At 48.1% G+C, this 56,569-nt stretch carries 60 protein-coding genes (1 of these 60 only partly in view); 53 read left to right on the top strand and 7 right to left on the bottom strand.

Going from position 1 to position 56,569, the window contains the following annotated elements; all coding sequences use genetic code 11:
• The 12 genes from DESPCE1_RS0116320 to DESPCE1_RS0116265 all read left to right on the top strand — a co-directional run.
• On the top strand, nt 1-1,534 hold the 3' portion of the coding sequence (locus DESPCE1_RS0116320; RefSeq protein WP_014795103.1) for an ABC transporter ATP-binding protein. It extends 245 nt beyond the left edge of the window; 1,534 of the gene's 1,779 nt are visible here — the last part of the coding sequence; its start codon lies beyond the left edge, outside the window; the stop codon is at nt 1,532-1,534.
• The gene (locus DESPCE1_RS0116315) at nt 1,528-2,340 is read left to right on the top strand and encodes an energy-coupling factor transporter transmembrane protein EcfT (RefSeq protein WP_014795102.1); all 813 of its coding nucleotides are present in this window, start codon (nt 1,528-1,530) and stop codon (nt 2,338-2,340) included. The genes DESPCE1_RS0116320 and DESPCE1_RS0116315 overlap by 7 nt, the downstream gene beginning before the upstream one ends.
• A 250-nt stretch (nt 2,341-2,590) precedes the next feature.
• Nucleotides 2,591-3,100 (top strand): hypothetical protein, encoded by a 510-nt coding sequence (locus DESPCE1_RS0116310; RefSeq protein WP_014795100.1) that lies wholly within the window; start codon nt 2,591-2,593, stop codon nt 3,098-3,100.
• Between the two features lie 202 nt (nt 3,101-3,302).
• Nucleotides 3,303-3,941: a B12-binding domain-containing protein gene (locus tag DESPCE1_RS0116305; protein ID WP_014795099.1), complete on the top strand. Its 639-nt coding sequence runs from the start codon at nt 3,303-3,305 to the stop codon at nt 3,939-3,941.
• 1 nt (nt 3,942) lies between these two features.
• Nucleotides 3,943-5,088 (top strand): uroporphyrinogen decarboxylase family protein, encoded by a 1,146-nt coding sequence (locus tag DESPCE1_RS0116300; protein ID WP_014795098.1) that lies wholly within the window; start codon nt 3,943-3,945, stop codon nt 5,086-5,088.
• A 14-nt stretch (nt 5,089-5,102) separates the two neighbouring features.
• Nucleotides 5,103-5,246: a hypothetical protein gene (locus DESPCE1_RS23405; RefSeq protein WP_014795097.1), complete on the top strand. Its 144-nt coding sequence runs from the start codon at nt 5,103-5,105 to the stop codon at nt 5,244-5,246.
• A gap of 68 nt (nt 5,247-5,314) precedes the next feature.
• Complete coding sequence (locus DESPCE1_RS0116290) at nt 5,315-6,121, top strand: methyltetrahydrofolate cobalamin methyltransferase (RefSeq protein ID WP_014795096.1); 807 nt, start codon at nt 5,315-5,317, stop codon at nt 6,119-6,121.
• Between the two features lie 13 nt (nt 6,122-6,134).
• Nucleotides 6,135-6,836: a DUF1638 domain-containing protein gene (locus DESPCE1_RS0116285; RefSeq protein ID WP_014795095.1), complete on the top strand. Its 702-nt coding sequence runs from the start codon at nt 6,135-6,137 to the stop codon at nt 6,834-6,836.
• A 111-nt stretch (nt 6,837-6,947) separates the two neighbouring features.
• A complete protein-coding gene (locus DESPCE1_RS0116280) occupies nt 6,948-7,628 on the top strand; it encodes a B12-binding domain-containing protein (protein WP_014795094.1) in 681 nt (226 codons plus the stop codon).
• Nucleotides 7,621-8,319: a GntR family transcriptional regulator gene (locus tag DESPCE1_RS0116275; RefSeq protein WP_014795093.1), complete on the top strand. Its 699-nt coding sequence runs from the start codon at nt 7,621-7,623 to the stop codon at nt 8,317-8,319. The genes DESPCE1_RS0116280 and DESPCE1_RS0116275 overlap by 8 nt, the downstream gene beginning before the upstream one ends.
• 107 nt (nt 8,320-8,426) lie before the next feature.
• Nucleotides 8,427-10,277, top strand: coding sequence for an ASKHA domain-containing protein (locus DESPCE1_RS0116270; RefSeq protein WP_014795092.1), 1,851 nt, complete (start codon nt 8,427-8,429; stop codon nt 10,275-10,277).
• 15 nt (nt 10,278-10,292) lie between these two features.
• Entirely contained in the window at nt 10,293-11,003 is a 711-nt protein-coding gene (locus DESPCE1_RS0116265; protein WP_019851066.1) for a vitamin B12 dependent-methionine synthase activation domain-containing protein, read from the top strand.
• A 112-nt stretch (nt 11,004-11,115) separates the two neighbouring features.
• Here DESPCE1_RS0116265 and DESPCE1_RS0116260 read toward each other — a convergent pair whose 3' ends face one another.
• Nucleotides 11,116-11,481, bottom strand: a complete 366-nt coding sequence (locus tag DESPCE1_RS0116260) for a hypothetical protein (RefSeq protein WP_014795090.1) — start codon at nt 11,479-11,481, stop codon at nt 11,116-11,118.
• 219 nt (nt 11,482-11,700) lie between these two features.
• Between DESPCE1_RS0116260 and DESPCE1_RS0116255 the strand changes: the two genes are divergently transcribed.
• The 8 genes from DESPCE1_RS0116255 (at nt 11,701) to DESPCE1_RS0116220 (ending at nt 17,290) form a co-directional block, all read left to right on the top strand.
• Nucleotides 11,701-12,288: a rhodanese-like domain-containing protein gene (locus tag DESPCE1_RS0116255; protein ID WP_242835403.1), complete on the top strand. Its 588-nt coding sequence runs from the start codon at nt 11,701-11,703 to the stop codon at nt 12,286-12,288.
• Between the two features lie 212 nt (nt 12,289-12,500).
• The gene (locus tag DESPCE1_RS0116250; protein ID WP_033422472.1) at nt 12,501-13,220 is read left to right on the top strand and encodes a TVP38/TMEM64 family protein; all 720 of its coding nucleotides are present in this window, start codon (nt 12,501-12,503) and stop codon (nt 13,218-13,220) included.
• A complete protein-coding gene (locus DESPCE1_RS0116245) occupies nt 13,210-13,875 on the top strand; it encodes a TVP38/TMEM64 family protein (protein WP_028305603.1) in 666 nt (221 codons plus the stop codon). Before DESPCE1_RS0116250 ends, DESPCE1_RS0116245 begins: the two co-directional genes overlap by 11 nt.
• Nucleotides 13,872-14,621: a (Fe-S)-binding protein gene (locus DESPCE1_RS0116240; RefSeq protein ID WP_019851062.1), complete on the top strand. Its 750-nt coding sequence runs from the start codon at nt 13,872-13,874 to the stop codon at nt 14,619-14,621. The genes DESPCE1_RS0116245 and DESPCE1_RS0116240 overlap by 4 nt, the downstream gene beginning before the upstream one ends.
• 14 nt (nt 14,622-14,635) lie before the next feature.
• On the top strand, nt 14,636-14,968 hold the full coding sequence (locus tag DESPCE1_RS0116235; protein WP_019851061.1) for an arsenosugar biosynthesis-associated peroxidase-like protein: 333 nt from the start codon (nt 14,636-14,638) through the stop codon (nt 14,966-14,968).
• A 3-nt stretch (nt 14,969-14,971) separates the two neighbouring features.
• Complete coding sequence (arsS, locus tag DESPCE1_RS0116230; RefSeq protein ID WP_019851060.1) at nt 14,972-15,955, top strand: arsenosugar biosynthesis radical SAM (seleno)protein ArsS; 984 nt, start codon at nt 14,972-14,974, stop codon at nt 15,953-15,955.
• Nucleotides 15,952-16,635 carry a TIGR04283 family arsenosugar biosynthesis glycosyltransferase gene (locus DESPCE1_RS0116225; RefSeq protein WP_019851059.1) on the top strand — a complete coding sequence of 228 codons (684 nt, stop codon included), beginning with the start codon at nt 15,952-15,954 and terminating at the stop codon, nt 16,633-16,635. Before arsS ends, DESPCE1_RS0116225 begins: the two co-directional genes overlap by 4 nt.
• The gene (locus tag DESPCE1_RS0116220) at nt 16,628-17,290 is read left to right on the top strand and encodes a TIGR04282 family arsenosugar biosynthesis glycosyltransferase (RefSeq protein ID WP_019851058.1); all 663 of its coding nucleotides are present in this window, start codon (nt 16,628-16,630) and stop codon (nt 17,288-17,290) included. Before DESPCE1_RS0116225 ends, DESPCE1_RS0116220 begins: the two co-directional genes overlap by 8 nt.
• A gap of 106 nt (nt 17,291-17,396) precedes the next feature.
• Here the strand turns inward: DESPCE1_RS0116220 and DESPCE1_RS0116215 are convergent, their stop codons facing one another.
• The gene (locus tag DESPCE1_RS0116215; RefSeq protein WP_019851057.1) at nt 17,397-19,004 is read right to left on the bottom strand and encodes a gamma-glutamyltransferase family protein; all 1,608 of its coding nucleotides are present in this window, start codon (nt 19,002-19,004) and stop codon (nt 17,397-17,399) included.
• 257 nt (nt 19,005-19,261) lie between these two features.
• Nucleotides 19,262-20,491 (bottom strand): solute carrier family 23 protein, encoded by a 1,230-nt coding sequence (locus tag DESPCE1_RS0116210; RefSeq protein ID WP_019851056.1) that lies wholly within the window; start codon nt 20,489-20,491, stop codon nt 19,262-19,264.
• Between the two features lie 359 nt (nt 20,492-20,850).
• Here DESPCE1_RS0116210 and DESPCE1_RS0116205 point away from each other — a divergent pair, with 359 nt between their 5' ends.
• The 17 genes from DESPCE1_RS0116205 to DESPCE1_RS23400 all read left to right on the top strand — a co-directional run bounded on the left by DESPCE1_RS0116205 (nt 20,851) and on the right by DESPCE1_RS23400 (nt 38,474).
• Nucleotides 20,851-21,171, top strand: a complete 321-nt coding sequence (locus DESPCE1_RS0116205) for a heavy metal-binding domain-containing protein (RefSeq protein ID WP_014795079.1) — start codon at nt 20,851-20,853, stop codon at nt 21,169-21,171.
• Between the two features lie 143 nt (nt 21,172-21,314).
• Nucleotides 21,315-23,642, top strand: a complete 2,328-nt coding sequence (priA, locus tag DESPCE1_RS0116200) for a primosomal protein N' (RefSeq protein WP_019851055.1) — start codon at nt 21,315-21,317, stop codon at nt 23,640-23,642.
• A 67-nt stretch (nt 23,643-23,709) separates the two neighbouring features.
• Complete coding sequence (def, locus tag DESPCE1_RS0116195; RefSeq protein WP_019851054.1) at nt 23,710-24,162, top strand: peptide deformylase; 453 nt, start codon at nt 23,710-23,712, stop codon at nt 24,160-24,162.
• Nucleotides 24,163-24,822: 660 nt separating this feature from the next.
• The gene (gene fmt, locus DESPCE1_RS0116190; RefSeq protein ID WP_014795076.1) at nt 24,823-25,755 is read left to right on the top strand and encodes a methionyl-tRNA formyltransferase; all 933 of its coding nucleotides are present in this window, start codon (nt 24,823-24,825) and stop codon (nt 25,753-25,755) included.
• A 14-nt stretch (nt 25,756-25,769) separates the two neighbouring features.
• The gene (gene rsmB, locus DESPCE1_RS0116185; protein WP_028305602.1) at nt 25,770-27,131 is read left to right on the top strand and encodes a 16S rRNA (cytosine(967)-C(5))-methyltransferase RsmB; all 1,362 of its coding nucleotides are present in this window, start codon (nt 25,770-25,772) and stop codon (nt 27,129-27,131) included.
• A 14-nt stretch (nt 27,132-27,145) separates the two neighbouring features.
• A complete protein-coding gene (rlmN, locus tag DESPCE1_RS0116180; protein WP_014795074.1) occupies nt 27,146-28,237 on the top strand; it encodes a 23S rRNA (adenine(2503)-C(2))-methyltransferase RlmN in 1,092 nt (363 codons plus the stop codon).
• Nucleotides 28,215-29,018, top strand: a complete 804-nt coding sequence (locus DESPCE1_RS0116175; RefSeq protein ID WP_014795073.1) for an FhaA domain-containing protein — start codon at nt 28,215-28,217, stop codon at nt 29,016-29,018. The genes rlmN and DESPCE1_RS0116175 overlap by 23 nt, the downstream gene beginning before the upstream one ends.
• 45 nt (nt 29,019-29,063) lie before the next feature.
• Nucleotides 29,064-29,513 carry an FHA domain-containing protein gene (locus tag DESPCE1_RS0116170; protein WP_014795072.1) on the top strand — a complete coding sequence of 150 codons (450 nt, stop codon included), beginning with the start codon at nt 29,064-29,066 and terminating at the stop codon, nt 29,511-29,513.
• On the top strand, nt 29,494-30,213 hold the full coding sequence (locus DESPCE1_RS0116165) for a Stp1/IreP family PP2C-type Ser/Thr phosphatase (protein ID WP_014795071.1): 720 nt from the start codon (nt 29,494-29,496) through the stop codon (nt 30,211-30,213). The genes DESPCE1_RS0116170 and DESPCE1_RS0116165 overlap by 20 nt, the downstream gene beginning before the upstream one ends.
• Nucleotides 30,214-30,217: 4 nt before the next feature.
• The gene (locus tag DESPCE1_RS0116160) at nt 30,218-31,504 is read left to right on the top strand and encodes an FtsW/RodA/SpoVE family cell cycle protein (protein WP_014795070.1); all 1,287 of its coding nucleotides are present in this window, start codon (nt 30,218-30,220) and stop codon (nt 31,502-31,504) included.
• Nucleotides 31,501-32,919, top strand: coding sequence for a penicillin-binding protein 2 (locus DESPCE1_RS0116155; protein WP_014795069.1), 1,419 nt, complete (start codon nt 31,501-31,503; stop codon nt 32,917-32,919). The genes DESPCE1_RS0116160 and DESPCE1_RS0116155 overlap by 4 nt, the downstream gene beginning before the upstream one ends.
• Complete coding sequence (gene pknB, locus DESPCE1_RS0116150; RefSeq protein WP_014795068.1) at nt 32,916-34,655, top strand: Stk1 family PASTA domain-containing Ser/Thr kinase; 1,740 nt, start codon at nt 32,916-32,918, stop codon at nt 34,653-34,655. The genes DESPCE1_RS0116155 and pknB overlap by 4 nt, the downstream gene beginning before the upstream one ends.
• A 54-nt stretch (nt 34,656-34,709) precedes the next feature.
• Entirely contained in the window at nt 34,710-35,603 is an 894-nt protein-coding gene (rsgA, locus tag DESPCE1_RS0116145) for a ribosome small subunit-dependent GTPase A (RefSeq protein ID WP_014795067.1), read from the top strand.
• Between the two features lies 1 nt (nt 35,604).
• Nucleotides 35,605-36,270, top strand: a complete 666-nt coding sequence (gene rpe / locus DESPCE1_RS0116140) for a ribulose-phosphate 3-epimerase (protein ID WP_019851052.1) — start codon at nt 35,605-35,607, stop codon at nt 36,268-36,270.
• A gap of 6 nt (nt 36,271-36,276) precedes the next feature.
• On the top strand, nt 36,277-36,954 hold the full coding sequence (locus DESPCE1_RS0116135) for a thiamine diphosphokinase (RefSeq protein WP_014795065.1): 678 nt from the start codon (nt 36,277-36,279) through the stop codon (nt 36,952-36,954).
• A gap of 97 nt (nt 36,955-37,051) precedes the next feature.
• The gene (hslO, locus tag DESPCE1_RS0116130) at nt 37,052-37,936 is read left to right on the top strand and encodes an Hsp33 family molecular chaperone HslO (RefSeq protein ID WP_014795064.1); all 885 of its coding nucleotides are present in this window, start codon (nt 37,052-37,054) and stop codon (nt 37,934-37,936) included.
• Between the two features lie 370 nt (nt 37,937-38,306).
• A complete protein-coding gene (locus DESPCE1_RS23400) occupies nt 38,307-38,474 on the top strand; it encodes a hypothetical protein (protein WP_019851051.1) in 168 nt (55 codons plus the stop codon).
• 101 nt (nt 38,475-38,575) lie between these two features.
• On the opposite strand, the gene rpmB is transcribed toward DESPCE1_RS23400, so the two are convergent.
• Nucleotides 38,576-38,767: a 50S ribosomal protein L28 gene (gene rpmB / locus DESPCE1_RS0116120; RefSeq protein ID WP_005813371.1), complete on the bottom strand. Its 192-nt coding sequence runs from the start codon at nt 38,765-38,767 to the stop codon at nt 38,576-38,578.
• A gap of 279 nt (nt 38,768-39,046) precedes the next feature.
• On the opposite strand from rpmB, the gene DESPCE1_RS0116115 reads away from it, so the two are divergent.
• The 6 genes from DESPCE1_RS0116115 (at nt 39,047) to DESPCE1_RS0116090 (ending at nt 45,486) form a co-directional block, all read left to right on the top strand.
• Nucleotides 39,047-39,403 (top strand): Asp23/Gls24 family envelope stress response protein, encoded by a 357-nt coding sequence (locus DESPCE1_RS0116115; protein WP_005813375.1) that lies wholly within the window; start codon nt 39,047-39,049, stop codon nt 39,401-39,403.
• A 24-nt stretch (nt 39,404-39,427) separates the two neighbouring features.
• Nucleotides 39,428-41,110 (top strand): DAK2 domain-containing protein, encoded by a 1,683-nt coding sequence (locus DESPCE1_RS0116110; RefSeq protein WP_019851050.1) that lies wholly within the window; start codon nt 39,428-39,430, stop codon nt 41,108-41,110.
• A gap of 82 nt (nt 41,111-41,192) precedes the next feature.
• Complete coding sequence (gene sdaAB, locus DESPCE1_RS0116105) at nt 41,193-41,864, top strand: L-serine ammonia-lyase, iron-sulfur-dependent subunit beta (RefSeq protein ID WP_014795062.1); 672 nt, start codon at nt 41,193-41,195, stop codon at nt 41,862-41,864.
• A 71-nt stretch (nt 41,865-41,935) separates the two neighbouring features.
• Nucleotides 41,936-42,799, top strand: coding sequence for an L-serine ammonia-lyase, iron-sulfur-dependent, subunit alpha (gene sdaAA / locus DESPCE1_RS0116100; protein ID WP_019851049.1), 864 nt, complete (start codon nt 41,936-41,938; stop codon nt 42,797-42,799).
• Complete coding sequence (gene recG / locus DESPCE1_RS0116095; RefSeq protein WP_019851048.1) at nt 42,796-45,228, top strand: ATP-dependent DNA helicase RecG; 2,433 nt, start codon at nt 42,796-42,798, stop codon at nt 45,226-45,228. The genes sdaAA and recG overlap by 4 nt, the downstream gene beginning before the upstream one ends.
• Before the next feature lie 135 nt (nt 45,229-45,363).
• Nucleotides 45,364-45,486, top strand: coding sequence for a small, acid-soluble spore protein, alpha/beta type (locus tag DESPCE1_RS0116090; protein WP_005813383.1), 123 nt, complete (start codon nt 45,364-45,366; stop codon nt 45,484-45,486).
• 46 nt (nt 45,487-45,532) lie between these two features.
• On the opposite strand, the gene gpr is transcribed toward DESPCE1_RS0116090, so the two are convergent.
• Nucleotides 45,533-46,519, bottom strand: a complete 987-nt coding sequence (gpr, locus tag DESPCE1_RS0116085; RefSeq protein ID WP_014795059.1) for a GPR endopeptidase — start codon at nt 46,517-46,519, stop codon at nt 45,533-45,535.
• A gap of 331 nt (nt 46,520-46,850) precedes the next feature.
• On the opposite strand from gpr, the gene rsmD reads away from it, so the two are divergent.
• Nucleotides 46,851-47,438, top strand: coding sequence for a 16S rRNA (guanine(966)-N(2))-methyltransferase RsmD (gene rsmD / locus DESPCE1_RS0116080; protein ID WP_371200624.1), 588 nt, complete (start codon nt 46,851-46,853; stop codon nt 47,436-47,438).
• A 20-nt stretch (nt 47,439-47,458) separates the two neighbouring features.
• The gene (locus tag DESPCE1_RS0116075) at nt 47,459-47,968 is read left to right on the top strand and encodes a hypothetical protein (protein WP_019851046.1); all 510 of its coding nucleotides are present in this window, start codon (nt 47,459-47,461) and stop codon (nt 47,966-47,968) included.
• A 171-nt stretch (nt 47,969-48,139) separates the two neighbouring features.
• Here DESPCE1_RS0116075 and DESPCE1_RS0116070 read toward each other — a convergent pair whose 3' ends face one another.
• Complete coding sequence (locus DESPCE1_RS0116070) at nt 48,140-49,294, bottom strand: nucleoside recognition domain-containing protein (RefSeq protein WP_019851045.1); 1,155 nt, start codon at nt 49,292-49,294, stop codon at nt 48,140-48,142.
• 80 nt (nt 49,295-49,374) lie between these two features.
• On the opposite strand from DESPCE1_RS0116070, the gene DESPCE1_RS0116065 reads away from it, so the two are divergent.
• From DESPCE1_RS0116065 to fabK, 8 genes are all read left to right on the top strand, one after another.
• Nucleotides 49,375-50,133: a patatin-like phospholipase family protein gene (locus DESPCE1_RS0116065; RefSeq protein WP_014795055.1), complete on the top strand. Its 759-nt coding sequence runs from the start codon at nt 49,375-49,377 to the stop codon at nt 50,131-50,133.
• A gap of 322 nt (nt 50,134-50,455) precedes the next feature.
• Nucleotides 50,456-51,655 carry an acetate kinase gene (locus tag DESPCE1_RS0116060; RefSeq protein ID WP_014795054.1) on the top strand — a complete coding sequence of 400 codons (1,200 nt, stop codon included), beginning with the start codon at nt 50,456-50,458 and terminating at the stop codon, nt 51,653-51,655.
• A gap of 65 nt (nt 51,656-51,720) precedes the next feature.
• On the top strand, nt 51,721-52,230 hold the full coding sequence (locus DESPCE1_RS0116055) for a DUF177 domain-containing protein (protein WP_014795053.1): 510 nt from the start codon (nt 51,721-51,723) through the stop codon (nt 52,228-52,230).
• Between the two features lie 30 nt (nt 52,231-52,260).
• Nucleotides 52,261-52,440 carry a 50S ribosomal protein L32 gene (gene rpmF, locus DESPCE1_RS21555; protein WP_014795052.1) on the top strand — a complete coding sequence of 60 codons (180 nt, stop codon included), beginning with the start codon at nt 52,261-52,263 and terminating at the stop codon, nt 52,438-52,440.
• 233 nt (nt 52,441-52,673) lie between these two features.
• Complete coding sequence (gene fapR, locus DESPCE1_RS0116045) at nt 52,674-53,243, top strand: transcription factor FapR (protein WP_014795051.1); 570 nt, start codon at nt 52,674-52,676, stop codon at nt 53,241-53,243.
• A gap of 18 nt (nt 53,244-53,261) precedes the next feature.
• The gene (plsX, locus tag DESPCE1_RS0116040) at nt 53,262-54,266 is read left to right on the top strand and encodes a phosphate acyltransferase PlsX (RefSeq protein WP_028305601.1); all 1,005 of its coding nucleotides are present in this window, start codon (nt 53,262-53,264) and stop codon (nt 54,264-54,266) included.
• A 41-nt stretch (nt 54,267-54,307) separates the two neighbouring features.
• Nucleotides 54,308-55,303, top strand: a complete 996-nt coding sequence (locus DESPCE1_RS0116035) for a beta-ketoacyl-ACP synthase III (RefSeq protein WP_014795049.1) — start codon at nt 54,308-54,310, stop codon at nt 55,301-55,303.
• A gap of 3 nt (nt 55,304-55,306) precedes the next feature.
• A complete protein-coding gene (gene fabK / locus DESPCE1_RS0116030; RefSeq protein WP_014795048.1) occupies nt 55,307-56,254 on the top strand; it encodes an enoyl-[acyl-carrier-protein] reductase FabK in 948 nt (315 codons plus the stop codon).
• A gap of 103 nt (nt 56,255-56,357) precedes the next feature.
• On the opposite strand, the gene DESPCE1_RS23530 is transcribed toward fabK, so the two are convergent.
• Nucleotides 56,358-56,569: hypothetical protein (locus DESPCE1_RS23530; RefSeq protein WP_084813877.1), on the bottom strand; the 212-nt coding region annotated here is incomplete at its 5' end.

The raw sequence follows: 56,569 nt of genomic DNA, 5'->3' as shown, positions 1-56,569 counted from the left end.
ATTGGCCAAGCAGGTAGGGCTTGTACTGCAGGATGCAGAAAGTCAGATCGTCGGGCGAACCGTCGGGGAAGACGTGGCCTTTGGCCCCCGCAATTTCGGTATCTCTATGCAGGAGATTCAGCAAAGGGTTGCCCAAGCCCTGGCCCAAGTTCGGCTGAACGGCTATGATGAGCGCTCTACGGCGGAGTTATCGGGTGGAGAAAAACAAAGGCTGGTGATCGCCGGGGTGCTGGCCCTGGAGCCGGAAATACTGGTAATGGATGAACCGGCCTCCGAGCTGGATCCGGAAGGACGGTTCGAGATCTATCGGACCTTGGATGATCTCTGTCGTGAGGGTGAGCGGACGATTCTTGTCATTGAACATTCCAGTGAAGAAATCCTGCAAAGAGCCGATGAAGTCATTGTACTTAATCGCGGGAAAATTGCATGGCAAGGGGCACCGGAAGAGCTTTTTCGCAATATACCCCTTTTGCGGGAATTCGGGATAAAACCTCTTCCCGTCAGCTTATTAGGCTGGAACTTTTTGGAGAGAGGATGGATTGAATTCGAAGATGTTCCTTTAGATGTGGCCGGGGCGGAATCCTTGATCCGCAATTTGGTAAGGAAGAAAAATGCCCAGGGCAGAATAGCCTCCTTGGTTAAGCCCATAGAGAGAAAAGAAGTTCATCAAGAGGGAAGGGTGGAGGAGGGTCCCCGGAGTTCACCGTTGATTCAGGTTAAACAGCTTGTTCACCAATTTACATCAGGACAACTGGGTGTGCGGGGAATTGATCTCACTATTCAAAAGGGAGAATTTGTAGCACTGGTTGGTTCCAACGGAGCCGGAAAAACCACTTTAGCAAAACATATCAATGGCTTGCTTAAACCCACAGAGGGAGAAGTTCTCGTCAAGGGCCTGAATACGAAAGACTATGACACGGCTCAGTTAGCCCAAACCATTGGCTATGTGTTTCAGAACCCGGATCACCAGATCTTTTCCGTCTCAGTGGAGAAAGAGATAGAGTTTGGGCTGAAGAACGCCGGTTTTACCGGGACGGAGATGGAAAAGCGGATCGCTCAGGCTTTGGAATTAACCGGCCTGGAAAAGTACCGTCAGGTTCATCCTTATACCCTAGGTAAAGGGGAACGGCAGTTCATCGCTGTGGCTTCCGTTTTAGCCCTTACCCCGGAAATTCTCGTGATTGATGAACCGACGACAGGTCTTGATTGGGTGGGGGTGGAGAAAATCATGAAATTACTTCAGCAACTCCACAGAAAGGGGACAACCATTCTTATGATCAGTCATGATATGGACAGTGTTGCAGACTATGCAGAACGGGTTGTCCTTTTGCAGGAGGGTCAGGTTATAATTGATGCCCCTCCTTGGGAGGCCTTTGCAGATGAGTCTATCCTCCGGCAGGCGGCAGTTCTTCCTCCCCAATTATGTGTCTTAAATCAAAGACTGAAAGATTTAGGCTATCAGGCGAAATCGGCTGAAGAATTCAGACGGATAGTGTTTCATAGTATTGAGGAGGGGGAGAGGAAACCTTGTTGATAGACTATTTGCCAGGGGACTCTCTGCTTCACCGTCTCCATATTCGTACCAAAGTATTTGGTTTTCTAGTGGTTATTATCTGGTGCTTTCTCTTTCAAAATCCTCTCTACAACTTGTGCTTTTTGCTTGGTATCCTCGTATTTGCGCTTCAAAGCAAAATCTCCTATAAGAAAGTTTGGCAGATGATTCGGCCTTTAATGCCCATCTGTCTCTTTCTGCTTCTTTTTACAGGAATAACATATCCTCCGGAAAGATTTCAAAGAGAAATAAGTCAAGTCATTCTTTTCTCCATAGCCAATGAGGGGCAGGTTGCATTGTCCGTGGGAGGGTTTTTAACGGGAGTTAATTACATCTGCCGCCTGCTTATTATGGTGCTGGGGTCTTCAATTCTGACCTTAACGACGCCGCTGGATGAATTTATGCAGTTTTTGAATCAGCTTAGAGTTCCGGCGGAAATAACCTTTATGATCACGACGGCCTTGCGGTTTATTCCCACTCTGGATAAAAAAAGATTGTTTATTATCGAAGCTCAAAGGGCCCGGGGCGCAAGGATCAATGATAAAAGCAGTATGGGACGGATAAAAACTTATCTTTTGATTATGGTCCCCTTATTTGTAAATTCCATTTTGATTGCCGAGGATCTGGCAAAAGGTATGCTAAACCGTGGTTATGGATATAGATCCTTTATGACCCCAATACGTGAATGCCCTTTGACAGCAAAGGATTACTGGGTTCTATGGGCTCTTCTGTTATTCTTAGGTGGCGGACTGTATATGCGGATCGGCTTAAACTCAGGGGTACTATGAATAAGAACGAAGTATCTAAATAATGGGCAACTCGGCTATCTTATATAAGACAGAAAACTTGATTTGTGATATAGTTAAATTAACTATTATAAACGAGCGACTTTTAGTAGCAACTATTTGCAGATAACTGGTTGGACCTCCCTTAAAGCAGCTTTAAGGCTCTTTAAAACGACGTTTAAAGATATTGCACTCCGACCACAATCGTAAATCCATGGAATGTAATTTAGGAAATATGAGGAGGAGAAAGCAAATGCGTATTGCGCACGGAAATCTTTGTCGTAATGTTGTTGACCAGAATTTGACTCGGCACTCTGAAGAAACAAAAAGAGAGCGTATTCTCTCAGCTGTAAAACAACAACAATCAGCCGAAGAAGCCATGGCAGAACAGAAAAATCAGCAAGAAGCCTATCTGGAGGCAATGAATCAGCAAATGAAAATTTCTGGGGAGCAGATGAAAGGAGAAAAAGAAAAGCTGAAAATTTTGCTGACCTGCTTGGAGATTTCAAGACGGCTAGCAGGGGGAGACAAAGTCCCGCAGGCAGATCATCAGTATTTAATGAAACATGATTCGGCCCTTTATGCCAGGTCAATTTTGATGCGTTTTCCCAAGCACAATCCTCATGAGTATAAACAGCTTTCTGAGGATAGTGGGTGCCGGGACGAGCTGCAAATCGGCAGTTTAGACGGGAATGCAAGCTACCAAGGGTTAAAGGATGTCCTGGTACAGTGCGGTGGTGCCGTGCTTGATGTAACTGTGTAAGGCACGATTTTCCCTGAATCGTAGTCAAATCCTAAGTAAAAACAAGTGCAAAAATAGTAAAAATTGATTGAATATTTCATATTGACAAATATTTTTGACGTGTTAATATAAAGGCAGAAAACATCTTTTTATTTTGCCCCAAGCTGTATATACAGGTATATGTAGCTTGCGGATGATTAAAAATATTAAGGGAGTGAAAAGGATGCTGGATTTAAATGCATTGACACAAGCCATTGGGGATCTGGATGAAGGACAAGTGGTAAGCTTATTAGAGGAGTTTGTTGAATCCAAGCCCAGTATGGCTGATGCAAACCAAGTCGTTGCGGCCTGTCAAAAAGGGATGAGCATCGTAGGAGATTTTTATGAAAAGAAGGAATACTACGTTGGTGACCTTATTTTCGCCGGTGAGCTTTTAAGCCAGGCATTTGACATTTTGAAACCTGTGATTGGCGGAGACAATACCCAGAAGGTTGGCAGCATCGTCGTGGGTACAGTTCAGGGAGATATGCACGATATTGGCAAAAACATTTTTGCAAGCATGGTCGAGGCAGCAGGCTTTGATGTCTATGATCTTGGCATCGATGTAGAACCTGCCGTTTTTGTGGAAAAGGTAAAAGAGTTGAAAGCAGAAGTATTGGGCATGAGCGGGGTGCTTACCCTGGCCATTGACTCTATGAAAGCAACAGTCGAAGCCTTGGAAGCAGCAGGAATACGGGACCAGGTGAAGGTTATCATCGGCGGCAACCCTGTCACTGAGGAGGCATGCAAACAAATCGGAGCCGATATGTTTACTACCAATGCCGCCGAGGGAGTAAAAATATGTCAGAGGTGGGTGGAATAACATGTCTGATAGAATGGCTGAAAGAACACAATTATTTACCGATCTGATCGATGGAAAAATTCCTAAGCGGGTTCCGATCATGGGATCCTTTGCTCATGAGTTTGCTATTCAATATGCCGGTATGGATTTAAAAGAGGTCCAATGGGATACGACCAATTTAGAAGCTAGCTTTGAGAAAGTGTGTGAAGACTTCTATTCCGACCTCTTGCCTGTTTCAGCTTTCAGAATGCCCTCATTTTACAAAATATTAGGCTCAAGAAACTTTGTCATGGGTTCCAATGGTTTTCTGCAGCATCCGGATGTAGAAGGGCTTAAAGTAGAAGATTATGATGATTTTATTGCTTCCCCCTATAATTGTATCCTGGAAAAAGTATTGCCCAATTTGTATTCTGAGCTGGATACGGATCCTGTCACCCGCTCCCTTGTCATGGCGAAGGCCTTTAAAGCCTATACCGACGAAAATAACAATCTGTTTAGGATTTATGGGAATTTGATCGGTAAATTTAATTACGGTACGGTATCCTTTTTTGCCGGTTTTTGCGAAGCTCCTTTTGATATTCTGACCGACCAGTTAAGAGGTTTTAAAAATATTTCATTGGATGTAAGGCGGATTCCCGATAAGGTTGAGGCTGCTGTCAATGCTGCCACTCCTTTGATGATCAAAATGGGAACTCATGCTGTCCCAAATAAGTACAACGCTACCTTCATTCCCTTACACATGGCTCCCTATCTTAGAGGGAAAGATTTTGACAGATTCTACTGGCCTAGCTTCAAGAAATTGGTGGAAGGTCTGGCCGAAAAAGGTATGAGATCCTATTTGTTTGTTGAGCAGGATTGGATGCGCTACATTGACTATTTGGCCGAGCTTCCCGAAGGAACCGTTATGACCTTTGAGTATGGCGATCCGAAGCTTGTTAAGGAAAAGTTAGGCAAAAAGCATATTATCGGTGGTTTCTATCCCCTTACCCTTCTAAAAACAGGGACAAAGCAGGAATGCATCGATAAAGCGAAAGAACTTATCGACATCTTAGCCCCAGGCGGCGGATATTACTTTGCCTTTGACAAAGTAATCATCACCGCTGACAGCGTAAATATTGATAATACCAGAGCTGTTTTGGATTATGTAGCCAATAATGCCAATTATTAAGGAGGAGGCACTTTATGGACACCAATTACTATAAAACATGGGAAGAATATCTGGCCGGTCATCCGGAAATCGATGAGCAAGAAGCTCAGGTGATGGCACCTAAAATGCAGAGTTACGAGGATATGATGTTCGGCTTTATTATGTTCCTCTGCGCTTAAAGTATTACTATAAAAGACAAAGGGGCTGTCGCGAAACAGCCCCTCTTGTAACAAAAGGAGACTTAGCTATGATAATTATCGGAGAAAAAATTAACGGTACCATTCCCAGTGTAAAAAATGCGATTGCCGAGCGGGATGAAGAATTCATTCGTAACCTGGCCATCAAACAAACAGAAGCAGGGGCACATTTTCTGGATGTATGTGCCAGCACAGCGCCGGAATACGAAGTCGAAACCTTGATCTGGCTGATGAATATCGTTCAGGATACGGTCGATACTCCCTTGTGTATAGATAGCCCCAATGCCGCAGTGATTAAAGAAGTCTTCAAGTACGCCCGGCGTCCCGGATTGATTAACTCCGTCTCAGAGGAAGGGGATAAATGCGAGGTTATTTTCCCTTTAATTGAAGGTACAGAGTGGCAGGTTGTAGCCCTGACCTGTGATAACAAAGGAATTCCTTCCGATATTGAGACACGGGTGGACATTACGAAAAAGATTGTGGAAAAGGCCCAAAAGCATGGCATTACTCCTGACCGGATCCACCTTGATCCACTGGTATTGGCCTTGTCCGCTGACAATAAATCTTTATTGAACTTTACCGAGACTCTAAAATTAGTTAAAGAGTTGTATCCTACGATTAAAGTAACTTCCGGATTAAGCAATATTTCCTTCGGCATGCCCCTGCGGAAAGTGGTCAATCAAGGCTTTTTAACCATCGCTCTTTATGCAGGAATGGATTCTGCCATTCTCGATCCCACCAACCGGGATATGATGGCTACTCTTATGGCAACTGAAGCCCTGCTGGGTCAGGACCGCCTCTGCAGAAACTTCGCCAATGCTTTCAGAAAGAATAAAATTGGCCCAATCAAAGAATAAATGGGGAGGGTGTATGGTTAAGGATATCGAAGGAGGCACGGTGCTGATTGCCTGTAAAATGCTTCAGTACGAAATAATGAAAGCCATAGAAGAGGTCGGCTGCCAATATCCCATCATCTGGATGGATTCCGAATATCATACAGACCCTAATGGTTTAAGAACTAAGCTCCAGGAGGAAATCGACAAGCTTAAAGACAATACCACCACCATTCTCTTAGCCTATGGCTGCTGCGGCAATGGTACCGTAGGATTGAAGGCTACCACCGGGGAGTTGATCATTCCACGGACTGAAGATTGTATTTCAATGCTGATGAGTCAATGCGGCCAATCTTATTTGAGACCCAAAGCCACCTATTTTATGACAAAGGGTTGGTTGGAAGGGACCCACAGCATGGCACAAGAAATAGAGCACGCCGTCAAACGCTATGGGCCGGAACGGGCCAAAAAGATCTTTGAGCAGATGTTCAGGCACTATAAGTATTTAATGCTTATCGATACGAAATCCTATACTATTGAAGAATGTTTGGATGAAGTCAAAGTGTTGGCCGAAAGGCTTAATTTAGAACTGACTTTTGCCCAAGGGGATATATGGTTTTTAAGAAGACTGCTTTCGGGGAATATTGATCAGGATTTTTGCGTCATTCCCAAAGGTGAGACAGTAAGTCAACAGGATTTTGCTTGCTGTGACCAAGATCTCCCTCGACAGCCCTTTTGATCTGAAGGTATTTATGGAAGACGAAGTTGCCTATGAATTGACAAACAATTGAGTGAGAAATAAGATAATTACTGAGAATACTTCTGTGATATACCTGTCAGGGAGGGTGTAATGAAAGATTTTGGCAATACTGAAGAACTCTTGATCGATTATGTGGAACAACTCGAAGAAAAGAAAGTCTTTGAGCTTGCCAACCATGCATTAGAACAAGGGATGAATCCTTTGGACTTGGTCAACTTAATCATTGAAGGTATGGGCCGGGTAGGAAAGCGTTACGAAGATAAGGATTATTATATCGCTGACTTGATCATGGCAGGCATTATTTTTCGGGAAGTTTTGGGACTGAAGCCAATGACATCATACTTCAGCAGCCATCACAAAAAGAAAAGCGGCAAAGTTCTGATTGGTACTGTCAAAGACGATATCCATGATATTGGGAAAGAAATTTTCAGGGCTTTGTTAGAGACTCATGGTTTTGAAGTCTTGGATCTTGGTGTGGATGTATCTGGCGAAACTTTCGTAAAAAAAGCTCAGGAGTTTAAGCCTGATATTATTGGACTGAGCGGAGTCTTAACCAGTACCCTTGGTCAGATGAAACAGGTCGTTGACATTTTAGCCAGTGCAGGGCTTAAAGATAAAGTCAAGATTATTGCCGGAGCAAATTACCTCAACGCCGATGGCTGCAGTTATATAGGTGCTGACGCTTTTGCCACCGATGCATCAAAAGGGATTGAAATATGTTTGGAATGGATGAAAGATTCCAATCAGGTGGGAGAACCGGAAGATGATTAATCCCGTCTATCTTCATATTGTGGAAGAAATCAAACAGAAAATAAATAGCGGATATTTGAAACCGGGGGATGCTGTCGCTTCAGAAAACGCTCTCGGCAAAGAATACGGGGCCAGCAGGATGACAGTCAGAAAAGGGCTGGCGATTTTGGCGAAGGATGGATATATTTATTCCATTCCCGGCAAGGGCAGCTTTGTGCAAAAGCCAGAGTTGAATAAATACACCATTTACTATGACGAGATGAAAAACTCCATCAACACGGTAGACCGATCCCGTCTGCTGGAAGTCAATATTATCATGCCCGATGAAAAGCTGGCAGGGGAACTGCAGATAACCCGCAATAAAAATGTGATTGTGATTCGCAGATTGTTTTTTACCGAGGGTAAACCCGTCGCCTATGATATTAAATATCTGCCCTACTCTAAAGGGATGCCTATTGTGGAAGAGGAGATTGAACAAGCTACTTTTCCGGAAATGGTTTCGGGTAATGTGTCCTCTTTTTCTCTAAAAAAAGAACTGACCATTTATGCCCGGACGCCTGATGAAGAAATTAAGAACTACTTGAATATTCATAATGATTTGGCGCTGTTGGTTATTGAACAACGAATCCATAATGAAGAGAATAAGCCTATTGGCTTTTGCGTGACCTATTTTCGCGGAGATTATATTAAATTAATGGGCAGAAGTGAGTAGACTTGGTAAACCTGATAAGCTGCATCAATCTACGATGCAGTTTTATCTTTACACTATCTGAATGTATAAGTTTTTATCTGTGGGTGCATAGGGAGGAGGCATTGTTCTTGAAAAACCTTAGGATCATATTCCAACCTGGAGCAATCAGCGTACCGGTGACAGCCGGCACCACCATCATGGAAGCCATGAACCAGTCGGGGCTGGGAGAGGATTTCCCTTGCGGAGGAAGGGGAAAATGCGGAAAGTGCCGGGTAAAGGTTATAGAGGGCCTGGAGGATTTCACTGCCATCGATAAAGACCGCCTGACAAGCCAGGAGTTAGACGAAGGCATTCGGCTGGCTTGTATTACAAAAATAAATAGGGATATGATGGTAGAAATTCAAAGTCCCAAACAGTTGCAACACAATATTTTGAGTCATTCTGCGGACAAACAGTTTCATATTCATCCCCATCTATCGAAAGTGTTTTCGGAAATCGCCCAACCCTCTCTCAGTGAGCATAAGTCGGATTGGCAGCGATTAAAGGAAAGCCTGGCAGGGCATGGCTGCAGTGTGCAAGATTTGCAGGCTCCTCTCCCCCTGCTCCGTCAGTTGCCGGAGAGGATCAGGGAGTCGGATAACCGGGTGACGAGCGTAGTTTATGGTTCTCAACTATTGGGGATAGAACCGGGCGATACAGGGTTGACCATGTTGGGGATGGCTTTCGATATCGGGACGACGACGATTGTAGGATATTTGATGGATTTAAATTCAGGCAAAGAGCTTGAAGTCGTATCTACCCTTAATCCTCAGGCTCAATATGGTGGGGATGTCATATCCCGAATAACCTTTGCAGGGAAAGAAGAGAAGGGTCTGGATGCCCTGCATAAGGCGGTAACAGAGGCTATGAACAGGCTTATCGGAGAAGCTGCTGACAAGGTAGGGGCCGGCAGAAATCAAATTTATGGAGTTTCTGTTGCAGCCAATACAACAATACATCACCTTTTCCTGGGTATAAATCCTCGAACCATTGGGATGTCACCCTATGTTTCGGCCATTAACCAGGGACTGGTAGTGGATCCTGCGGACTTGGGACTGGAAATCAATGGCGCCGGTCGGGTTTTCGTCCTACCCAATATTGCAGGATTTGTGGGTGCAGACACTACCGCTGTTTTATTAGCTACAGAGCTGGAAAAAAGTGATCACGTTACCCTCGTGCTAGATATTGGTACGAATGGAGAGATTGTCTTAGGTTCAAAGAACCGGATGGTTGCTTGTTCAGCAGCGGCCGGTCCGGCTTTTGAAGGGGCCCAGATAACAAACGGAATGAGGGGCGCCGATGGAGCTATTGATCATATCTCATTTGGGGACGGTTTGGAATATACCGTCATCGGCAACGGGCGCCCTATAGGAATCTGTGGTTCTGCTCTCCTCGACGGAGTAGCAGGATTTGTAGAATTGGGCATGATCAATAAACGGGGTAAGTTCTTAGAGCCTGAAAAGCTCACAGATCCCAGAGCCCTTAAATTAATGGATAGACTCGTTAAATATGAAGGAGCCTTAGCTTTTCAACTGGTTGAAGCAGGGCAAACCCGACATGGCAGACCGATTATGATTACTCAAAACGATATTCGCGAGCTTCAGCTGGCTAAAGGGGCCATTGCAGCTGGTGTGAGGATTTTGCAGGAGGCCATGGGCATTGAGTGTAATGATATTCAAGAAGTTCTGCTGGCCGGGGCTTTCGGAAATTATCTAAATCCCCATAGTGCGTGTGTCATAGGCTTGATTCCCCGCGAGCTGGAGAACAGGATCAAGACGATCGGCAACGCGGCAGGGAATGGAGCGAAAATCGCCTTGCTTTCTGCACAGGAATTTTCCCGGGCTGAAGATCTTGCCGGGGCGGTTTCCTTTGTTGAACTGGGCAGTTATCCAGGATTTAATACTATTTTTGCGGAGAATACCTACTTTAAGTTGGATTGAGGGGCGGAGGATGATATGGCAGAAACAGGACCCTTTGAGGCTCTGATGCCGGAGGTAACTATAGAAGAACTATTTGCTGCCCAGGGAGCAGACCTGAGCAAACGCTCACCCAAACAGGAAATGGTCGATTTAAATAGGAAACTATTGGAGGAAGCTAAGGGATTAGCAAGGGTAAGAATCATCTGGCAGGAAGTCAAAGTGATCGGTTCGGGGAAGCAGGAACTCTATCTAGAGGACGGACTTACTTTTAAGGGGAGTCTATTACCTAAAGTGCTAGGCTCGGCAGATGGTGTGGTTTTGTTTGCTATGACCATCGGTGAGACTATTGATGAAAGAGTAAAGGACTATACCCATCGAGGTAAAACCTTGGAAGCCTTTATCCTGGATGCAGCCGGATCGGCGATCATGGCCAAAGCGGCCTATCATTCGATCTCCGAAATCGAGAGGCTCTATAAGGAAAAACAGCTTGACACGACGTTTTCCTTAGGGCCGGGACATTCCTACTGGAAAGGACTCGAAGATGTAAGGTCCATTATCGATTACCTGAAAGGGGAGCGGATTGGTATCAGCCTTACAGACTCCAACCTCATGCTTCCCAAAAAATCCATAGCTATGGTTATGGGAGTAGGAAGCAATTTACCGGACTTCAAGGGTAAAATCCATTGCGATTTTTGCCATCTTAAGGGAAATTGTACTATGAGGGAACTAGGTTCCAATAATTGCTGATTGCAGTCGTGTTTATGAGAACCGGTTCGCTGAGAGCTGTTTCTTTTTACTCGTAAAGAGAACCCTGGTCGCTTAATAAGTGGTCAGGGTTCTTCATTCTGGCCAGGTTTAACTAGATGAGGCCGCCTTGTTCGCCAATTTCTTGACGCAGCTGTTCAAACTGCGATTCATCTACAATAGCCGCCAGTAAGATATCTCGGCCGGAAACGGCTGTACCGCCCCCGTCACTCATACCGCTGGCTGAAGTATCTGCTGCGGTCAGAGGACCTACATCGCCGCTTATATCCCCCAGAGTCAAATCGGATAAGCTTCCGATTTGGCCTGTGACCGGATTCATCAGATGATCTGCAGCACCCTCAGGGAATTTATGGATTCTATCGATTTGAACATCTTTAATACCCATGCGTTTAATGTGGTTGGCAATAACTTCAGCCTGTTCTACCGTATTGAAATAAGCCAGAATGTTTCTTTCCGCCATGTTTCAAACTCCTTTCAAAATACCCCGAGTTTTTCAATAAATTTTAGTTTTTCAAAGGTATCATCCGCTGTTCCGGGTATTTCTATTCCCGTTTCTTTTGTTTTTAGCTAAAGATGATGGGGGAGGGAACGCTCCACTTGAACATGGCGGTCTTGGATCTATATAAAAAACCTATAGTGCATTAGTATCTGATAGCAATTTTCAATTTGACGCATCGAAATGTGTGCGATTATAATCGAATGTGTGATAATTGTGAAAATTAAAGAGAATGAAAGAGGAGGAAACTACCCAACTATGAGAAAATTGCTATCCCTAACAATGTGCCTGATCATGGCAATCTCCCTGCTGGCAGGCTGTAGCCAGGCTTCAGCTCCCGTTGGTGGTTCTGCTGCAGGCGGCGGTTCCGTTGCTTCTGACCGTGCAGACGCAGCGATCAATTGGCAGTACAAGACTGCCGACGAGACTAAGGCCATGCTGGATACAAAGGAGAGCATCATCATTCTGGACAGCCGCCCGGATGACATGTATACGAAAGGCCATATTCCCGGTGCCTACCATGTGCCCAGCTATCCCGTGGATACTCAGGAGCTTGAAAAGGTGCTGAAAGACGCGGTGCCCAATCTCCAGGGTGATGACCCCATCGTGATAGTCTGCAAGACCGGCAATAAGGGGGCTAAACGGGCTATTTCCGTGTTACAGGACGAGGGCATTGCGGCCGAGCGTCTATTTATTCTGGAGGGCGGCGGTGAGGGGTGGAAATTCCCTGAGTATACGTCCACCGTCAACGATTCTGTCGTTCCCAAGTAGGTCGCCTCTGTGGTGACCACACTATTCACCGGCTGGTACATCGTCGATCTTCAGTAGATAAAGACTGAATGGGCAGTGAAGATGTGATTTTTGCAGATGTCCGGAGAGAGAATTCGATGCGGCGAAGGGCTGCCAGGGGACTATTGCTCCCCCTGGCAGCCTTTAGCACATTGTGCCCGGCGGAGGTTCTTGCCCACCATAGAAATGGGGTGATGTCAATGAACGAACAAAGACGGCCAAAAAAATATGCGAAGTGGATTGTTTTGGCAGCCATTGTCCTGGCGGTAATTGTCTGCCTTATTGTGCCTTCCCTTAGGACCGGGCTTGGCTCAGTCTTCGCCTTGCTTTCCTCAATGGATGTCAACCGGGTAGTGAAGTACATCCGCTCCTTCGGTCTTTGGGCTGCCGCCATTTCCTTCTGCCTGATGATCCTCCAGTCCGTTGCTGCCCCTATTCCTGCCTTCCTGATTACCTTTGCCAACGCCATCATCTTCGGCTGGTGGCAGGGGGCCATACTCTCCTGGTCCAGCGCCATGGCCGGAGCGGCAATCTGCTTTTGGCTTGCCCGATTTCTGGGGCGGGATGCGGTGGAAAAGCTGGCCTCCAGGACGGCGCTGAGCAGCGTGGATGTATTTTTCGAGCAGTACGGAAAGCATACTATTCTTATCTGCCGCCTGCTCCCCTTCGTCTCCTTCGATTTGGTGAGCTATGCTGCGGGGCTGACAGGCATGAACTTTTGGGGTTTTTTCCTGGCTACGGGCATCGGGCAGCTTCCAGCCACTATTGTGTACTCCTATGTGGGGGGCATGCTCACCGGAGGGGCCAAACTCTTCGTCACCGCCCTTATGATCCTCTTCGCCCTCACGGTCTTAGTCTACCTGTTCAGGAAAATCTATCATGACCGGAAGAAAAAAACCGCGGATGGGAAGTAGGAAACCTTGGGCCTTCCTGGGTTTGGTAGCGTTGGTGTTAATCGGCAACTCTATCTTCGGCTGGTCGGAGTATCTGGCTAACCAGGAGGATCTGCCCGTTATGCGGCGCGCTCTGGAGGATAACTTAGCCTTGGCCCTTTTGATCTACGGGGCCCTCACCGTGGCCGGTTGTGTGCTGCTGGCTCTGCCAGGGGTGACCTTTGCTATTGCGGCAGGGTTGCTCTTTGGTCCTGTGTGGGGCACCTTGGCCTGCTGGTTGGCCGTGACCTTGGGCGCCTGCCTGTCTTTTCTGGTAGGGCGCTACTTCCTTAAGGATGCCCTGAAGCCTAAGCTGGCAAAGAACAGATATCTCAACCACCTGCTCTTTACGGGGGCGGGGAGGAGCGATGTATTTTTGCTGGCGATCACCCGGCTGGTACCGGTCTTTCCCTATAATCTGCAAAATTTTGCCTATGGCATCACCGACATTAGATTTCTGCCCTACGCCCTATACTCGGCGCTTTTCATGCTGCCGGGCACTGCGGCCTATACCGTAGGGGCGGCGGGGATGGCCAGTCCGGAGAGGCGGGGCCCCTATCTAATACTCGCTGGGGCATTGCTGGCCGTTGTGCTGGCCACATCTTTCATATTAAAAAAGAAGGGGCTGAAGGAGTGAATACGGGACTGCTCATGACTCTGTTGGAAAAGAGCCATTATCCCTTCCGCAATTACCCTCAAGAGTCCTGTACCACCCTGCTCTTTTCAGGGTGCAGCTTCCCTTCCCAGTTCCCCAGGACTATGGATGCACTGGCGGTGTTGTGCCGGGAGCATGGGGTGGGCGTGGCCTACGATTGCTGCGGCAAGCCGGTGGCGGAGCTGAAGCGGGAGCGGGACGCGGTGCGGATCACGCAAGGCATGACTAAGCGGCTAGAGCGGCTGGGCGTAGGTGAGGTAGTCTGTCTGTGTCCCAACTGCATGGAATATCTCGGTGAAACTCTGGATTTGCCGGTGATTAGTGTCTACGCTCTGCTTTCCCGCTGGGGTTACGCCTGCCAAGGTCTGCCCCCGTCTGGGGTCGTCTTTCGCCCCTGTCCCGATCGGAAGGAGGGGCGTATTCTGGAGGAGATCAGTGAACTGTTGCCTCTGGAGGGCCTGCGTACCATGGAGAGAGTTCCCTGCTGCGGCCTGCGGGGGGATATCGCCATCCATGGCCCGGCGGCGGGAGACAAGCTGTGTGCCTTAGCGAAGGAGCAAGCGGCGGGGGAGACTATTTATACCTACTGTGCTTCTTGCTCCGGACAGTTCCAGCGCCACGGCTGCGGCCAAGTGCGCCATCTCCTCTCCCCCTTGCTGGGAGTAGAGGAGGAGCCGGATGCCGCCCGCGCCCTTTTAAACCGGGCGCGAAGAAAATTCAGGAAATAAAGGAGAAATGCACTATGGCAACCTATTATGAGGCAAAGGATCTGGAGAAATTCGGCACTATGGGGGAGTGCGCCCCCGAGCTATGGGAGAAATTCATGGGCTATTATAGTGCGGTCTTTGCCGAGGGGAACCTGACAGCCAGGGAGAAGTCTCTCATCGCCTTGGCCGTGGCCACAGCTGTCCAGTGCCCCTACTGCATCGACTCCTATACTCAGGACTGCCTGTCCAAGGGGGTCACAGAGGAACAGATGACCGAGGCTATCCATGTGGCCTGCGCTATTCGGGGCGGAGCCAGCCTGGTCCATGGAGTACAGATGAAAAATATCGTGAAGAAATTGGAACTGTAAGCCATGGGTGATGCGAGACTGGAAAGGCTGGACTGCATCCCGGCTTTTGAGACCAAATTTGAGGACAAAGCTCTGATGGATACCGCCGAGCAGCTTTCGGTGCTGCAAATCAACGTAGGAAAGAGGTGTAACCTGGCCTGCAAGCATTGCCACGTGGAGGCCGGACCCAACCGGACCGAGGTGATGAGCCGGGAGGTGATGGAAGCCTGCCTGCGCCTCTTGGATGAGAATTCCTTCGAGACGGTGGACATCACCGGCGGGGCCCCCGAACTCAATCCCCACTTCCGCTGGTTTGTGGGTGAGTGCGCCAAGCGGTGCTCTCATGTTATCGTGCGCACTAACCTGATCATCCTATTGGAAGAAGGGTATACCGACCTGCCGGGATTCTACCGGGATCACCGCGTGAACGTGGTCTGTTCCCTACCCCATTACACCGCCAAGAGCACCGACCGTATGCGGGGAGATCAGGTCTTCCGACGATCCATCGAGGCCATAAAACGGCTGAATGCGGTGGGCTACGGCAAAGACCCGGGGTTAGTCCTTAATCTGGTCCATAACCCGGGCGGGGCCTTTCTACCCCCGTCCCAGACCGCTATGGAGGCGGAATACAAGGAACACCTGCTGCGGGAGTACGGGGTGGTCTTCAACCATCTGTTCACCATTACCAATAACCCCATCGGTCGCTTCGGGGCCTTCCTGGAGCGCTCCGGCAACCTGGAGGACTACATGCTCAAACTCCACGGAGCCTTTAACGCCGGAACCCTGGAGGGCATGATGTGCCGCTTCCAGGTGTCAGTGGGGTGGGACGGCAGGCTCTACAATTGCGACTTTAACCAGGCGGCGGATGTTCCTGCGGCAGGCGGCGCCACGATCTTCGACTGGACGGGCAAGCCCATCGCGAAGCACAAAATTCGCTTTGGAAAACACTGCTACGCCTGTACGGCGGGACAGGGCTCCAGCTGCGGCGGAGCTACGGAAAGGGTATGATCTCCGTTATCATCCCGGTTTATAACGAGGTACATGCCCTGCCCAACCTTTTATCCTCCTTGGATAGACTGGAGGGGGAGTATGAGGTGTTGTTTTCCGACGGGGGGAGCACCGACGGTACTTTGGAGCTGCTGGCGGGCCGCCGAATGATAACCGGGGCCAAAGGGCGGGGGGCCCAGTGTAACCGGGCTGCAGCCGAGGCTCAGGGGGATGTGTTTTTCTTTCTCCACTGTGACAGCACCATCCCTGCCGACGCTCTCTTCCACATTCGGGCTGCTGTGGACAGGGGAGCGAGGTGGGGCTGTCTCACCCTTCGGTTTGACGACACCGGTTTTGCCTACCGGTTCGGGGGGTACATGTCCAACCTGCGGGTGCGCTGGGGGCACATCGCCTTCGGAGATCAGGGGATCTTTATGACCCGCGCCCTTTTTGAGCAAGTAGAGGGCTTTCCGGAGCTGCCTATTATGGAAGATTATGAGCTCTCCCTGCGGCTGAAGGGAATGAAGGTATTTCCGGTGCAGGTAAAGAGCCGGATAATAACCTCATCCCGGCGTTTCCATGAGGGAGGGGTTTTCCGGGTGACTTGGGACATGCAGCGGCTGCGGGCTATGTACCGCCGGGGCGTGGACATCGGGACCATCAGCCAGGCGTATCGCGATGTGAGGAAAAGCAATGAGTAAAGGTGCGCTGATTTTGTTTACGAGGATAACCGTACCGGGCAGGGTGAAGACCAGGCTGATGCCCTTTTTAAGCGGAGCGGAATGTGCCGCCCTGCAGAAGGCCATGACCCTGGACACGGCCCATACCCTTTCCTCCCTGGACCGGGAACTTTTCATCTTTTACTCGGATGAGGGGCCGGTTGGGCTACTGGATGGACTGCCGGAGAAGGCGCACCTGTATCCTCAGGACGGGGCAGATTTGGGAGAACGGATGCACAATGCCCTGGACACTGTACTGGCCCTTGGTCATAAAAATTGCCTGCTTCTGGGCTCCGATCTGCCCCTCCTCGACGCTGAGGACGTGGAAAAAGCGGGCCGAATGCTGGGGGAAAACGATATTGTATTTTGCCCCTCAACCGATGGAGGGTACTGGCTGGTGGGGATGCACACGCCCTTCCGCCCCGTCTTCCAGGGGCAGCGGTACGGCACCGGCAGCGTTCTGACCGACGCTATGGCCTGCTGCGCTGCGCACGGCTTACGTGTAGGATTGGGGCCGGTCCGGCGGGATTTGGATACGCCGGAGGATCTGGCATGGCTCCAGGCGGTGAAGGCCGCCAATCCACAGGCAAAAGGACGGGTTATGGATTGGCTGCAGGCATGGAAGGCCGGTCGATAAGAATCACTAACCTGGATATGTTGCCATAGGTATTTTTCTATAAATAAGAGTGACATCACGCAAAGACGCAAAAAAGCACGGTGTACCCGTGCTTTCTATCTTAGACTTACCAAGCGGCAACAATGCCATCAGTTCGCGGTTCAGTGGCGCCGAATAATACATTGTTTTCATGACGCCAAATGATCTGTCCTCGTCCAAAGAGCCCGGTATTCGCGCTCCACTCGATCTCATGGCCCATACGGCTGAGGCCATCTCCGATATGAAAGGGGAGGGAACGCTCGACCTGAACATGGCGGTCTTTGACCCAAAGGAAACGTGGGGCATCTAAAGCGGCTTGGGGATTCAAATTAAAGTCGATGGTATTCATAAGAACTTGTACATGTCCTTGGGGTTGCATGAATCCTCCCATGACGCCAAAGGGTCCCACTGCTTTTCCATCTTTGGTGAGGAATCCGGGGATAATCGTATGATAGGGGCGTTTACCTGGTTCTAAGAAATTAACATGGTGTGGATCAAGAGAAAAATTATTTCCTCTATTATGCAAGCTAATGCCTGTTCCGGGAACTACGAGTCCTGATCCGAAATCCATATAATTGCTCTGAATCATGGAAACCATGTTGCCTTCATCATCGGCTGTAGCTAAATAAACTGTTCCCCCTTTAGGTGGGGTGCCCGGCTCTGGGAGAAGGGCAGTCTTGCCGATAAGCTTGCGGCGTTCCATGGCATATCCTTCTGAAAGAAGATCGCTGATTTTAACTTCCATGCTCCGAGGATCTGCTATATATTTTCGTCCATCCATATAAGCCAGTTTAATGGCTTCGATCTGCTTATGATAAGTGTCCAGGGTGTCCTTAGCGGAAAATTCAAATCCTTTAAGAATGTTAAGAGCCATGAGGGCTACTAAGCCATGACCATTAGGGGGAATTTCCCAGACATCATAGCCTCTGTAATTTACATTAATGGGATCCACCCAGAGGGGTTGATACTCTTCCAGATCCCTTTTGCGGAGATAGCCGCCGTATTTTTGGGAGAAGGCAACCATCTGATCCGCTAGGTCTCCCTTATAAAAGGCTTGGGCCTTACTTTCAGCAATCTGGGCTAGAGTACGAGCATGGTCAGGGGAACGCCACACCTCGCCGATGAAGGGGGCACGTCCTTGGGGAGCAAAGGTCTTAAACCAGGATTCATACTCTTCCCCCTTGAGATCTTTGGAATATTTCTCGTAAACTATTTGCCAATTCTGACCAAGCACAGGAGAGACAGGATAGCCCTTCTCCGCATAATCTATGGCCGGTTTGAGAACTTCACTCAGAGGCAGCCGGCCAAAGCGTTCCGATAAGGCAGCCCAAGCCGCAGGTGCTCCCGGAACCGTCACGGGAATCCAACCGTATTGGGGCATTTCCTTATGCCCGGCTTTAATGAGATCGTGACCGGAGAGGGAAGCAGGGGCTGTCCCGCTGGCATTCAGTCCATGAAGCTGGCCTTTGGTCCAGACGAGAGCAAAAGCATCGCCGCCGATGCCGTTGGATGTGGGCTCAACCACTGTTAAACAAGCAGCAGTAGCAATGGCCGCATCAATGGCATTTCCGCCCTTTTTAAGGATGTCCAGACCGGCCTGAGCGGCCAGTGCTTGGGAAGTCGCTACCATTCCCCGGTTCGCATAACTTAAGGATCGCTTTGAAGGATAAGGATGATACAAGGGATCGTAAAGCATGATAACCTCCTATTTCTACTATGATTATTACAGGGTAAAGTCTAAGCTCGTTATTCTTAGTGAAAAGGAGCTTATATAGGGGATTGTTGCTTACAGCAAGTTATAGCCCCATCATATCATTGATTAGGAGCTAAGGAAATCCCCTGAGTTTCTTATCATCTGCTGGTGCCGTCAGCAGCATGAAATTCTGAAAGATGAGAAAAAGCACGCCGGCTCAAACCAACGCGCTTTCGTCTTAGTGCTTAATCGTAAATTCCTTAAGCGATTTCTTTTTTATTTTCGGCCGCTTCATCCTTCTCTTCACGGAGAACCAGATTGAGGATAATCCCTGCTAAAGTGGCATAAGCTACACCATGGCTGGAGACTCCGATTCCCACGGCAAAGATGACAGAAGCGATAATTAAGTTCTTGTTCTTAGAGAAATCCACTCGAGCTTCAATCAGGGTGCGAAGACCGGTGACTCCGATCATACCAAAGAGATAAAGGGATACGCCACCCATAACCGCTGTGGGGATGGACATAATCAAAGCCTGAAGAGGATTGACAAAACTCAGGATAATAGCGATAAAGGCTGCTACCCAGATATTGAAAGTGCTATAGACACGGGTGACCGCCAGTACACCGATGTTTTCACCGTAAGTGGTCACCGGAGGGCCGCCTAAGAAGCTGGCGATTCCGGTGGCAAGACCATTACCCAGTAAGACTCGGTTGAATCCTGGCTTCTCGATGGGATCCGAATGGGTGATATTTCCCAGGACAATCATATGACCTAAATCTTCAATAATGGTGACAAAAGCCAGGGGAGCAAACATAAAAAGTGCGGCTTTATCTAAGGCAGGAGCCTGCCAGGTGTCGAAGTTAACCGGGGAGGCAATGATGTCATTAAGAGAAGCCGTCACTCCGGTGAAGTCTACTAAACCGGCAAAGGCAGCGACAATATAGCCGACGACGATTCCGGTGAGAATCGGAATAATCTTTAAGAAACCTTTGGCGTAGATACTCAGAAAAGCGGTAACTGCTAGAGTAAAGATAGCAATATACCAGTTATTGGCGGACATATCAGCAGCTACCGGGGTTAAGCTTAAGCCGATAATAGCGACGACAGGACCGGCGACCACCGGGGGAACGATTTTATGAACCCAGGAACTTCCAAAGTAACTCATAAGTGCAAACAAAAGGACATAAATAATTCCGATGGTAAGGGCGCCGCCCATAGCAGCGGCTAAATTGTTTTGATCCTTAACGAAATAAGTTAAGGAGGCAATGTAAGCAAAGGATGAGCCGAGATAAGCAGGGACTTGACTTTTGGTCAAAAGAAGAAAGACGATGGTTCCAATCCCTGAGGAGAGAAGTGCGATCGCCGGACTTAATCCGGTGAGGAAGGGGACCAGTACTGTGGCTCCGAACATAGCAAAAACATGTTGTAATCCGAGGGGTATCGTTTGGGCAAGAGAGAGTCTTTCATGAATCTGAACTTCTCTAATCATGGATCATCCTCCTTTTAGTTGAAAACAAAAAACCTCTTCCTTGCCCGCAAGCAAGAAAGAGGTGTCCATGCACATAGTTCATGGTACGCCATTTCCTTCTTAGCCTCACGGGACTAATTTAAAGGTCACGGAATATTTACCTTGTTTAGAGCATAGCATAAGTAAAATTAGTTTGGCAAGAGTTTTTTGGGATGATGTTCTTAGAAAGAAGATTAAGTTATTATTTCGTCTATTCTGTAAGTTTACAGACGTAAAATAGCGAAACGAAGAGAATATTAGTCCATAAAAAAGCAGGACTCTTTTTCTTTTCAGAGAATTAATTTCTAATTGAGCTGATATAAACTAGGAGGTATGGTTTTATGATTGTCACAACAACCCCTAATATTGATGGTCGCAAGATTCAAAGCTATCATGGAATTGTCACGGGCGAAGCTATTATGGGTGCTAACATAGTGCGGGATGTGTTTGCAAGCATCACTGATATTATTGGCGGCCGTTCAGGAGCCTATGAAGAAAAACTTCATGATGCTCGTGAAATAGCCCTAAAGGAAATGGAACAAAATGCTGCGCGTATGGGAGCCAACGCTGTGGTCGGTGTGGATATCGACTATGAAGTGGTCGGTCAAAGTGGAAGCATGCTTATGGTGAGCGTCTCAGGAACAGCTGTTACCGTGGTGTGAACGAAGCTATAGTTTGGGATTTTGAGGGATGTTGGAAAAGCCGGCATCCCTTTTTGGATTGTGTTCATTGAGTAAGGTTTTAGGTATTTATCAGCTTTTATGATAAAATTAAGACTTAAGAAAGAATTAAGGAGGCGATGAAAGTGCATTATGCAGAAGTTCTTGTGGATGTGGCCAATCGTCGCCTCGATCAAGTGTTTCACTATCAGATTCCTGAGGGGATATCTCTCAAAAGAGGGATGAGGGTCCTTGTGCCTTTGCAATATCGTCAAGTCCAAGGAGTAGTGGTCCGACTAACGGAGCAGTTACCCCAGGATATGGTCAACCCAACCCTAAAACCTATTTTGGGGATTGTTGACACGACGAATGTAGTGCCTGAAGACCTTATGGATTTGGCTCTGTGGCTGGCGGAGACGACGATCTGCTCCATCGCCCAAAGCCTTCATACCGTTTGGCCCCTTCTTAAGGGTAAGGTGGAAGAGTATGTCCTTCCCCTTGCCTCGCAAGAGGATGAAGATGTTAAGACTTTAAAAATTCTGGATTCTGAGACCTATCAAGCTTTAGCGGTTCTCTTTCGGTCGCGGAATAAGGCCTTGCCCTTAAGTACTTATCTTAAGCGTTCCGGATTATCCAAGACTCAAGTAGAACAACTGGCCAAGCAAGGCTGGATCAAACTGGAGTCCCGCTTTACATCGGGTGTTCCCCGAAGCGTTCAGACTGCTCTTACTTCCAAAGAGAGGGTTTTTAATGGGGTAGAGGATATAGAATCAATGAACGGTACTCCTCATGAGGCCTATGTCAAATTTGATGCTCACAAAGCGTCGGATTGCCGCTGGGAACTCACTCCGGAACAAGCGAAAGTGTGCGGAAAGGTTACCAAGGCACTGGAAAAACAGCGATATGAAACCCTTCTTTTGCATGGGGTAACCGGCAGCGGAAAGACAGAGGTCTATCAGAGGCTGATTGGGGAAGTATTGGCAAAAGGTGGTTCAGCCATTTTACTGGTTCCTGAGATTTCTTTAACTTCTCAGATCGCCCGCTATTTCCAAGAGCAATTCGGAGAGCAGTTAATTGTACTCCACTCAGGATTACAAGTCGGGGAAAAGGCCAAGGCCTGGCAGGATATTCTCCAGGGTAAAATCAGGGTTGTTATTGGGGCCCGTTCAGCGGTTTTTGCTCCTTTGCCTAATTTGCGCCTGATCATATTGGATGAAGAGCATGAGGGCGCTTACCGCCAAGAGGAAAATCCCAAATACCATGCGCGCAATGTGGCCCGTAAACGGATGGAACAACTTCAGGGAGTGGTACTCTTGGGAAGCGCTACCCCTTCCCTGGAAGCCTATGCCGCAGCTCAGACCGGTAAAGTTCCTTTGCTTGTGATGGAAAATCGGGTCAACCAACGTCCCCTTCCTCCTGTAGAAGTAGTGGATATGCGGGAGGAATTGATTAAAGGGAATCGCAGTATGTTTTCCTTCGCCCTTCAGGACAAATTAAAAAGGACTTTGGAGCGGGGAGAACAGTGCATGTTGTTCTTAAACCGCCGCGGTTACTCTACCTTTGTGGTGTGCCGGGAATGTGGTTATGTGATTCGCTGTCATGACTGTGATATAGCTCTGACTTACCACAGTCAAGGCAATATTATGCGTTGTCATTATTGTAATCATGAAGAGATTCCTCCCCGTACTTGCCCCGAATGCGGCAGTCGCTATATTCGTTTTTTTGGGCAAGGGACTCAGCGGGTGGAAGATGAGATTAAAGGGCTTTACCCTGCAGCACGAATCCTCCGTTTGGATTTTGATACCACCCGATCCAAAGATGCCTATGAGGACATCCTGGGAAAATTCCGCCGGCAGGAGGCGGATATTCTTGTGGGTACGCAAATGATGGCCAAGGGGCTTGATTTTCCTAATGTCACTTTAGTGGGAGTTGTGGCAGCTGATCAAATGCTGAATATGCCGGATTTTCGGGCCAGGGAGAGAACCTTCCAGCTCCTAACCCAAGTGGCCGGTCGGGCCGGCCGCAGTCAAAAGCCCGGGCAGGTCGTAATTCAGACCTACGCCCCCGAAGACAGGGCGATTATTCAAGCCTCGCAGCATAATTTTAAGGGATTCTTTTGGGAAGAGATCGGCTATCGGAAGGCGAGAAATTACCCTCCCTTTACTCATGTCATTCGGGTGACCCTTATTCATGAAAAGGAAGAAAGAGTGGTAAAAGGGGCTCATAGCTTAGCAAGCTGTTTAAAACTAGGAATGGTATCCGACGAAAATGGGAATACTTCCCTAGATATTCTCGGCCCTGCTCCGGCTGTGATGCCTCGCCTTAAAAATCACTTTCGCTGGCAGGTCTCGGTCAAAGGAAAATCGATGGATGCATTACGTGAATTCTTGCATGAAGGTGTCCAACGTTTTGCACGAGATTCCATCAGTTCGGGAATTCAACTGAATATCGAAGTGGATCCATTAAGTATGTAAGACACTGTCGAATACTATGGACATGTAATATAATGATGATAAGCGAGAAGAAAGGGGAAATCGTGAAATGGCGATTTATCAGGTTGTAGAAATCGGTTCTGAAGTGTTGCGGGAGAAAGCTGTTCCTGTAAAAGAGATAACACCCAATATTGAAAAGCTTTTAGATAATATGTTGGAGACACTCTATGATGCCAATGGGGTGGGCCTGGCAGCCCCCCAAGTGGGAGTCTCAAAACGTGTCGTCGTCATCGATGTAGGAGAAGGCCCCATGGAATTAATCAATCCTGTCATCATCGAAAAAGAGGGAGAAGACCTTGATGATGAAGGATGCTTAAGCATCCCCGGTGTAACCGGTCAGGTAGCCCGGGCAGCCAAAGTCAAAGTAGAAGCTCTCAATCGCAAGGGAGAACTCCAGGTCATTGAAGGGGAAGGGCTCTTGGCCCGCTGCCTGCAGCATGAAATCGACCATTTGGAAGGGATACTCTTCGTCGACAAAGCGAAGAAAACCTATCGCAGGTAAATACTCCTTGGAGGATACTGGAGGAGCCTTTCACGCTGCTGATAGTGAATGAAAAGCTTGCTCGGGTCGTGTAGCTTTACGCACATCGCTTACTCAATAGCTCCTGGGCTGGTCAACTCACTTTCTTAACAGCCGAGCCAAACCTCTGGGTAATACCTGATGTGAACCGGTGGCTCGACTAAGTTAAGAAAGCCTCGTTAACCTGACCGCCCCTCCGCTAAAACCGTTCGCTCTTGTGCGTAAAGCTACACTTGCGGGTCATTGGGGTTACTATTTTAGTCTTTTTTCAGGCCTTTATTAAAATAGCCTTCGAAAAACTTCCTGAAAACATCCTGAAAAGATGCCAAAAAAGATACTTGAAAGACCACCCAAGGATTTTGCCTTACAAGAGTAAGCGAATTTAAGCGAGCGGAAACAAAACTTCGCGAAAAGCACGCAGCGGAGTCGGGTTGGAAACAGGACGTTTCCAACCCTGCTATGAGGCAGGAGCCGATTTAGCAGGGTCCCCGATGGAGCGGAGTGCTTGAGCGTTAGTTTTGTCCGCGCAGCTTATGGAGCGAACGGCGTAAAGCAAAATCCTGGAGAATTAGCTTTCAAATTATAAACTTTAGAACGACTTGAAACCTTCGAACTTTCAATACATAGTTAGGAGCAATCACTATGCGACTCGTTTTCATGGGAACGCCGGACTTCGCCGTTCCAACCCTCCAAGCCCTAGCGGCTCACGGTCACGACGTGGTGGGAGTTTTTACCCAGCCGGATCGTCCTTCCGGCCGGGGAAAGAACCTGAAGCCCAGCCCGGTTAAAGTAGCCGCCCAAAGCCTGGGGCTTGCTGTTTATCAGCCTCACAAAGTAAAAAGCCCCGAGGGCCTGGAATCCTTGAAGGAACTGGCCCCGGAGGTCATCATCGTGGTGGCCTATGGACAAATATTATCCAAAGAAATTTTAGAATTGCCCCTTTACGGCTGCATCAATGTCCATGCCTCCCTTTTGCCGGATTGGCGCGGTGCCGCACCCATTCATTGGTCTGTCCTTGAGGGAGATCAAAAGACCGGCGTTACGACTATGCAGATGGATGAAGGGCTGGACACGGGGGATATGCTCCTAAAGGCCGAGCATCCGATTGGAGAGGATACCACCACCGGGGAACTTCATGACGCTCTGGCTCAAGCCGGCGCTCAGCTTTTAATCACTACTTTGGAGCAGCTCCAAAAGGGAGAATTGCCCAGAACACCTCAAAAGGGGCCCGTACGTTATGCCTCCCTGCTCACCCGGGAGCACGAGAAGATCAACTGGGCGCGCGGTGCTCAAGCTATTCATAATCAAATTCGCGGACTGAATCCTTGGCCCGGTTCCTATACTACCTTTAGAGGAGAAACGGTCAAAGTATGGAAGTCAACCGTCTCTGCAGAAGAAAAAGGATATGATTTTAAACTGGGTGAAATTATAGAATGTAACTCTCAGGGCCTGCTCGTTCAGACCGGGGAAGGGTTGATCCGGATTACTGAGGTGCAGCCTGCAGGGAAGAAGCCCATGCCGGCCCGGGACTTTTTCTTAGGTCGTCATGGACAGGTGGGAGAGGGTTTCTCGTGAAGGATGGACAAAGGATGAATAAAATGACCGCGAGAGCCTTGGCTGTACAGATTCTCCAGCGTATAGAGGAAGAAAAAGCTTATGCCAATCTGGTAATGCAAAAGTCTCTTCACGATTTAAACGATCCTCGAGAACGTCAATTGACCACTCTCCTGGTCAATGGGACTTTAAAAAGTCGCCTCACCCTGGATTATGCTTTAAGGCGTCACCTTCGCAAACCTTTATCTCAATTACCCCATGAGGTACGTTGGATTCTCAGAATCAGTACCTTTCAAATTCTCTACCTTTCTAGGATTCCCGAAGCTGTGGCCATCAACGAAGGAGTAGAATTGACCAAAAAGCATCAGGGCAAGTACACATCCTTAGTGAACAGTGTATTACGGAGAGTTTTCGAAAGCAGTTGGGATATTTCCTGGCCTAGCAAGGAGAGGGAGCCCATACGTTATCTCTCCCTGCGCTATTCTCATCCCGAGTGGATGGTGAAGCGCTGGTTGAAACGATATGGGATGACAGATACTGAAGCCTTATGCCAAGCCAATAATGAGCCCGCACCTGTTTGGATCCGTACCAATACCCTGAAGATTTCTCGAGAAGGCTTACAAGAAAGGCTGGAGAGAGAAGGCGTAAAGGTGACCCTTGGGGAACGGGTTCCGGAAAGCCTGGTAATAGAAGAATTCGGATCCCTGGATAAACTGCCCAGCTTTCAAGAAGGGCTCTTTACCGTTCAGGATGAAAGCTCTCAATTGATTGCCCATGTTTTGAATCCCCAAGCCGGGCAAAAGGTTTTGGATGCCTGCGGTGCCCCGGGAGGGAAAACCACCCACCTGGCCCAAAGGATGGAGAATAGGGGCGAAATTCTCGCTTTTGATATCCATCCCCATAAGGTGAAACTTATCGAGGATCTGTCCGCACGCCTGGGAATTACTATCATTCACCCCCAGGCAGGGGATGCCCGGGAACTGGCAGGGGTAGAGGATTCTTCCTACCATAAAGTGTTGGTGGATGCGCCTTGTTCAGGGCTTGGGGTAATTCGTCGCCGGGCAGATATGCGCTGGAATAAGGAAGAGGAAGAAATTAAGGCCTTACCTGAGTTGCAATTAGCACTATTGGAGAGGGCGGCTCAATGCGTTGCTCTAGGTGGAGAGCTAGTCTATTCTACCTGTACTATTGAGCCTGAGGAAAATTTCGAAGTGGTTAAGGCTTTTCGTGCCAAATACCCCGAGTTTACTCCCGTTAATCTCGCCGAGGATTTTCCTTATTCCTTAAAATCTGAACAAGATATTAAACAAGCCGCCAAGGGGTTTCTGCAGATTTTGCCCCATAAACAGGGTATGGATGGCTTTTTCTTAGCGAAATTTCGCCGAGGTGAAGTTTAGGTGGAAAGATTTGGGTGAATACTATGAAGAGAATGGATTGCCGAGATTTGAATCAAAGGGAATTAACCCGGCATTGTGTAGAGCTGGGACTGCCGGAATTCCGGGGACGCCAAGTGTTTCAATGGGTCCAGCAGAAAGCTGTTCAAGACTGGGAAGAGATCAGGAACATCGGAGCAGGGGATCGGCAAAAGCTGCAAGAAGGCCTCTTCCTACAACCTTTGAGGAAAGTCAAGGAACAGATCTCTCAAGATGGTACTCGAAAATTCCTCTTCCGTTGTACTGATGGCGAAACTATCGAGTGTGTGTTGATGGACTATGATCGTCGGAAGAACAGAGATCGCCACACGGTCTGCGTTTCTACCCAGATCGGTTGCGCTGTGGGCTGTGCCTTCTGTGCTACCGGACTAGGGGGATTGCGGAGAAACTTAAGCCCTGGGGAGATCTTGGGTCAGGTTTTGGACATCACCTACATCATGCGTCAAGAGGATCCGGATTTTCAGGTCACGAATATTGTCTTTATGGGCATGGGAGAGCCTTTATTAAATTATGATGCGGTCCTCAAAGCCATCGAACTGCTAAATGATCGGTCGGGTCAAGGGATTGGGATGAGACGAATGACCATCTCCACCAGCGGGGTAGCACCAAAAATCCGGCAACTGGCCAAAGATAACCCTCAAGTAGGGTTGGCGGTTTCTCTGCATAGTGCCTATGACAAGACTCGGGATCAACTCATTCCTATGAATCGCAGGTATCCTTTAGCAGAACTTATGGAAGCCTGTGAAGAATATACTCATTTGACGAACCGTCGCATCACTTTCGAGATGGCCTTAATTTCCGGTCAGGCGACCCCGGAAGCCGCTGAAGAAGCAGGACATCTCTTAAAAGGACAATTAGCCCATGTGAATCTCATTCCGGTCAATCCTGTAGCAGGAACTGGAATGGCCCGGCCTACTCCCAAGGAGATTCAGAAGTTTGCTCAGATTTTAGAGAGTATGGGAATCCCCGTTTCTGTTCGTGAAGAAAAAGGAACGGATATCGATGCAGCCTGCGGCCAATTAAGACGGCAATTGGAGTGTGAGCAAAATGAACCTACTGGCCCGTTTTGAAGAAGTAGCTGAAAGTTTGTTTACGGGTATGTTTAAAAAGAATAATAATTCCCGACTGCAACCTGTTGAATTGGCTAAAGAACTGGTTCGCATCATGCAGAAAAACAAGCAGGTGAGCATTTCCCAAGTCTATGTGCCCAATGTCTATCGGGTTTTTCTCCACTCCAATGATTGGAGTCCTTTTGCTAATTTTGGGGATGCTTTTTTGATTGAGCTTTCCAAATATCTGTATGCAGAGGGAAAGAAAAGTGGCTTTACTTTTTTAAGTAAGCCCTCGATCGAACTCCACTCCGATGATACAGTGAAACCCCATGAAATGTTCATTGAAGTGGATTTTGACGATTCCATCGAGGTCTTTTGGGAAGACGATGACGAGTACGAAGAAGAGTCTCAGGAATCCAGCGAGTCTTCGGATTGGCGGGATCAGACCAATATCTTTCAAGGGGAGCTTCCTTATGATCTCCGAAATTCCTATGAACAGAGCAGGAAAATTCGTTATGTCCTCGAAATAATTCAGGGACCGGACTCTGGAAAAACTTTCCCTTTGGAGGAAGAGAACATCCATATCGGACGGCATGGTCAATGTGAAATCGTCTTGCAGGACCCTGAGGTATCGCGGAGGCATCTCAAGCTCAGCGGCGGAGGAGAAGACTGGGTGATTGATGACTTAGGCAGTACCAATGGAACTTGGCTTAATGGGCAGAGGATTGCTAAGCAAAAAATAGGCTTAGGGGACCGGGTTGAAATAGGGCAAACGGTCTTCATCCTACGCCACCGATAAACTGCCTGCTTTAGGAATAGAGGTTAGTAGAGCGCGGAGGTTTCTATGCAAGGAATTTTAGTACTGGGAAGGATACTTTTCATTGGATTAATTTATCTCTTTCTTTTTCGTATTCTTACGGCCTTATTAGCGGATTTGCAGGTTAAGGGGTTAATTCGCAAGGGGGAAAAGGATTTTGGGCGCTTTGAAGTGCTCTCAGGGGGAGAGCACTTGCCTAAAGGCCGTGTGTTTCGAATTGACCAAAAAGGCCTGAAAATAGGCCGTGGGAAGAATAACGATGTGGTTTTAGCCGATCACTTCGCTTCCATGGACCATGTCCTGGTACGTCATCATAAAGGGGTGACGACCCTGGAGGATTTAGGAAGCACCAACGGAACCTGGGTCAATGGAGAGCGGATCTACTCCCCGGTTCAACTGGTTGCTGGAGATTATGTGAAAATTGGAAGTATTACCTTCCAATATTCGAGGTGGCAAAATGAGAGTTCTAAGCTTTAGTGAAACAGGCTGTGTGCGCAAAAATAACGAGGATGCCTACCTGATTCTGCCGGAGTACGGCGTGTATGCAGTAGCCGACGGTATGGGAGGGCATCTTGCGGGAGAAGTAGCAGCACGGACAGCACTTGATGAATTGACCAAGAGTGCTCCACATTTAGTGGACCAAGGGGATGACGAGTTGGAGAATCAAGTCAGGGAGATTTTGATTCGAGCCAACCGGGAAGTGTATATGAGCTCTACCCGGAACCCTGCTACTGAAGGAATGGGCACGACTTTGACGGTCCTGGTCTTTAGAGAAAGTAAGGTCGTCCTTGCCCATGTAGGGGATAGTAGAGCCTATGTATGGCGCAATGAGCAATTGGTTCAGCTGACCCGTGATCACTCTTTAGTGAGTGAGCTGGTCCGTCTGGGACAGATTTCTTCGGAAGAGGCGGATAGCCATCCCAAGCGCCATATGCTGGTAAGAGCGGTGGGAGCCGGATGGGACGTAGAGGTTGACTCCCAATCCCTGGACTTTCAGGCGGGAGATGTCTTTTTTCTCTGTACGGATGGGGTATCCAATGTGATGAGTGATCGGGAGTTAGAAGAGGAGTTCTTGCAGAAATGTTCGTGGGAAGAGCACCTGGAGCGCATTTATCAGCTGATCATAGAACGAGGTGCACCCGATAATTTTACAGCGCTATGCTGTATTGCGGAGTGACAAAATGAAAAGGGTCTGGATATTACGTTTATTAATCTTAAGTGTCCTCTGGGTCGGATTGGGTGTCTTGACCTTAGATGGTAAAACCAACGAGCAAATCCTTTGGCAGGCAGGGGTTTTTTCACTGTTGCTCTTAATCGGTGCAGCTTTGGAAAAGCTTGTGGCCTATAAAGGGGATCCCTACCTGTTGCCGACAGTTCAGCTTATTCTCGTGATTGGACTGGTCTTTATAACGCGAATACGGCCGGCCTCTGCCTTGAAACAATTCTGGTGGGCTTGTCTGGGGCTGTTTATTTTTTATTGCGTTCTCTATGCCCTGCGGGATTATCGAGCCTTAGGGCGTTTTCGTTATCTTTCTGGTTTAGGCGCTGTGGTCCTGTTACTGATCACCCTGCTTTTTGGGATTACCCAAGGGGGAGCAACCAGTTGGCTGCATATCGGGGGCATGAGCTTTGAATCAGAGGAATTAGTTAAGGTGGCTATGCTCATCTTCTTCGCTTCGTATTTGAGTGAGCATGAGGAGGTTCTGCGGGTTGGGACAGTACAAATCGGCCGGCTTTCTTTGCCGGACTGGCGGACCCTTGGACCCTTTTTGGTCATGGGAGGATTTTCTCTCCTCTTGTTAGCCGCTCAAAAGAGTTTAGGTACAGCCCTGGTGTTCTATTCCCTGTATATGTTGGTTCTCTATGTGGTGACAGAGCGGGTCCTTTATCTCGGTGTTGCTCTGCCTGTCTTCTTATGTACAGGAACTTTAGGATATTTTCTTTTTGGGCATGTTCGAGTTCGTGTTGCCACCTGGCTCAATCCCTGGAGTGATCCCAGTGGTGGAGGATATCAAATTGCTCAATCCCTCTTTGCCATTGCCGGAGGGAAGATTCTGGGGACCGGCCTGGGCAATGGTATCGGAGCTTCTCAGGTGCCTGCTGCCAGCACGGATTTTATTTTTTCCATCATTGCGGAAGAACTTGGATTTGCCGGTGCTATGGCCTTATTGGTGCTCTTTTTGGTAGTGGTTTTGCGGGCATTTCATATTAGTATTCAAGCGACAGACCGCTTTGGCCAGATTTTAGCGGCAGGTATCGGAATTCTGGTGGGGACGGAAGCCATCATTATCCTGGCCGGAGTCACCAAGCTCTTGCCTTTAACGGGAATCCCCCTGCCTTGGGTTAGTTATGGAGGGAGCTCCCTGCTTATTCATTTTTTGCTTCTCGGAATTTTAGCCAATATTTCTCATGCGGAAGCGACAGGTCCTTCGCATATCAAGAATAAGGGAAGGGAGTATGCCGCATGAAAAAGGGCTTAAGAAATGTAGCCATAGGATTCTCCTTAAGCATCATTGGCCTAAGCTTTGGTCTTGTCTATTGGCAAGTGGTACGTTCGACGGAATTGATGGATAACCCTGCCAATCGCCGGCTTATTCTTATGGAGCAGCGGGTGGTTAGGGGAGGAATTTTCGACAGAAATGGCGAAGTATTGGCTCAGACTGAAGTGAATGAAGACAAAAAAACTCGAATTTACCCTAAAGGTGAAGCTTTAGAGCCCCTTATAGGTTATGCGACTCTGCTCCGTGGTTCGGCCGGATTGGAGGCTTATCTCGGAGATTGGCTTTTAGGGATCAAAGATGCTACGGCACAACAGACCCTGGAGCAGGTATTCCAGCTTCCCCGCCGGGGCAATGATGTGGTCCTTACTTTGGATTATGGTTTGCAAAAGATTGCCTATGAAGGCTTAAAAGGAAAGATTGGTTCGGCGGTGGCCATCAACCCTCGCAATGGGGAAGTCCTGGCCCTAGTCAGTCAGCCGAGTTTTGACGGAAATAAAATAGATGAGAACTGGGAGAACATCAGTAAGAATCCGGGGAGTCCCTTTTTAAATCATGCCTTTGCTCTTTATACACCAGGGTCCACTTTAAAGGTCATGACTTCTGCGGCACTCCTGCGGGCAGGAATCGATACAAGCGATCTCTATCATTGTACAGGTACAGCGGTGATCAATGGACAAGTGATCCGTGAACAAAATGACAAAGCCCATGGCTGGGTGAATTATAACCTCGCTTTGGCTGAGTCCTGCAATACCTATTTTGCATCCTTTGGTGTGGAAGCGGGAGATAAGGTTTTTCTGGAAGCGGCCAAATCCTTCGGGTTTGGCCAGGAGATACCTTTCGAATTGCCGGTGAAGCGCAGTACCTTGACCAATGAAGAAGCGGTGCCTCACCGCATGGATGATAATCTGCTGGCGGCCAGTGCTTTCGGGCAGGGAGAAGTCTTGGTTTCACCCTTCCATATGGCCCTGATTACAGCAGGCATCGCCAACGAAGGGGTGATTATGAAACCCCACATTGTGGAACAGGTGATGGATGAGGACCAGAATGTACTCTATAGGAAGAAACCCGAGCCCTGGTTAACCCCTCTCTCTTCTCAAGAAGCGGAAAGGATTAAAAGTGCCATGATCACGGCTGTTAATGAGGGGACAGCGGCTCCTGGCGGAATTGTTGGGTTTCAGGTAGCCGCCAAAACGGGTTCGGCTGAACCGGGAGGAAATGTTAGGACCCATGCTTGGTATATTGCTTTTGCTCCGGCGGAACATCCCCAGATCGCTGTAGCAGTCCTTGTCGAGAATGGGGGTACCGGGGGAGGGGCTTCAGCGCCTATTGCCCGAGCAATCATTGAGACCGCATTAAGGCAGAAAGCAGGTGATAACTCGTGAGCAAAATTTTGAGTAATCGCTATGAAATAATCGAAAAAATAGGATCCGGTGGCATGGCCATTGTCTACAAAGCTAAGGATCTTTTATTGAACAGGATCGTCACCATTAAAATTCTCCGTGAGCAATTTACGGCAGATGAGGAATTCGTTCGCCGTTTTCGGAGAGAGGCACAGTCGGCAGCCAGTTTGTCCCATACCAATATCGTATCCATCTATGATGTAGGCAAGGATGGAGAGACGGAATACATCGTCATGGAGTATATTGAAGGGCAGAACCTGAAGGATATTATTCGCAATTATGCGCCCTTATCCACAGAACAGACTTTGGATCTGGGCATGCAGATTGCTGAAGCCATTCGTCATGCCCATGAGCATCATATCATTCATCGGGATATTAAACCTCATAATATTCTTGTTACAGAGGATGGACGGATTAAGGTCACGGATTTTGGAATTGCCCGGGCTGTTTCAGCGGCAACCATGACCCATACTGGAGATATTGTAGGTTCGGTCCATTATCTTTCACCGGAACAGGCCAGGGGAGTTCAGACCAATGAGCAATCCGATGTTTATTCCCTAGGGATTATTCTCTATGAACTTTTGACGGGCAAGGTGCCTTATGATGGGGAGACCCCGATTTCCATTGCCCTCAAGCATTTGCAGGAATTAGCCGTCCCTCCCAGCAAGCTGAACGCCAGGGTCAGCCCTGCTCTAGAGAATCTGGTGATGAGAGCCATTGCCAAATCTCCGGATCAGCGTTATGCCACGGCCAAAGATTTATTGCAGGATCTTCGCAAAGTTCAGGCCGGCTTGCCTGTGGACAAGACAGTCGATGAGGACCAGGACTTGGAAAGCACCCGGGTTCATCGCTCCTTAAGCGCGGGGGTGAACTCCGCTTTAGCTTCCGAGGAAAAAGAAGCAGGCCGGAAAAAAACCAAGGTCCCACTATTTCGTAAACGCTGGCCATGGGTAGCTTTGCTTGCCTTTGTCCTGATCATGGGGGGAGGCTGGGCTGTTTTCTCGCAATGGTTTAATGTAGGGACCACCACAGTTCCTCCGTTGGTGGGAAAAACAATTCAGGATGCAGCTTATTTTGCTGAACGAAACGGTTTATACTTAGACCCGAACACTCAGGAAGAATACAATGATGAAGTGGAGAAGGGGAAGATTACGCGCACTGACCCTGAAGAGGGTGCCGTTGTAAAAAAAGAACGGGGCATCAAGGTCTGGGTGAGCTTAGGCTCTAAGCCGGTGATATTCCCCAATTTTAAAACCGGAAACACCACTCGGGAAGCGGCCCTTAATACTTTAGAAAGTATGGGTTTCAAAAAAGAAAACATCTCTGTCCAGGAGGATCAAAACTCTTCCCAGCCGAAAGATATTGTGGTGGGGCAGGATCCTGCTCCCGGTGTAGAATGGTTTAAAAATGGTTTAGTCAGCTTAACCGTCAGCGCTGGAAAAGTGGACAAACCGACGCCTTTGCCCAGCGTTATTGGACAATCATCGGATCACGCTCAAGCGATTTTAAAGCAATATGAATTGGTCGTGGTATTGGGAGATAGTGTGAATTCTACCGAATACCCCCCGGATGTGGTGATGGATACTGTTCCGAGACCGGGTGAACTGGTTAATAAAGGGGATACCGTCAAGATCATCATCTCCCGGGGCCCGGGGCCGATAGCCTTTAATCCAGTCGTTTTGGGTCATGTAGCCAAGCTGGATAAATTTAATCCATAGATGTAGTAAAAAATAAAGTGCCAGGACTCTTTTAGAAGGGGTAAAAATGAACGCATGATTTCTGGAATATTACTCAAGGGATACAGTGGATTTTATTATGTGTTTGCGGAAGGCCGGGTATGGGAATGTTCCCTGCGCGGTCGCTTTCGCATTCGCAATCAAGAATTTCTGCCGGGAGACCGGGTGAAGATTTTACCGGGAACAGGGAATAAAGGAACGATTGAAGAAGTGGAGACTCGCCGTAACTCCTTGGTTAGGCCGACCATAGCCAATGTGGATCAGGCCTTTCTTGTCTTTGCCTGTGTGTCTCCTACGCCTGATCTGAACTTGCTCGATCGGCTCATCGTTCAAGTTGCAGCATCTCAGATTAAACCCATTATCATATTAAATAAAATCGACTTAGGGAGCCTGGAGGAAAAAAACACTGCGGGAAATACCTTTCCGGCAGATGGGTTGGATTTCTATCGGGAGCTGGGATATGAGCTGGTCAAGGTGTCCACAAAGACCGGGGAAGGATTGGCTGAATTGCAAGAGCATATTAACGGCAAGGTGAACGTTCTGGCAGGTCCTTCCGGTGTAGGGAAGTCCAGCCTTGTGAATGCCTTATCCCCCGGCTTGGAACTAAAAACCGGGGATGTCAGCCGCAAGCTGAAACGCGGCCGTCATACGACCCGCCATGTGGAACTTATGGTTTGCGGGGAAGGGCTGTTGGCCGATACCCCTGGGTTCTCTTCTCTCTATCTTCCCCATATGAAGCGGGAAGAACTGACGGATTATTTCAGGGAGTTTCAGGATGCAGGAGAATGCCGCTTTGCGGATTGCCAGCATCATAAGGAGCCGAATTGCGCAGTAAAAGCTGCGATGGAAGCAGGAGAAATTCAACAATCCCGCTATGAACACTATTGTCAGTTTTTAGAGGAAGTTATTGCAGCTGAGAGGAGATATTAGGATGATAAAAATTGCACCATCCATTTTATCGGCAGACTTTGCCCGTTTAGGGGATCAAGTCGCCTTAGTAGAGAAAGCAGGGGCTGAGGTCTTACATATTGATGTGATGGATGGGCATTTTGTCCCCAACATTACGATTGGTCCTTTAGTGGTTAAAGCTCTGCGGCCTCATTCTAAGATGCGCTTCGATGTTCATTTAATGATTGAGAATCCGGAACGCTATATTGAGGAATTTGCTAAAGCCGGGGCGGATCATATTACTGTACATTTGGAAGCAACGCCTCATATCCATCGTGCTATCCAACAGATTAAGGGATTGGGTCTTACCGCAGGGGTTTCCATTAATCCGGCTACACCTCTGGATGGGCTTAAGTACATCCTCGATGAATTGGATATGGTTTTGATTATGAGCGTTAATCCGGGCTTTGGGGGGCAGAAGTTTATCCCCGCGGTTCTTCCCAAGATCGAAATTCTTCATCGGCATCTCGATCAGATGCAATCTTCCTGCGCAATTGAGGTAGATGGAGGAATCAATCTTGACACGGCTCCTGCTGTGGTCAAAGCCGGGGCCAATGTCCTGGTTGCCGGGGCGGCGGTATTTGCCCATCCTGATCCAGCCCGAGCAGTTCAAGACCTCCGGGAAGCCGCCCAAGGTTATAAGGGGTGACGTAAGGTGAGAATTGCCGTAGTAGCCAATGGAGAATGGGATCAGGAATGGGGTAAACGGGAGCTGGCTTCTTATGACCGGCTTATCGCGGCGGACGGTGGGGGGAATCATATCGTCCAAGCGGACTATATTCCGGATGCTTTGGTCGGTGATCTCGATTCCACTGAGCCTGAGACCATGGAAATCTGTCGTAAAAAGGGAACTGCTATCCTTAGCTATCCCGCCGAAAAAGATGAGACAGACCTGGAGCTGGCTTTGGAGTATGCTGCCAAACTAATTGAGCAGGAGGAAAAGGCAGGATCGCAAGACCAGGAGATCAAAGAGATCTTTCTGCTGGGGGCAATTGGAGGGCGAATCGATCATTTGTTGGGGAATCTCTTTCTTTTGCGGGGCTTCTTAAAAAGAGGATTTCGGATTCGCATGAAAGGGCCTGATCAAGAGCTTTGGCTCTTGGAGGGGCAAGGAAAATTGATAGGGAAAAAAGGGCAAAAAGTATCGGTTATACCTGTGACGGAAAAGGCCGTCGTGCGGACCGAGGGCCTCTATTATCCTCTTTATCAAGAGATTTTGTATCAAGAATCTCCCCGAGGGATAAGCAATGTTTTTTTGGGGGAAGATGCAATAGTAGAAGTCTCGGAAGGAACGGCTCTGATCGTCATGTTGAGCCCTGATAACATAAGATGATTCGTGGGTTTTAATTCGGTCCATCCATAGTGATCAATGGACAAAGAACTTGTGTTTACGAATAAAGCAATTGTGTTGAATGAGGTTGATAGAAAAGATGAACAACAAATATTCAGATGAATTATGGCTGGGCACCCTGGGAAATGGAGAGGTTCGCTGGGTTGCCGTAGGGATGACCAACACTGTGGAAGAGGCGGCTAACCGCCATCACACAACACCTGTAGCCACCGCGGCATTAGGACGGCTTATGGGAGCATCCTTGCTCCTGGCCAGCTCGATGAAAGCAGAGGAGGCCATTACCTTACGGCTTCTTGGGGATGGCCCTTTGGGAGGGGTGGTTGCCGTAGGCAACCCTCAAGGAGAGGTTCGAGGCTATGTTCAGGAACCTCAGGTGGAGCTCCCTTTAAACTCTAAAGGGAAACTGGATGTATCCGGTGCCGTAGGTGCCGGAGAATTTGTGGTAAGCCGCAGCCTGGCCAATGGGGAAAGCTATACAGGGATGGTTCCCTTGGTCAGTGGAGAAATTGCCGATGATTTGGTTCATTATCTGCTTAATTCTGAGCAGGTACGATCCGCCGCCCTTCTGGGCGTGATGGTAGGGAAGGATTCCCATGTGGCTGGAGCTGCCGGAATGCTGTTCCAATTATTACCGAATGCCTCTGAAGAGAGTGTCCAAGCTCTGGAAGCACTGCTGGCTCGGATTCAAGGTATCAGTCAAATTGCTGCAGACAGTACCACTATGGAAGAATTAGTCCGGGAGCTCATAGGAGATCTGGACTATCGTGTTCTGGAAAAAAGGCCGGTGCAATACAAATGCACCTGCTCCAAAGAACGGGTAAGCGAGACATTGATCAGTATCGGGAAAGAAGGCTTTGAAGAACTTCTCGAGGACAAACAGGCTGAGCTCGTGTGCCATTTCTGCAATGAGCATTACCGTTTCAACGAAGAGGATCTGCGTGAGCTTTATGAGCAGGTGAAGTAGAGCCTATACGATGGTGGCATCAAAGGCCCGGGTCGTGTAGCTTTACGCACAACACTTACTCCATAGCTTCAGGGCTGGTGAACAAGCTTTCTTAACAGCTACGCCAAACCTCTGGGTAATACCTGATGTGAACCGGTGGCTCCGCTACGTTAAGAAAGCTTTGTTGACCCGGCCGCCCTTCCGCTAAATCCGTTCGCTTTTGTACGTAAAGCTACACTTATGGGTCCTTGCCGGTTCTGTTTTTGGGGTCTTTTCGAAGGAGCTGCACCGCTCAAACTCGAAAGGCAGCCCAAGGATTTTGCTTTACAGAAGAGAGCGGATTTAAGCGAGCGGAAACAAAACTTCGCGAAAAGCATGCAGCGGAGAAAGGTTGGAAACAGGACGTTTCCAACCCGCCATTAAGCAGGAGCGATTTGGCGGGGCACCTTTCGGAGCGGAGGGCTTGAGCGTTAGTTTTGTCCGCGCAGCTTATGGAGCGACCGGTGTAAAGCAAAATCCTGGAGAATTAGCTTATAGGATCTTTTTGGGGGCAAGCTAAAAGGAAAAGAGCCCGAGTTTCCTCGGGCTCTAAAAAACTAAAGCTGATACCGTTATAACGATATCAGCCAAGTTTACAATATATGTGATGGAATTGAGACATTATACTGCACGTTGAACTTTACCGGAACGTAAGCATCTGGTGCAAACACTGATCCGGGTCGGAGTGCCGTTGACGATGGCGTGAACCCTTTGCAGGTTAGGTTTCCAAGTCCGCTTTGTCCGGATATGGGAGTGGCTGACCTGAATACCTGAAGCAACCCCTTTTCCGCAAATAGCACATACATTAGCCATGCTCTTACCTCCTTTACACCGGAAATGATACCTATGTATTCTATCAAATGTTTACTGGATTGGCAAGGTTTTTCCGAACCTTTTCGTTGAAAGATAGTTAAATCTTTTTTACCGGCTTTATTTTCCTGAAATATATCCAAAAACTGTACAAGTTGAATATAATAAAAACGTAGATATAATATTAATTGCGTATTAGCATAATTTTCTTTGAACATTTCATTAATACTTGGTAAAATAGTGACGATATGGACACATGCCGATAAAGGGAGGTCCTTGTATATGGGTAAAGAGATTAATAATAATTTGGGGAAAATCGATATCTCTGAAGAGGTTATTGCGACGATAGCCGGCGCTGCTGCAGTCGAATGTTATGGTCTTGTGGGGATGGCTTCCCGAAAATCTTCGGATAAGTTCTCCGAGCTCCTGGGCCGCGAAAATTTAGCCCGTGGAGTTGTCGTATCCATCGATGATAATCAGGTCGTCATTGATTTGTATATTATTGTAGGTTATGGAGTTAAGATTTCTGAGGTGGCTGCCAATGTTATAGAAAGGGTTCGCTATACCACTGAAAATCTAACCGGCCTAAAGGTAGCGCAAGTCAATGTCAATGTCCAAGGTGTCCGTGTCTTGGAATAGGTTCTGAAGAGTAGGGGGATTATTTTGAATGGAGATATAGGCAATATGATTACAGGACAACAGTGGAAACAAATGATGCGCTCCGGTGCGAGAGCATTGGAACGTAAGAAGCATGATGTGGATGCATTGAATGTTTTCCCCGTACCTGATGGCGATACCGGAACGAATATGAATTTTACGATTCAATCGGCTGTGAAGGATGCCGATAAGACTTCGGGGGCGACCATAGCTGAAGTCGCTGCTGCAGTCTCTATGGGTTCCCTGATGGGCGCTCGTGGGAACTCCGGGGTTATTTTATCCCAGCTTCTGCGGGGTATTGCTAAAGGTCTTGAGGGGCATAAACAAGCCGGCGGGCAGCAAATCGCCCAGGCATTACAGATGGGTGTAGACACTGCCTATAAAGCCGTAATGAAACCTGTTGAGGGAACTATTCTGACGGTAGCCCGGGAAGTGGCGAAAGGGGCACAAAGCAGCGCCAAACAAGGCTCAGATCCTTTGAAGGTTCTGAAGGATGCCTATATGCGCGGACAGCTTACCCTGGAGAAAACACCGGATATGCTTCCCACCTTGAAGCAAGCCGGGGTGGTGGACGCTGGAGGGCAAGGGTTTCTCATTATATTGAGTGGTTGGATTGCAGCACTGGAAGGCCAGGAAATTGAAGAGGAAGAAGTTCTCTCCGCTCCACAAGCTGAACCCCAAATGATGCGGGGAATTACTGCAGTAGAGGATCTGGAGTTCCCATATTGTACGGAATTCTTAGTTAAAGGCAAGAACCTCCAAGTTGAAAAAATCCGTGAAGACTTAATGGCGCGTGGAGATTCCCTTTTGGTTGTAGGCACAGAAGAAGTGGTAAAGATTCACGTTCATGTCAAGAATCCTGGACAGATTTCGGATTATGCCATCCGATGGGGATCCCTTCATGAGGTAGCGATTCATAATATGTTAGCCCAAAATGAAGCGATGGCCCATGCTCAAAAGATGGAAGAAATTCCGGAGGAAAACCTGGAAAGAACCGGTCAAGAGCAAGAACCTGGCCCCAGGGAAGAGAAAGAGCACGGTATCGTGGCGGTAGCCATGGGTGAAGGGATTGCAGAGGTCTTTAAAAGCTTAGGTGTGGATGAAGTCATTTTTGGTGGCCAAACTATGAATCCCAGCACGGAGAATTTAGTGGAAGCGGTTCGCAAGGTTCCCGCTAAAAATGTTTATATATTGCCTAACAACGGCAATATCGTGATGGCTGCCCGCCAAGTTCAAGATATTGTTACAGATCGCAATGTGTTTATTATCCCGACCAAATCCATCCCTCAGGGTATTTCCGCCTTAGTCAATTATAATCCTTATGGTGAGGCTGATGAGAATGCCAGGAATATGGAAGAGGGGCTGTCCCTGATCAAATCAGGAGAAGTCACTTATGCCGTCCGGGATTCTCAGTTCGGTGACTTAGAGATCAAAGCAGGGGATATCCTGGGCCTGATTGAAGATATTATCCAAGTTACGGGAAAAGAACGCCTTCAGGTCGCCCAAGAGACCTTGAGCAAAATGAATTGGAAAGAACATGATTTGCTTACGGTTTTCTACGGTGAAGACGTTTCCGAAGAACAAGCTGAAGAGCTTAGAGCATGGATTGAAGCTGAAGCTCCCCATATCGAGCTGGAGCTTTATCCCGGCCATCAACCCCTGTATTATTATATTTTCGGGGTAGAATAATAGGCAATGAACAATACCCTCCGGAGCCATCCGGAGGGGTTTTTACAATGAAGACCAAGACGATGAGTAGGGAGAGATTGCTATGGGACGGAGTACCGTTTTTGATTTGATCGGCCCGGTTATGGTCGGTCCCTCCAGCTCACATACTGCAGGAGCGGTACGGCTGGGGGCCATGGCCAGAAAGATATGCGGCGGTCAGATCATTGAAGCTGTGTTAACCCTTCATGGCTCCTTTGCGGAGACCGGCAAGGGGCACGGGACAAATCTCGCTTTAGCTGCCGGACTTTTAGGAATGCATACGGACGACGAAAGGATCCCCCAAGCCTTAGAGATTGCTAAAGAGCAGGGAATCGCCGTTAGTTTTAATACGGGAGACTTGGGAGATGTGCATCCCAATACTGTCAAGATCAGGTTAAAAGCCAAGGCGGGACAAGAGGTGGAAGTCGTGGGTTCCTCCATAGGCGGCGGCCGGATAATCATTGGCGGAATTGATCAATTTAAGGTAGAGATCATGGGGGATTATCATACCTTAGTGGTTCTGCAAAAAGATCTGCCCGGTGTGGTAGCCCAGGTCACTTCCTTGATCGCCTCAACTCAGATCAATATCGCCCAAATGCGAGTTTCCAGAGAGAAAAAAGGGGCTCACGCTCTGATGATTATTGAGACGGATCAAGCCATCGATCCGGCAGCCTTGGCTCTGATCAAAAAGCTTCCGGCTGTGAACCAGGCCATGGCTATAGAACCCCTGGAATAATGGTATTCAGATCAATCCTTGTTTTTATACAAATAACTAACTACCGAAGGGTGTAATTAGGAGGGAAGTTCATGCGTTCCACCATGGATTATCTAGCCCTGGCTGAAGAAGAAGGGAAGACGCTTGGCGAAATCGTCTTGAAGGAGCAAGCTGAAGAGGCAGAGAAAAGTCAGGATGAGTTAAGAAAAAGAATGGCCGTCAATCTTCAGGTTATGAGGGAAGCTGTTCAAAGCGGACTGACGGGAGAAAGAAAGTCCTTATCAGGATTGGTGGGCGGAGAAGCCCTTAAAGTAGAAACTTTGCGTCGTTCCGGAAAGAGCTTAATCGGAGAGCGGGTCAATGGAGCTATCGCCAGAGCCTTAGCGGTGGTGGAGGTCAATGCCAGTATGGGTAAAATCGTGGCATCTCCTACGGCCGGGTCCTGTGGTGTACTTCCGGCAGTACTTCTAACTGCTGAGGAAGCCCTTGGATATTCCGAGGAAGAAGTGGTGACGGCCCTTTTTTGTGCTGCCGGAATCGGCATGATCATTGCCGACCGGGCCAATGTCTCAGGAGCGGAAGGTGGGTGCCAGGCCGAGATCGGCTCCGCTGCGGGAATGGCCGCAGCGGCAGCGGCAGAATTGGCAGGGGGGAGCCCCAAAGCTTGTGTCCACGCTGCAGCCATAGCTATCAAATCCTTCCTAGGTCTGGTTTGTGACCCTGTAGCCGGTCTTGTGGAAGTCCCCTGTGTCAAACGCAATGCTACCGCAGCCACAGTGGCTCTTACCGCAGCGGAGATGGCTCTGGCTGGAATAGAAAGTGCGATTCCTTTAGACGAAGTCATTGATGCCATGAACGAAATCGGTAAAAGTATGCCCTGTTCTCTCCGGGAAACGGCTCAGGGAGGATTAGCCATCACCCCAACCGGGCAAAGAATTCAGGCGGAATTCTTATGATCGGAAACCAAGGAAAAATAGTCCTGAATCATCTCCAACGAGCGATTGCCGCAGAAGAAAAACAAGGCTGCTGCAATACGGGAGTCATCGGTGGATTTCATCTCTTTTTAAAAGGGATTCTCAGTCGCTTGGAGCAATTGGAGAAGGACGGAGATTTTAATGTACTTAAGGATATTACCAACCACTATAAGGACTGGAGCCCTTTACAGCGCCGTCAGGCTTTAGCCCATCTTCGCCGCTTTATCGAAGAACATGAGGAATTAGAGGCTCAAGGCCAAGCTCCTCCGGTTTATGATTCCTTGAAACCTGTAAACCTGGAATATGGCGGGCCAGGCATATCTAAACAACCGCAACAACCGAAGCCATCGGATATCCCCCCTGCCTCCGAGCCCCCCGGCTCCGATAAAAAAGAGAGACTCACCAGGCCCACTCCACCCCGCTCTTTGCAGTTTCTTAAAGGAGTGGGGCCGGAACGGGCGAAGCTCCTGGCCCAAATCGGTTTACATACGGTAAAGGATCTCTTTTTTTATTTTCCCCGTCGTTATGAAGACAGAAGTTTGCGCCGTATTGGGGAACTTAAGGATGGAGAATTCGCATCCGTTGCTGGAAAAGTAGTGGCCGGGCAAATCGCCAGGGGTAAGATGAAGGTGGTTAAGCTCAGCATTGAGCAGGATGGCCGCTTAGTCTACGGAGTCTGGTTTAACCAAACCTATATCCTCAAACAATTCCCCGTAGGAACGCCCGTTATTGTTACGGGAAAGGTCCGGTGGCAGCAGCGGGTTCCTGAAATCCAGGCTACCGATATTCAAAAGGCGGGAGCAGCACAGCCGGCGGGTATCGTTCCCGTCTATTCCGAAACAGCCCGGCTTTCCTCCAAAGTGATACGAAGCATTGTTCAGGGAGTTTTAGATCAGGCTCCGGAGCTGTTTCCCGAGTTTTTACCTCCAGAGGAAGGAAAACGATGGGTTCTCCGTGCCCAGGCCTATCAAGAGATTCATTTTCCCCGGTCCCTCCACAGTTTGGGTCAGGCACGTGAACGATTGGTTTTTGAAGAGGTCCTTTTTCTGCAACTGGCCGTCGCACGCTTAAGAGCTGGGGTACAAAGGGAAAACAGCCCTCAGCTCAAGGGCGGAGAGAGCTTGGTTCAGAAGTTTTTCGCGAACTTGCCCTTTGAACTGACCCATGCCCAAAAGCGGGTAATTGAAGAAATCTTTCGGGATATGGCCAATACACAGGGTATGGCCCGTCTGGTCCAGGGAGATGTGGGCTCAGGCAAGACGGCAGTGGCTATGGCAGCCTTATTGATGGCTGTAGGTTCAGGCTACCAGGGTGCTATGATGGCTCCCACTGAGATTTTAGCCTTACAGCATTACCAATCTCTGGAGGCTGCCTTTAACCCCCTTGGGCTTCATGTTGTTTGCCTTTTGGGCAGTCAGACCAAAAGTGAAAGGGATAAGATTCTTGCCGAAATAGCCTACGGCAAAGCTCATGTCATCGTCGGAACTCATGCATTAATCCAAGAAAGTGTTCAATTTCACTCCCTGGGATTAGCCATTACCGATGAACAGCATCGTTTTGGAGTGAAGCAGAGAACTTCCCTCCAGACCAAAGGTGAGAATCCTCACGTCCTGGTTCTTACCGCCACTCCGATTCCCCGGACATTGGCCCTGACCCTCTATGGCGATCTCCAGCTCTCCGCTTTGGATGAAATGCCCCAGGGCCGTAAGCCCATCATGACGCGAAAATTAACGGAACGGGGTCGGTCAAGCCTGGAAAAGTTTATGGAAGAGCAGATGGAAAAGGGCCGACAAATCTATGTGGTATGTCCTCTCGTGGAAGAATCGGAAAACGTAGATCTGATTTCGGCTACAGAGCGGTTTGAATCCTTGCAGGAGCGGTTCCCTAACCGCCGGATAAGTTTGCTTCACGGCCGTATGAAAGGGGTTCAAAAAGAAGAGATCATGGCGGCCTTCCAGAAAGGGGAAGTAGATATCCTGGTCTCCACTACTGTGGTGGAAGTGGGAGTCAATGTTCCCAATGCTACCGTGATGGTCATCGAAGGAGCGGAACGCTTTGGTTTAGCCCAGTTGCACCAGCTCAGAGGAAGAGTGGGCAGGGGCGGGGAGCAGTCCTATTGTTTCCTCTTGTCCGATGCGAAAAGCAGCCGCCGTCTCGATGTTCTTTGTGAGACTCAGGATGGCTTTAAGATTGCCGAAGAAGACTTAAAGATCCGGGGAGCAGGAGAATTGCTGGGGACAAGGCAGCATGGGATTATGGAATTACGTCTGGCAGATTTGTCCCGTGATGGGCGTCTTGTGGAACAGGCTTATCAATTGGCACAAAAAGTTCTCGCCCACCCTGACAGCTATCCCAGAGTATGGCAAGAATGCGATCAATTTTTTTCTTTAGAAGACATTGGTCTTCATTAAATTCCAGCTTCACCAGCTATTGTCGGGAATATTATGACCTTCTTAGAAGATAATAAAAGTAAAGTGAAGTAAATTGATTAGGGCGGCGATGTAGGTCTGCCCTAAAATTAAAGAAAATAAGAGGAGGGCTTACGTATGGCAGATACCAAACAAACAAATCAACCTGTACTCAGTGCTGCTTTAGAGCAATTCAAGTATGAAGTGGCTCAGGAAATCGGCATCGCAAATCGTAAGCATAAGAAGTTCCCTAATACCTAATAGTATGGATTCAGCAAAAGAGAGCGAAGTTATCGCTCTCTTCTTGTTATTGCATATACATCTGATATTCCTCGACGCTGATACCGGGATGGAGGCTCATGCCTAAAGCTCCGGCGATAATGCGGGCGGTGGTCTCAATCAGGGAATCGATTTCTTTGGGAGTGACCATGAGATTGTTGTGATAGGGATACAGAGCTTTTTCCAGAATCTGCTCAAAGGATTTGGGGCTGAATTCTTTGTAAAGCCGGTAAAGAGATGGACTGGTCTTTAACTCATCCAGAAGGGATTCCAGACAATTGTTGGCGATGATCGCAGCATTCATGACAGTAGGAAGACCGATGGCGATGACTCGGCAACCTAAGGTCTCTTCATTGATTCCTGTGCGGCGATTCCCTACACCGGCACCCGGCGAAATTCCCGTATCGGAGATTTGGATGCTCGTCCCGATGCGTTCCAGGGAGCCTGCGGCTAAAGCATCGATGGCGATCACCAGATCGGGCTTAACATGTTCCACGATGCCGCGAATGATTTCGGCTGTTTCGATGCCGGTGATACCCAGAACTCCGGGAGCTATAGCGCTGACTTTCCGCAGTTTGCCCCGCAGTTCTTCCGGTGTATAATTAAATAAATGACGAGTTACAAGACTTTTATCAATAACTTGAGGACCTAAAGCATCGGGAGTGGCATTCCAATTGCCCAAGCCGACTAAGAGAATGCTGGCCTCTTCGGGTAAGTTCATTAACTCAGAAAGTTTATCGGAGAGGGTCTTGGTAATATCCTGGTGGATTAAGTAATTGTTGTCATGAACCTCCGGGACATCGATGGTGATATAGGTTCCTTTAGGACGTCCCATTTCCTGAATCCCTTGCTCATTCAAAATTTTAATCGTTGTCACAGTGGCATGTTCAAGTTCTTCTTTCTCCATGCTCACACCCGGTATCTCGGTTTCCGCATCTCCCCTCAATAATTCATGGGCTTCAACGGCCAGATCGATATTAACATTAAAGGCGCGAAGTAGATCTGCTTTTTCCAAAATAATATCCTCCTTAAATTTCAATATCCGTTAAAGAAAACCCGGCTTCGCCGAGCCTTTAACCCATACCTCCAGTGAAGCGAAGTCGTTGGTTGCCCTTATGCTTAGAAAGTATATAACGCAAGTTTATACTTTCTGATAGTGTAAAAAAAATCACTGGCCCTCGCGACCAGTGACCAATGAGGAGAAAACGAAAGGAAGAACTGGATGGGGGAAAGGTCCCGAATTAAAAATCTCGACGACCAATTTTAGTATTTACAGCAAAAATGCTTTTATTCAAGATTTTTAGGGAAGAATTTAGAAGATTGTGTTATACTTATGCTGAAATAAAATTGATACTTTCTGTACAACCCCACTCGAACGGAGTGAAGACTATATGCGGATTATTGCCGGATATTACCGTGGGCAGCGTCTGAAAACTGTTCCCGGAATGAACACCCGGCCAACAGCCGACAAGATTAAGGGAGCTATTTTCAATGTGCTGCGGGAAAAAATCGCAGGTGCCCGAGTCTTGGATTTGTTCTCAGGCACGGGAAATTTAGCTCTGGAAGCCTTGTCGCGGGGGGCAAAAGAAGCGGTACTGATTGAAAAAAGCCACACGGCGCAACACATTATTCGTGAGAATATTGAACATATGGGGGTAGAAAATGCCAGGCTCGTAACTATGGATGCCTTTACTTATCTTGAGCAGCATGGAGAAGAGGTCTTTGATTTGATTTTTGTTGACCCGCCATACCATCGAGGCCTGGCGGAGAAAGCCATAAAGCTTTTGGCGGAGCCTTGCCGGCTTACCTACTCGGGTGTGATCATCGTCGAAACGGCAAAGGATGAAAATCTGGAGAGTTACGAACCCTTTGAAATTAAAAAAACAGGGGAATACGGAGATACAAAGATCTGGTATCTGCAAAGAATGGAATGAACAGATTGGAGAGGATAGCCTTGGAAAATGATGTATTAGCATTACTTGATGAATTAGAAGAAATCGTGGATCGGGGAACGAAGATCCCGATGACCGGAAAAGTATTGGTAGATGATAATGTGGTTTTTGATTTGATTGATCGGGTAAGAGCCGCTCTTCCTGAGGAGCTTCAGAACGCCAAATGGGTATTGTCGGAAAGACAAAAGATCATAGATGAGGCTCAATCGGAAGCGGAGCGACTGCTGGAACGTGGAAAAACTTACATAGAGAAAATGGCTGAAGAGAGCGAGGTTGTGAAGCAAGCTCAAGTTTACGCTGAAGATATTGCCCGTCAAGCCCAGGTTTATGCTAAAGAAGTTAAATTAGGTGCCATTCAGTACACCGATGAAATGCTCCTCCAAGTGGAACAAAATGTGGCTGAGACGCTGCAGGCAGTCCGCCGCAATCGGGAGGAACTGCGGAATCTGGCCAAACGTGATCAAAGGGAAAAGCCGAACGATAAAGGAAATTCAGCTCAGGTGGAGTCTTGACTCCCGATAGTTCCGGTGGAACTATCGCACTTGTTTCTGAAGCCTAGTTTCGTATATCCTCACAGAGGACAAAGCCGCAGAGGCAAGAGAATAAGGGATACCTAAGGGTACCCTTTTTCAGGCTAGAGTATGTGCATTTTATTACAAATGTGATATCATGGAAATTAGAAGTTATTTCAGTGAATAAAAGACTCGGATTCCCAGGCTGAGCAGCAAGAAGAAGAGCATAATTCCACAGAAAACCCAAGAGCTCATTTGCCAGGTCTCCATGAACCCAGAGGGACCGGGAGCGAGGTGTAGATCAAAGACAGGGATCTTCATAAGATTTAAGAACAACTGGCTTAAAACCAAAGCGAGGATGGAGTGAAGGATCCTTCCTATGACAAAGGGCAGCAGCCGTAAACCCGCAGTACCGGTAAAGCTGGCGACCTGGGCAAAGGTGGATAACCCTCCCCATCCCAAAACGGCAGCAAGAAGTCCAACCTTGAGATTAAGGCTGGAAAAGGAGTCTATAACTGAACGACAGCCTAAGGTTGCCTCCAACACTCCGTTCATCAAAGCTGAGACTTCCTGGCTGGTAATCAAGCCGCCGGATAGCCAATGGATGAAGATGCCGATGCAATGAGTTATGTGATAGGTTTCAAGCATATTCACCAGTACAGAGAAAAAAACAATAAAACCTCCCACCACAAGGATGGTATTGACACTTTGACGTACTGCATCCCCGAACATTTGACCAAAAGGCCGTGAATCCTGACCTTGAGCTTTTCTTAACTCTATAAAGGCTCGGCTGAGGGAGGCAGAAGCAGGCGAGGGGGATGCTTTCTGAGCTCCGTAAAAGCGAAAGAGAATGCCTACCAAGAGGTTGCCTAAGTAAACGGATCCTACCAAGACGATTCCCAATTCCGGCTTTAACAGCATACTTGAAGCCACAGCTCCAAACATGAATCCTGGGCTGGGGTTGCAGGTAAAGGTTAAGAGCCGCTCCCCTTCTATTTGGGTGAGAGCATTTTCCTTGCACAGTCTTGTCGTAAGGATCGCCCCGATGGGGATACCAGAGGTGAGGCTCATAGCTACCACAAAGGAAGCCTGACCGGGTAAACGGAATACCGGACGCATTAAAGGCTCCATCAATACTCCCATGAAGTGAACAAAGCCGGAAGCAAGAAGGAGTTCAGAAAGAATAAAGAAGGGCAGCAGTGCAGGAAGTACGTAATGCCACCATAAGGAAAGACCATCCGCTGCCGAACGAACCACTTCTTGTGGGTAATAGAACATTCCTAGGGCTAAAAGAAAAAAGGGAATAACCCGAAAGATAGAAGCCATATCTCACCCGCCCTTCCACATAAATATATATGGAGAAAGGAGGTCTATTAGAAGAAGTTTTGATCACAGGGGGGGTGGCTATGGCCAAAGGCTTAGTTCTGGGAGCAGGGGGAGCACGGGGGTTGGCGCACCTGGGTTTTTTGCAGGTCCTGGAAGAAGAATCCGTCAAGGTAGATTATATCGTGGGGTGCAGCATCGGTGCTGTATTTGGCGCCCTTTGGGCAGCGGGGACGGATCTCTACCGGTTGGAGCAGCTCATTACTTACCAGGGTTTTAGTAAGATGCTTTTGGATCTTTCCGTATCTCGGGATGGCCTCATTAAAGGAGAAAAAATCCTTGAGGCTATGCGCCTTTTAACCAAGAACCTAACCTTTGAAGAGCTGAAGACTCCCTTGGCTATTGTCGCTACGGATATTGAAACAGGGGAAGGGATTGTTTTTAGGGAAGGCAGTATAGCTCATGCTGTGCGGGCCAGCATCTCCATTCCTGGTGTCTTCAAACCTTATCCCTATCAAGGCCGGCTCTTTGTGGATGGGGCTGTAAAAAACCGTTTGCCCATTCAAGTGGTTAAGGACATGGGAGCAGAGAAAGTATTGGCAGTGGATGTAAAGAAGGGGCTTTCCACGAAGCTTAATACGGCAATGGATGTCATGCTGCAAGCTCTTGAAATCTTAGAGGAAGAGGCTTTCAGCACTCAAAAAGAAAAGGCTGATGTACTGATACAGCCCGAAGTCGGTCATATAGGCGTTTTGCAATTTGATTTGGCCGCAGAGGCCATTGCCTTGGGAAGAACTGCAGCAAAGTCGAAACTTTTTGAAATTGTTCGAAATTTCCACTGACTATTGAAATGCAAGCGAATTATGTTAAACTTATTAGGGTGTTTTCCACTACGTGGATAAGTCAACTAGGCATCAGATGGAATTGAAACTCCACCAGATGCAAGTTTCCTTTATCGTGTGATGATATAAAGAGAGATTCACACGAATTTGTATTATTTTTTAAAAAAACAAAAGAAAAAGTCTCTTTCTGGGTAAAATGAAAAAGAAGAACTTTGCCTAGAGTAAAAGCTCTTTTCAGACGATGTGAGTTAGGGCGAAAAAAGACAAAGAAAAGAGACAAAAGAAAAAATGGGTGGAAAAGAAAAATAGGGGGTAATCAATAGTGAAGATTCTTGTTATTAACTGTGGGAGTTCCTCGCTGAAATATCAATTATTGGACATGGATACTCAAACACCGATCGCAAAAGGTTTAGTGGAGCGGATCGGACTTCCGGGTGCAGTGCTGACACACCGTCCGGCTGATGGGGAAAAAGAAATCATCACTGCGGAAATTCCTAATCATACGGTAGCTATTCAAATGGTTCTGGATGCCTTAGTGAATCCTGAATATGGGGTAGTGAAAAGTCTTGAGGAAATCGGTTCCGTGGGTCACCGTGTGGTTCATGGCGGTGAAAAATTTGCCAGTTCCGTATTGATTACGGATGAAGTCATGCAAGCTCTCGAAGAGTGCATCGAATTGGCACCTCTTCACAATCCCCCCAATATTGCAGGAATTGAGGCCTGTCAAAAATTAATGCCGGGAGTGCCTCAAGTGGCAGTCTTTGATACTGCCTTTCACCAAACCATGCCCCCTCATGCCTACCTCTACGGATTGCCCTATGAACTTTATGAAAAGTACAAAATCCGTAAATATGGTTTTCATGGGACTTCACATAAATATGTAAGTCAACGGGCAGCAAAACTCCTCAATCGTCCAGTTGAAGGTTTGAATCTGATTAGCTGTCACTTAGGTAACGGATCTTCTATTACCGCTATTAAAGATGGTAAATCCATTGAAACTTCTATGGGTTTTACCCCTTTGGAAGGCTTAATGATGGGGACTCGCTCCGGGGACTTAGATCCGGCCATTGTTTCCTTCATCCAACAAAAAGAAAACTTGTCATCAGATGAAGTCAACGATTTCCTGAATAAGAAATGCGGAGTGCTTGGTCTTTCCGGAGTGAGCAGTGATTTTAGAGATATTGAACAAGCTCGTGATCAAGGAAACTACCGTGCCGCCTTAGCGCTTGATGTCTTTGCTCATGATGTGAAAAAATATATCGGCTCCTATGCGGCCGTCTTAGGTGGGGTAGACGCCATTATCTTTACTGCCGGTTTAGGTGAAAATTCCGCGGAGATGCGGGAAGCAGTCGTGGATGGCCTTCAATACCTCGGTGCCAAACTGGATCTGGAAAAGAATAAAGTCCGTGGGCAAGAAACTGATATTTCCACACCTGAGGCAACCTGTCGTGTACTCGTCATTCCTACGAATGAAGAGCTGATGATTGCTTTGGACACTTTGGATATTGTTAAGAAGGGGTAAGGAGTTTTCCTTGACAAAGAAAATCCTGCAAATTATAATAATGGTTGTGTATTGGAGTGGTCATTGTGAATATTAATGTCGCTCAAATTCGCCGTGATGAAAATGGAACTGCTCATTTTGATTTAAAGGAAGATTTTTCGGCCTTTGAATCTGAACTTGAGGGGGTGGATTTTGTCGCTCCTGTACACGTTCAACTTCAGGTGAACAACACGGGGAAATCTTTGGTTGTTAATGGGTCGATTGAGACTGAGATTAAGGCTCAGTGTGGCTGCTGTCTCGAACCTTTTCACTATCAGATCCATCAGGATTATGAGGATGAATGGGTCTTCGCTCCCCAAGCTACGGAAGAGCAATTGGAGACGGCGCTGATTTTCCATAAGGATGAGATCGAACTCACAGAGCATATTCTTGAGCAAATCGTGTTGGCCTTGCCAATGAGGTTTATCTGTTCTTCCGAGTGTAAAGGGTTGTGTCCTGTTTGCGGTGCGAATCTTAATGTAAAATCTTGCGAGTGTATCCAGGATAACATTGATCCGCGTTTTGCTGCACTGGCCAACTGGTCTCGTGAAGATTGATTATTCGAAAGTTTAAAGGGGGTGTAATCAATGGGTGTTGCTCAACATCGCCAATCCAAATCCAGAGTACGTAAACGCCGGGCTATGTGGAAGTTAACTGCACCAAACCACATCGAATGCCCCCAATGCCATAAACCTAAAATGCCTCATCATGTTTGCCCAAGCTGCGGTTTTTATAAAGCCAAAGAAGTTATTTCCATGGGTGAATAAGGTAAAAAGAGAGAAGCCAAGTGGGCTTCTTTTTTTTACTATCAGAAAATATAAAGCAACAAGTGCGAAGGCAGTGCCTTCGTGGCGAAGCCGGGTTTTCTTTAGTATTTTGTGTCGTTTTTCTTCTAATTTTAAAGTATCATGATTCGTAGAAGGGTTGCTGCTTGTCATCAGAATCAACCTAAGATATAATATTAGTACCAGGTCGTAAAATAATAAAAGTTGGTGGTATTATGACAAGACATCATAAACATGAACGCCATCAAGCGTTACGAGAGGAAATTGAAAAGAATCCATTTTCTACAGATGAAGAGCTTGCCAGGCATTTTGGGGTAAGCGTCTCCACAATTCGTTTGGACCGGACGGAACTCAATATCCCTGAGCTTCGGGAACGGACTCGCGCTGTCGCTCATGAAGCTTATGACACCCTAAAGTCTTTAGGAGAAGCTGAGCTGGTTGGGGAGCTCCGGGAGCTTCATATTGGAGAATCTGGTTCCACCCTACTTAAGATTGAAGAATCCATGGTTTTAAGCAAAGCACGAGTCACTCGGGGACATCATTTGTTTGCTCAGGCCAATTCCCTGGCTATTGCCCTTGTGGATGCAGAGATTGTGGTCACAGGAAGCGTGGATATGAAGTTTTTACGTCCAGTTCGTTATGGAGAAATGGTCTTGGCTGAGGGAAAAGTCCTGCGGAGCAAAGGGAATAAGTACTGGGTTGAGATTACATCCCATGTGAACCAAGACATTGTTTTGACCGGGACTTGGGTAGTTTTTGCCGTCGAAAAGCCCTTGGAAGTGTAAGAAGGGAGAGTTCATATGATAAGAATCGCTGTAGACGCCATGGGAGGGGATCATGCCCCGGGAGAGATTGTCAAAGGAGCATTGCGAAGTATAGAATATTTTGATATAGAGATCATTTTAGTCGGGCAACCTGAGCTTATCAAGGAATTTCTGCCTCAGGGTGAATTGCCGGCTAAGGTGCGCATCAAGGAAGCCGCTGAGGTGGTAGGAATGGATGAGCATCCGGCTCAAGCCGTGCGCAGAAAAAAGGATTCCTCCATCGTTGTGGCCACCCGTTTAGTGAAAGAGGGAGAAGCTGATGCTTTGGTGAGTGCAGGAAGCACAGGGGCGCAAATGGCGGCGTCCTTACTTGGTTTGGGCCGCATCAAAGGGATTGATCGACCGGCCATCGTGACCGTGCTGCCTACATTAGAAGGAGGAAAGCTCCTGCTTGATGTGGGGGCCAATCCCGACGCCAAACCGGAACATCTCCTCCAGTACGCTATGATGGGAAGCATTTATGCGGAGAGCATCCTGGGTATCGAAAATCCCAAAGTGGGGCTTTTAAATATTGGAACGGAAGAGACCAAAGGGAATGAACTGACCCAAGCCGCCTATCTCCTCCTCCAAAAAGCTCCCTTAAATTTTATCGGGAATGTGGAAGGCCGGGCTATACCTTACGGTCAGGCGGCGGATGTGGTAGTCTGCGAAGGATTCGTTGGGAATGTGGTATTAAAGACCACCGAAGGATTGGCTGGAGCGCTCTTTCAACTGATTAAAGAGAAAATAACCTCCACACCCCTGCGTAAACTGGGGGCTTTGGCCATTAAACCCGGGTTAAAAGAAATCGCCAAAATGATGGATTATGCGGAATATGGAGGGGCCCCCCTGCTTGGAGTTAATGGCATCAGCATTATTTCCCATGGCAGTTCTAACGAGAAGGCCATATTTAATGCTATCCGCGTAGCTAAAGAATGTATTGAGAGCGGTTTTATTGAGGAGATCAGGAAAGAATTGCCACGATTTACCGTCCCACAGGAGTAGGCTGCTGATAGATTATTGTACTCAGGAAAGAAGGAAGCATCATGATTAGTGTAGGAATCGTGGGCACAGGTTCATATGTACCCGACAAGGTTTTAACGAATTTTGATCTGGAACAAATGGTAGATACCAATGACGAATGGATTGTCAGCAGGACGGGGATTAAGGAACGGCATATCGTGGATCCTGAGACTCCGGTCTCTGAGCTTTGCTATCAGGCGGCATTGCGGGCCTTGGAGGATGCAAAACTACCTCCGGAAGAGCTGGATTTAATTATCATCGCTACCATAACTCCAGATTTTACTTTTCCGGCTACAGCCTGTATTGTTGCTGAACGTCTCGGAGCAAAAAAGGCTGCAGGCTTTGACATGCAGGCTGCCTGTACGGGATTTTTGTACGGAGTAGCTACTGCCGCTCAATTTATTGCTTCCGGTATCTATAAAAATGCCCTGGTGATTGGCGGCGAAACCTTAAGCAAGATTTTGAACTGGGAAGACCGGGGAACCTGCATCCTGTTTGGGGACGGAGCCGGTGCGGCAGTTTTGCAGCAAGTGGAAGAGGGTTATGGATTCTTAGGCTATGATCTGGGTATGGATGGTTCGGGGGGCAGCCTTTTAGCTATGCCGGGAGGTGGCTCCATGCACCCTGCCTCCATAGAAACAGTGGAAAAGAAAATGCATACCATCCATATGGCTGGAAGTGAAGTGTTCAAATTTGCCGTCCGCGTTATGGGTGAGACCGCTTTAAAAGCTCTGGAAAAAGCAGGTTTAGGGATCGGGGATGTGGATTGCCTTATTCCTCATCAGGCCAATACCCGCATTGTGGATTCGGCAATCAAACGCCTGGGTATTGATTCTAAGAAAGTGATTGTCAATCTGGACAGATATGGGAATATGTCCGCGGCTTCGATTCCTGTGGCCCTGGATGAAGCGGCACGGAGCGGACGTTTAAACTATGGAGATATTATGGTAATGGTGGGCTTTGGCGGAGGACTAACCTGGGGAGCCGCCGTAGTCAAGTGGTCCAAGAGAGGGGTTTAGTCAGTGATAAAAACAAAAATTTGTGATCTCATCGGCATTGAGTATCCTATTTTTCAAGGAGGGATGGCTTGGACAGCCACAGGAGAACTTGCTGCGGCGGTGTCGGAAGCAGGGGGCTTAGGAATCATCGGCGCCGGGCAAGCTCCTGCAGATTGGCTGCGCCAGGAAATCCATAAGATTAAAAAGGTAACCGGCAAGCCTTATGGTGTCAATGTAATGCTCATGTCTCCTTTTGTAGATGATGTGATGCAAGTGATTGTGGAGGAGCGGGTTCCTGTCATTACTACGGGAGCGGGCAATCCAGGAAAATACATTCCCATGCTCAAAGAGGTGGGAACGAAAATAATCCCGGTAGTGGCTTCTGTGGCTTTGGCCAAACGCTTGGAAAAAGCGGGGGTCGATGCTCTGATCGCTGAAGGCATGGAATCCGGGGGCCATATTGGTGAGATCAGCACACTTCCTTTGGTACCTCAGGTGGTGGATGCCGTAAGTATTCCTATCGTTGCCGCCGGGGGAATTTACGACGGACGGGGAATGGTGGCGGCCTTAGCTCTAGGTGCAGAGGGGGTACAGATGGGAACCCGTTTCATGTGTGCGGAAGAGTGTACCATTTCCCCTAAGGTCAAAGAAATGATACTCAAGGCCAAGGATCGGGACACTGTCATTACAGGGCGCTCCACGGGCCACCCTGTCCGCTGCCTGGGCAATAAATTAACCCGGGAATTCGAGCAATTGGAAAAAACGGGAACGGCTCCGGACGTTCTGGAAAAAATGGGTGCAGGAAAGCTGCGCTTGGCCATGGTGGAAGGAGATACCCAGAACGGGTCCGTGATGTCCGGGCAAATCGCCGGAGCGGTTCATAAGATTGAACCGGCGGCTGATATTGTTCAGGATGTGATGCGGGGGGCTGAGCGGGAGCTCGCACGGCTCAGTCAGCGGTTTGGGAGATAGTTCTATCTGGGCGTTTGAGTCGGAATCTCTAGGATTCTCCGGGATTCTCCAGGATTTTGCTTTCGGCGTTCACTCCATAAGCCGCGCGGAGCAATCTAATCGCTCAAGACCTCCGCTCCGTCGGGACGCCGCCCAAATCGCTCCTCGAAAGCACTGCTTTCGCACTTGTTCTCAATGGGCGGTTGGAAACGTCCTGTTTCCAACCCGACTCCGCTGCAGTCTTTCGCGAAGATTGCTTACCTGCTCGCTTAGAATCCGTTCTCTGCCTTAAAGCAAAATCCCTGGGCTGCCTTTCGGGCTTGAGCGGCGCGGATG

This window comes from Desulfitobacterium sp. PCE1 (assembly GCF_000384015.1).
Lineage (GTDB): Bacteria > Bacillota > Desulfitobacteriia > Desulfitobacteriales > Desulfitobacteriaceae > Desulfitobacterium > Desulfitobacterium dehalogenans.
Note: the sequence above shows the minus strand (reverse complement) of the source record. Positions and strands in the feature narration are given on the sequence as shown.

Excerpts from the sequence above, each read along its gene's own strand:
- DESPCE1_RS0116310 (WP_014795100.1), top strand. The coding sequence starts at position 2,591 with ATGCGTATTGCGCACGGAAATCTTTGTCGTAATGTTGTTGACCAGAAT.
- DESPCE1_RS0116305 (WP_014795099.1), top strand. The coding sequence starts at position 3,303 with ATGCTGGATTTAAATGCATTGACACAAGCCATTGGGGATCTGGATGAA.
- DESPCE1_RS0116300 (WP_014795098.1), top strand. The coding sequence starts at position 3,943 with ATGTCTGATAGAATGGCTGAAAGAACACAATTATTTACCGATCTGATC.
- DESPCE1_RS23405 (WP_014795097.1), top strand. The coding sequence starts at position 5,103 with ATGGACACCAATTACTATAAAACATGGGAAGAATATCTGGCCGGTCAT.
- DESPCE1_RS0116290 (WP_014795096.1), top strand. The coding sequence starts at position 5,315 with ATGATAATTATCGGAGAAAAAATTAACGGTACCATTCCCAGTGTAAAA.
- DESPCE1_RS0116285 (WP_014795095.1), top strand. The coding sequence starts at position 6,135 with ATGGTTAAGGATATCGAAGGAGGCACGGTGCTGATTGCCTGTAAAATG.
- DESPCE1_RS0116280 (WP_014795094.1), top strand. The coding sequence starts at position 6,948 with ATGAAAGATTTTGGCAATACTGAAGAACTCTTGATCGATTATGTGGAA.
- DESPCE1_RS0116275 (WP_014795093.1), top strand. The coding sequence starts at position 7,621 with ATGATTAATCCCGTCTATCTTCATATTGTGGAAGAAATCAAACAGAAA.
- DESPCE1_RS0116265 (WP_019851066.1), top strand. The coding sequence starts at position 10,293 with ATGGCAGAAACAGGACCCTTTGAGGCTCTGATGCCGGAGGTAACTATA.
- DESPCE1_RS0116260 (WP_014795090.1), bottom strand. The coding sequence starts at position 11,481 with ATGGCGGAAAGAAACATTCTGGCTTATTTCAATACGGTAGAACAGGCT.
- DESPCE1_RS0116255 (WP_242835403.1), top strand. The coding sequence starts at position 11,701 with ATGTGTGCGATTATAATCGAATGTGTGATAATTGTGAAAATTAAAGAG.
- DESPCE1_RS0116250 (WP_033422472.1), top strand. The coding sequence starts at position 12,501 with ATGTCAATGAACGAACAAAGACGGCCAAAAAAATATGCGAAGTGGATT.
- DESPCE1_RS0116245 (WP_028305603.1), top strand. The coding sequence starts at position 13,210 with ATGGGAAGTAGGAAACCTTGGGCCTTCCTGGGTTTGGTAGCGTTGGTG.
- DESPCE1_RS0116235 (WP_019851061.1), top strand. The coding sequence starts at position 14,636 with ATGGCAACCTATTATGAGGCAAAGGATCTGGAGAAATTCGGCACTATG.
- arsS (WP_019851060.1), top strand. The coding sequence starts at position 14,972 with ATGGGTGATGCGAGACTGGAAAGGCTGGACTGCATCCCGGCTTTTGAG.
- DESPCE1_RS0116225 (WP_019851059.1), top strand. The coding sequence starts at position 15,952 with ATGATCTCCGTTATCATCCCGGTTTATAACGAGGTACATGCCCTGCCC.
- DESPCE1_RS0116220 (WP_019851058.1), top strand. The coding sequence starts at position 16,628 with ATGAGTAAAGGTGCGCTGATTTTGTTTACGAGGATAACCGTACCGGGC.
- DESPCE1_RS0116215 (WP_019851057.1), bottom strand. The coding sequence starts at position 19,004 with ATGCTTTACGATCCCTTGTATCATCCTTATCCTTCAAAGCGATCCTTA.
- DESPCE1_RS0116210 (WP_019851056.1), bottom strand. The coding sequence starts at position 20,491 with ATGATTAGAGAAGTTCAGATTCATGAAAGACTCTCTCTTGCCCAAACG.
- DESPCE1_RS0116205 (WP_014795079.1), top strand. The coding sequence starts at position 20,851 with ATGATTGTCACAACAACCCCTAATATTGATGGTCGCAAGATTCAAAGC.
- def (WP_019851054.1), top strand. The coding sequence starts at position 23,710 with ATGGCGATTTATCAGGTTGTAGAAATCGGTTCTGAAGTGTTGCGGGAG.
- fmt (WP_014795076.1), top strand. The coding sequence starts at position 24,823 with ATGCGACTCGTTTTCATGGGAACGCCGGACTTCGCCGTTCCAACCCTC.
- rsmB (WP_028305602.1), top strand. The coding sequence starts at position 25,770 with ATGAATAAAATGACCGCGAGAGCCTTGGCTGTACAGATTCTCCAGCGT.
- DESPCE1_RS0116175 (WP_014795073.1), top strand. The coding sequence starts at position 28,215 with ATGAACCTACTGGCCCGTTTTGAAGAAGTAGCTGAAAGTTTGTTTACG.
- DESPCE1_RS0116170 (WP_014795072.1), top strand. The coding sequence starts at position 29,064 with ATGCAAGGAATTTTAGTACTGGGAAGGATACTTTTCATTGGATTAATT.
- DESPCE1_RS0116165 (WP_014795071.1), top strand. The coding sequence starts at position 29,494 with ATGAGAGTTCTAAGCTTTAGTGAAACAGGCTGTGTGCGCAAAAATAAC.
- DESPCE1_RS0116160 (WP_014795070.1), top strand. The coding sequence starts at position 30,218 with ATGAAAAGGGTCTGGATATTACGTTTATTAATCTTAAGTGTCCTCTGG.
- DESPCE1_RS0116155 (WP_014795069.1), top strand. The coding sequence starts at position 31,501 with ATGAAAAAGGGCTTAAGAAATGTAGCCATAGGATTCTCCTTAAGCATC.
- rsgA (WP_014795067.1), top strand. The coding sequence starts at position 34,710 with ATGATTTCTGGAATATTACTCAAGGGATACAGTGGATTTTATTATGTG.
- rpe (WP_019851052.1), top strand. The coding sequence starts at position 35,605 with ATGATAAAAATTGCACCATCCATTTTATCGGCAGACTTTGCCCGTTTA.
- hslO (WP_014795064.1), top strand. The coding sequence starts at position 37,052 with ATGAACAACAAATATTCAGATGAATTATGGCTGGGCACCCTGGGAAAT.
- rpmB (WP_005813371.1), bottom strand. The coding sequence starts at position 38,767 with ATGGCTAATGTATGTGCTATTTGCGGAAAAGGGGTTGCTTCAGGTATT.
- DESPCE1_RS0116115 (WP_005813375.1), top strand. The coding sequence starts at position 39,047 with ATGGGTAAAGAGATTAATAATAATTTGGGGAAAATCGATATCTCTGAA.
- sdaAB (WP_014795062.1), top strand. The coding sequence starts at position 41,193 with ATGGGACGGAGTACCGTTTTTGATTTGATCGGCCCGGTTATGGTCGGT.
- sdaAA (WP_019851049.1), top strand. The coding sequence starts at position 41,936 with ATGCGTTCCACCATGGATTATCTAGCCCTGGCTGAAGAAGAAGGGAAG.
- recG (WP_019851048.1), top strand. The coding sequence starts at position 42,796 with ATGATCGGAAACCAAGGAAAAATAGTCCTGAATCATCTCCAACGAGCG.
- DESPCE1_RS0116090 (WP_005813383.1), top strand. The coding sequence starts at position 45,364 with ATGGCAGATACCAAACAAACAAATCAACCTGTACTCAGTGCTGCTTTA.
- DESPCE1_RS0116070 (WP_019851045.1), bottom strand. The coding sequence starts at position 49,294 with ATGGCTTCTATCTTTCGGGTTATTCCCTTTTTTCTTTTAGCCCTAGGA.
- DESPCE1_RS0116065 (WP_014795055.1), top strand. The coding sequence starts at position 49,375 with ATGGCCAAAGGCTTAGTTCTGGGAGCAGGGGGAGCACGGGGGTTGGCG.
- rpmF (WP_014795052.1), top strand. The coding sequence starts at position 52,261 with ATGGGTGTTGCTCAACATCGCCAATCCAAATCCAGAGTACGTAAACGC.
- fapR (WP_014795051.1), top strand. The coding sequence starts at position 52,674 with ATGACAAGACATCATAAACATGAACGCCATCAAGCGTTACGAGAGGAA.
- DESPCE1_RS0116035 (WP_014795049.1), top strand. The coding sequence starts at position 54,308 with ATGATTAGTGTAGGAATCGTGGGCACAGGTTCATATGTACCCGACAAG.